This window comes from Streptomyces sp. NPDC048521, assembly GCF_043199855.1.
Taxonomy (GTDB): Bacteria; Actinomycetota; Actinomycetes; order Streptomycetales; family Streptomycetaceae; genus Streptomyces.
This window is the reverse complement of sequence record NZ_JBICWR010000009.1, coordinates 276472-331989: the sequence shown is the minus strand read 5'-3', so window position 1 is coordinate 331989 and position 55518 is coordinate 276472. Positions and strand designations below refer to the sequence as shown.

The 55518-nt window shown below is 71.3% G+C and carries 52 protein-coding genes and 1 pseudogene (1 of these 53 only partly in view); 19 read left to right on the top strand and 34 right to left on the bottom strand.

Annotated features, from left to right (window positions below):
• Positions 1-300 precede the first annotated feature (300 nt).
• Positions 301-705: a hypothetical protein gene (locus ACGFRF_RS22785; protein WP_393742652.1), complete on the top strand. Its 405-nt coding sequence runs from the start codon at positions 301-303 to the stop codon at positions 703-705.
• A gap of 286 nt (positions 706-991) precedes the next feature.
• Here the strand turns inward: ACGFRF_RS22785 and ACGFRF_RS22780 are convergent, their stop codons facing one another.
• The gene (locus tag ACGFRF_RS22780; protein WP_393742650.1) at positions 992-1927 is read right to left on the bottom strand and encodes a LysR family transcriptional regulator; all 936 of its coding nucleotides are present in this window, start codon (positions 1925-1927) and stop codon (positions 992-994) included.
• Between the two features lie 134 nt (positions 1928-2061).
• On the opposite strand from ACGFRF_RS22780, the gene ACGFRF_RS22775 reads away from it, so the two are divergent.
• The 4 genes from ACGFRF_RS22775 to ACGFRF_RS22760 all read left to right on the top strand — a co-directional run bounded on the left by ACGFRF_RS22775 (position 2062) and on the right by ACGFRF_RS22760 (position 7263).
• Positions 2062-3306 (top strand): MFS transporter, encoded by a 1245-nt coding sequence (locus ACGFRF_RS22775; RefSeq protein WP_393742648.1) that lies wholly within the window; start codon positions 2062-2064, stop codon positions 3304-3306.
• A gap of 768 nt (positions 3307-4074) precedes the next feature.
• Positions 4075-4224 (top strand): hypothetical protein, encoded by a 150-nt coding sequence (locus tag ACGFRF_RS22770; RefSeq protein ID WP_393742646.1) that lies wholly within the window; start codon positions 4075-4077, stop codon positions 4222-4224.
• Positions 4221-5678 carry an NAD(P)/FAD-dependent oxidoreductase gene (locus tag ACGFRF_RS22765; RefSeq protein ID WP_393742644.1) on the top strand — a complete coding sequence of 486 codons (1458 nt, stop codon included), beginning with the start codon at positions 4221-4223 and terminating at the stop codon, positions 5676-5678. The genes ACGFRF_RS22770 and ACGFRF_RS22765 overlap by 4 nt, the downstream gene beginning before the upstream one ends.
• Before the next feature lie 178 nt (positions 5679-5856).
• Positions 5857-7263, top strand: coding sequence for an MFS transporter (locus tag ACGFRF_RS22760; RefSeq protein ID WP_393742642.1), 1407 nt, complete (start codon positions 5857-5859; stop codon positions 7261-7263).
• Positions 7264-7389: 126 nt separating this feature from the next.
• Here ACGFRF_RS22760 and ACGFRF_RS22755 read toward each other — a convergent pair whose 3' ends face one another.
• Positions 7390-7998, bottom strand: a complete 609-nt coding sequence (locus ACGFRF_RS22755; RefSeq protein ID WP_393742640.1) for a TetR/AcrR family transcriptional regulator — start codon at positions 7996-7998, stop codon at positions 7390-7392.
• A gap of 184 nt (positions 7999-8182) precedes the next feature.
• On the opposite strand from ACGFRF_RS22755, the gene ACGFRF_RS22750 reads away from it, so the two are divergent.
• Both ACGFRF_RS22750 and ACGFRF_RS22745 read left to right on the top strand, forming a co-directional pair.
• Positions 8183-8887 carry an SDR family oxidoreductase gene (locus ACGFRF_RS22750; RefSeq protein ID WP_393742638.1) on the top strand — a complete coding sequence of 235 codons (705 nt, stop codon included), beginning with the start codon at positions 8183-8185 and terminating at the stop codon, positions 8885-8887.
• Between the two features lie 199 nt (positions 8888-9086).
• Positions 9087-9548 carry an SRPBCC family protein gene (locus ACGFRF_RS22745; protein ID WP_393742636.1) on the top strand — a complete coding sequence of 154 codons (462 nt, stop codon included), beginning with the start codon at positions 9087-9089 and terminating at the stop codon, positions 9546-9548.
• A gap of 120 nt (positions 9549-9668) precedes the next feature.
• Here the strand turns inward: ACGFRF_RS22745 and ACGFRF_RS22740 are convergent, their stop codons facing one another.
• A complete protein-coding gene (locus ACGFRF_RS22740; protein ID WP_393742634.1) occupies positions 9669-10394 on the bottom strand; it encodes an SDR family oxidoreductase in 726 nt (241 codons plus the stop codon).
• A 103-nt stretch (positions 10395-10497) separates the two neighbouring features.
• On the opposite strand from ACGFRF_RS22740, the gene ACGFRF_RS22735 reads away from it, so the two are divergent.
• Positions 10498-11346: a LysR family transcriptional regulator gene (locus tag ACGFRF_RS22735; protein WP_393742632.1), complete on the top strand. Its 849-nt coding sequence runs from the start codon at positions 10498-10500 to the stop codon at positions 11344-11346.
• Between the two features lie 382 nt (positions 11347-11728).
• Here the strand turns inward: ACGFRF_RS22735 and ACGFRF_RS22730 are convergent, their stop codons facing one another.
• A complete protein-coding gene (locus tag ACGFRF_RS22730; protein WP_393742630.1) occupies positions 11729-12712 on the bottom strand; it encodes a phosphotransferase family protein in 984 nt (327 codons plus the stop codon).
• A 122-nt stretch (positions 12713-12834) separates the two neighbouring features.
• A complete protein-coding gene (locus ACGFRF_RS22725; RefSeq protein WP_393742628.1) occupies positions 12835-13533 on the bottom strand; it encodes an SDR family NAD(P)-dependent oxidoreductase in 699 nt (232 codons plus the stop codon).
• Positions 13534-13637: 104 nt separating this feature from the next.
• Here ACGFRF_RS22725 and ACGFRF_RS22720 point away from each other — a divergent pair, with 104 nt between their 5' ends.
• Complete coding sequence (locus tag ACGFRF_RS22720; protein ID WP_393742626.1) at positions 13638-14528, top strand: helix-turn-helix transcriptional regulator; 891 nt, start codon at positions 13638-13640, stop codon at positions 14526-14528.
• Between the two features lie 139 nt (positions 14529-14667).
• On the opposite strand, the gene ACGFRF_RS22715 is transcribed toward ACGFRF_RS22720, so the two are convergent.
• Positions 14668-15306, bottom strand: coding sequence for an HD domain-containing protein (locus ACGFRF_RS22715; protein WP_393742624.1), 639 nt, complete (start codon positions 15304-15306; stop codon positions 14668-14670).
• 111 nt (positions 15307-15417) lie between these two features.
• Positions 15418-16407, bottom strand: coding sequence for a GlxA family transcriptional regulator (locus tag ACGFRF_RS22710; RefSeq protein ID WP_393742622.1), 990 nt, complete (start codon positions 16405-16407; stop codon positions 15418-15420).
• A gap of 295 nt (positions 16408-16702) precedes the next feature.
• Here ACGFRF_RS22710 and ACGFRF_RS22705 point away from each other — a divergent pair, with 295 nt between their 5' ends.
• The 3 genes from ACGFRF_RS22705 (at position 16703) to ACGFRF_RS22695 (ending at position 19072) form a co-directional block, all read left to right on the top strand.
• Positions 16703-17341 (top strand): HD domain-containing protein, encoded by a 639-nt coding sequence (locus ACGFRF_RS22705; RefSeq protein WP_393742620.1) that lies wholly within the window; start codon positions 16703-16705, stop codon positions 17339-17341.
• A gap of 210 nt (positions 17342-17551) precedes the next feature.
• A complete protein-coding gene (locus ACGFRF_RS22700) occupies positions 17552-18472 on the top strand; it encodes an NADP-dependent oxidoreductase (protein ID WP_393742618.1) in 921 nt (306 codons plus the stop codon).
• Positions 18473-18631: 159 nt separating this feature from the next.
• Complete coding sequence (locus tag ACGFRF_RS22695; protein ID WP_393742616.1) at positions 18632-19072, top strand: OsmC family protein; 441 nt, start codon at positions 18632-18634, stop codon at positions 19070-19072.
• Positions 19073-19168: 96 nt separating this feature from the next.
• On the opposite strand, the gene ACGFRF_RS22690 is transcribed toward ACGFRF_RS22695, so the two are convergent.
• The 4 genes and pseudogenes from ACGFRF_RS22690 to ACGFRF_RS22675 all read right to left on the bottom strand — a co-directional run bounded on the left by ACGFRF_RS22690 (position 19169) and on the right by ACGFRF_RS22675 (position 22297).
• Positions 19169-19411: an acyl carrier protein gene (locus tag ACGFRF_RS22690; protein WP_393742614.1), complete on the bottom strand. Its 243-nt coding sequence runs from the start codon at positions 19409-19411 to the stop codon at positions 19169-19171.
• A 196-nt stretch (positions 19412-19607) separates the two neighbouring features.
• A complete protein-coding gene (locus ACGFRF_RS22685; RefSeq protein ID WP_393742612.1) occupies positions 19608-21107 on the bottom strand; it encodes a protein kinase in 1500 nt (499 codons plus the stop codon).
• Between the two features lie 192 nt (positions 21108-21299).
• A pseudogene (locus tag ACGFRF_RS22680) lies at positions 21300-21557 on the bottom strand (glycosyl transferase); the annotation flags it as partial.
• Positions 21558-21691: 134 nt separating this feature from the next.
• Positions 21692-22297 (bottom strand): dihydrofolate reductase family protein, encoded by a 606-nt coding sequence (locus tag ACGFRF_RS22675; RefSeq protein ID WP_393742610.1) that lies wholly within the window; start codon positions 22295-22297, stop codon positions 21692-21694.
• Positions 22298-22580: 283 nt separating this feature from the next.
• Between ACGFRF_RS22675 and ACGFRF_RS22670 the strand changes: the two genes are divergently transcribed.
• Positions 22581-23186: a TetR/AcrR family transcriptional regulator gene (locus ACGFRF_RS22670; RefSeq protein WP_393742608.1), complete on the top strand. Its 606-nt coding sequence runs from the start codon at positions 22581-22583 to the stop codon at positions 23184-23186.
• 140 nt (positions 23187-23326) lie between these two features.
• On the opposite strand, the gene ACGFRF_RS22665 is transcribed toward ACGFRF_RS22670, so the two are convergent.
• Both ACGFRF_RS22665 and ACGFRF_RS22660 read right to left on the bottom strand, forming a co-directional pair.
• Positions 23327-24610 carry a phosphatase PAP2 family protein gene (locus ACGFRF_RS22665; protein WP_393742606.1) on the bottom strand — a complete coding sequence of 428 codons (1284 nt, stop codon included), beginning with the start codon at positions 24608-24610 and terminating at the stop codon, positions 23327-23329.
• Positions 24611-24932: 322 nt separating this feature from the next.
• Positions 24933-25799, bottom strand: coding sequence for an SDR family NAD(P)-dependent oxidoreductase (locus ACGFRF_RS22660; RefSeq protein WP_393742604.1), 867 nt, complete (start codon positions 25797-25799; stop codon positions 24933-24935).
• 56 nt (positions 25800-25855) lie between these two features.
• Here ACGFRF_RS22660 and ACGFRF_RS22655 point away from each other — a divergent pair, with 56 nt between their 5' ends.
• On the top strand, positions 25856-26308 hold the full coding sequence (locus tag ACGFRF_RS22655) for a MarR family winged helix-turn-helix transcriptional regulator (protein WP_393742602.1): 453 nt from the start codon (positions 25856-25858) through the stop codon (positions 26306-26308).
• A gap of 195 nt (positions 26309-26503) precedes the next feature.
• On the opposite strand, the gene ACGFRF_RS22650 is transcribed toward ACGFRF_RS22655, so the two are convergent.
• The 8 genes from ACGFRF_RS22650 to ACGFRF_RS22615 form a co-directional block, all read right to left on the bottom strand.
• Positions 26504-26746 carry a hypothetical protein gene (locus ACGFRF_RS22650; RefSeq protein WP_393742600.1) on the bottom strand — a complete coding sequence of 81 codons (243 nt, stop codon included), beginning with the start codon at positions 26744-26746 and terminating at the stop codon, positions 26504-26506.
• Between the two features lie 149 nt (positions 26747-26895).
• Positions 26896-28041 (bottom strand): RNA polymerase sigma factor, encoded by a 1146-nt coding sequence (locus tag ACGFRF_RS22645; protein WP_393742598.1) that lies wholly within the window; start codon positions 28039-28041, stop codon positions 26896-26898.
• Positions 28038-28457 carry a YciI family protein gene (locus ACGFRF_RS22640; protein ID WP_393742596.1) on the bottom strand — a complete coding sequence of 140 codons (420 nt, stop codon included), beginning with the start codon at positions 28455-28457 and terminating at the stop codon, positions 28038-28040. The genes ACGFRF_RS22645 and ACGFRF_RS22640 overlap by 4 nt, the downstream gene beginning before the upstream one ends.
• A 274-nt stretch (positions 28458-28731) precedes the next feature.
• The gene (locus tag ACGFRF_RS22635; RefSeq protein ID WP_393742706.1) at positions 28732-29910 is read right to left on the bottom strand and encodes a PP2C family protein-serine/threonine phosphatase; all 1179 of its coding nucleotides are present in this window, start codon (positions 29908-29910) and stop codon (positions 28732-28734) included.
• A gap of 305 nt (positions 29911-30215) precedes the next feature.
• Positions 30216-32390 carry a bifunctional serine/threonine-protein kinase/ABC transporter substrate-binding protein gene (locus ACGFRF_RS22630; protein ID WP_393742594.1) on the bottom strand — a complete coding sequence of 725 codons (2175 nt, stop codon included), beginning with the start codon at positions 32388-32390 and terminating at the stop codon, positions 30216-30218.
• Positions 32390-34540, bottom strand: a complete 2151-nt coding sequence (locus ACGFRF_RS22625) for a bifunctional serine/threonine-protein kinase/ABC transporter substrate-binding protein (protein ID WP_393742592.1) — start codon at positions 34538-34540, stop codon at positions 32390-32392. Before ACGFRF_RS22625 ends, ACGFRF_RS22630 begins: the two co-directional genes overlap by 1 nt.
• A complete protein-coding gene (locus ACGFRF_RS22620) occupies positions 34537-35364 on the bottom strand; it encodes a hypothetical protein (protein ID WP_393742590.1) in 828 nt (275 codons plus the stop codon). Before ACGFRF_RS22620 ends, ACGFRF_RS22625 begins: the two co-directional genes overlap by 4 nt.
• A gap of 273 nt (positions 35365-35637) precedes the next feature.
• The gene (locus ACGFRF_RS22615) at positions 35638-36129 is read right to left on the bottom strand and encodes a hypothetical protein (protein WP_393742588.1); all 492 of its coding nucleotides are present in this window, start codon (positions 36127-36129) and stop codon (positions 35638-35640) included.
• Positions 36130-36429: 300 nt separating this feature from the next.
• Here ACGFRF_RS22615 and ACGFRF_RS22610 point away from each other — a divergent pair, with 300 nt between their 5' ends.
• A complete protein-coding gene (locus ACGFRF_RS22610; RefSeq protein ID WP_393742586.1) occupies positions 36430-37659 on the top strand; it encodes a cytochrome P450 in 1230 nt (409 codons plus the stop codon).
• Positions 37660-37671: 12 nt separating this feature from the next.
• Entirely contained in the window at positions 37672-37872 is a 201-nt protein-coding gene (locus ACGFRF_RS22605; RefSeq protein WP_393742584.1) for a ferredoxin, read from the top strand.
• A 279-nt stretch (positions 37873-38151) separates the two neighbouring features.
• Here the strand turns inward: ACGFRF_RS22605 and ACGFRF_RS22600 are convergent, their stop codons facing one another.
• Positions 38152-38859, bottom strand: a complete 708-nt coding sequence (locus tag ACGFRF_RS22600) for a TetR/AcrR family transcriptional regulator (RefSeq protein ID WP_393742582.1) — start codon at positions 38857-38859, stop codon at positions 38152-38154.
• Between the two features lie 137 nt (positions 38860-38996).
• On the opposite strand from ACGFRF_RS22600, the gene ACGFRF_RS22595 reads away from it, so the two are divergent.
• Positions 38997-40220 carry a saccharopine dehydrogenase family protein gene (locus ACGFRF_RS22595; protein WP_393742580.1) on the top strand — a complete coding sequence of 408 codons (1224 nt, stop codon included), beginning with the start codon at positions 38997-38999 and terminating at the stop codon, positions 40218-40220.
• Positions 40221-40321: 101 nt separating this feature from the next.
• Here ACGFRF_RS22595 and ACGFRF_RS22590 read toward each other — a convergent pair whose 3' ends face one another.
• Positions 40322-41782 (bottom strand): multicopper oxidase family protein, encoded by a 1461-nt coding sequence (locus tag ACGFRF_RS22590; RefSeq protein ID WP_393742578.1) that lies wholly within the window; start codon positions 41780-41782, stop codon positions 40322-40324.
• Positions 41783-41988: 206 nt separating this feature from the next.
• On the bottom strand, positions 41989-42477 hold the full coding sequence (locus tag ACGFRF_RS22585; RefSeq protein WP_393742576.1) for a PhzA/PhzB family protein: 489 nt from the start codon (positions 42475-42477) through the stop codon (positions 41989-41991).
• A 326-nt stretch (positions 42478-42803) separates the two neighbouring features.
• Here ACGFRF_RS22585 and ACGFRF_RS22580 point away from each other — a divergent pair, with 326 nt between their 5' ends.
• Positions 42804-43898: a methyltransferase gene (locus ACGFRF_RS22580; protein WP_393742574.1), complete on the top strand. Its 1095-nt coding sequence runs from the start codon at positions 42804-42806 to the stop codon at positions 43896-43898.
• 262 nt (positions 43899-44160) lie between these two features.
• Here the strand turns inward: ACGFRF_RS22580 and phzG are convergent, their stop codons facing one another.
• From phzG to ACGFRF_RS22530, 10 genes are all read right to left on the bottom strand, one after another.
• Positions 44161-44865: a phenazine biosynthesis FMN-dependent oxidase PhzG gene (gene phzG, locus ACGFRF_RS22575; RefSeq protein WP_393742572.1), complete on the bottom strand. Its 705-nt coding sequence runs from the start codon at positions 44863-44865 to the stop codon at positions 44161-44163.
• Positions 44858-45697, bottom strand: a complete 840-nt coding sequence (locus ACGFRF_RS22570; RefSeq protein WP_393742570.1) for a PhzF family phenazine biosynthesis isomerase — start codon at positions 45695-45697, stop codon at positions 44858-44860. The genes phzG and ACGFRF_RS22570 overlap by 8 nt, the downstream gene beginning before the upstream one ends.
• A 266-nt stretch (positions 45698-45963) precedes the next feature.
• Complete coding sequence (locus tag ACGFRF_RS22565; RefSeq protein ID WP_393742568.1) at positions 45964-47895, bottom strand: chorismate-binding protein; 1932 nt, start codon at positions 47893-47895, stop codon at positions 45964-45966.
• Positions 47892-48515, bottom strand: coding sequence for an isochorismatase family protein (locus ACGFRF_RS22560; protein WP_393742566.1), 624 nt, complete (start codon positions 48513-48515; stop codon positions 47892-47894). The genes ACGFRF_RS22565 and ACGFRF_RS22560 overlap by 4 nt, the downstream gene beginning before the upstream one ends.
• Before the next feature lie 69 nt (positions 48516-48584).
• The gene (locus tag ACGFRF_RS22555; RefSeq protein WP_393742564.1) at positions 48585-49760 is read right to left on the bottom strand and encodes a 3-deoxy-7-phosphoheptulonate synthase; all 1176 of its coding nucleotides are present in this window, start codon (positions 49758-49760) and stop codon (positions 48585-48587) included.
• A gap of 194 nt (positions 49761-49954) precedes the next feature.
• On the bottom strand, positions 49955-50512 hold the full coding sequence (locus ACGFRF_RS22550) for a hypothetical protein (protein ID WP_393742563.1): 558 nt from the start codon (positions 50510-50512) through the stop codon (positions 49955-49957).
• Positions 50513-50654: 142 nt separating this feature from the next.
• Entirely contained in the window at positions 50655-51098 is a 444-nt protein-coding gene (locus tag ACGFRF_RS22545; RefSeq protein WP_393742561.1) for an NAD(P)-binding protein, read from the bottom strand.
• Between the two features lie 399 nt (positions 51099-51497).
• Positions 51498-53090: an FAD-dependent oxidoreductase gene (locus ACGFRF_RS22540; protein ID WP_393742559.1), complete on the bottom strand. Its 1593-nt coding sequence runs from the start codon at positions 53088-53090 to the stop codon at positions 51498-51500.
• Positions 53087-53818 (bottom strand): class I SAM-dependent methyltransferase, encoded by a 732-nt coding sequence (locus ACGFRF_RS22535; RefSeq protein ID WP_393742557.1) that lies wholly within the window; start codon positions 53816-53818, stop codon positions 53087-53089. Before ACGFRF_RS22535 ends, ACGFRF_RS22540 begins: the two co-directional genes overlap by 4 nt.
• Before the next feature lie 103 nt (positions 53819-53921).
• Positions 53922-55130 (bottom strand): lycopene cyclase family protein, encoded by a 1209-nt coding sequence (locus tag ACGFRF_RS22530; RefSeq protein ID WP_393742704.1) that lies wholly within the window; start codon positions 55128-55130, stop codon positions 53922-53924.
• A 241-nt stretch (positions 55131-55371) separates the two neighbouring features.
• Between ACGFRF_RS22530 and ACGFRF_RS22525 the strand changes: the two genes are divergently transcribed.
• Positions 55372-55518, top strand: the beginning of a protein-coding gene (locus ACGFRF_RS22525; RefSeq protein WP_393742555.1) for a polyprenyl synthetase family protein. Its footprint extends 1182 nt past the window's final position; only the first 147 of its 1329 coding nucleotides appear in the window; its start codon is at positions 55372-55374; its stop codon lies beyond the right edge, outside the window.

Here is a 55518-nt window from a genome sequence, read left to right as displayed (position 1 = left end):
GGGGCCAGGGACGTTGCTTCCACAGCAGCGGCGCGTCCGGCTGGGCCTACGGCGAATCCGTGATCTGGAACCTCAGCGAGTACGGCGGCAAGCGGTACGTCTACGCGGTACACGCAGACGGTTCATAACGCGTCGCAAGCCACGGCGGCGCGGCGGGCGAGGAGGGAGTTGACGCGGTCGGCGCCAACGGCGTGGAAGCAGGTGGCCCGACGCGGATCAACCGATGCGGCAACCTGCGCCGCCCCGCAGGCGCGTCTGAATCAGGGGCGTCGGTGGATCAGGCCGCGTACCCTCGGCTCCATGCCGCGCCGTTCGAAGAAGCCACGCCGCCTGGTCGCCGAGGGGCGCACCTATCTCTGGACGCTCCGCCACAGCCACCGCGTTGTGGACAACGGCCGGTCCGCCGACTGCCGTGAGACCCTCACGCTGTACCCGCAGCCGGCCGGCACCGGCGGTCCGCTGCGCATCGTCTTCGCCGAGGGTCCGGGCCGGTACGTCCCGGGCGGCGCCCCCATGGGCTCCGGCGACGTGGGGTACATCGGGGGCGGCTCCTTGAACCTGCACGAACCGGGGGCGGTTCGGGCCCTGCTCGACGCGGCGTCGGCCCGCGGGTGGCAGCCGGGGGAACGACGGGCGGTGGAGGTCGACGGCTGGCCCTTGCTGGAGACGGCAGCCGCAGAGCGAGCCGAGCGCATCGGCCCGTGACATCCCCAAGATTCCGGCGCTCGCCGGGGCGGCGGCTACGCGCTTCTCCGGCCGCGTCGTCCCGTGCATGCTTTCGCCGGCACTCGCCTGCCACCTACGGACCATCGCTCGAAACAGCGCCGGATACCCGTTGTGCGGCTCCTTGCTGAGGTAGTGCCTGTCGCCTCCCCACCACATGGCGGGTTCCGGGCGTCTCCGGGGTCCGCCCGCACGAGGCGAGAGACGACCAGTGCTTGGCGACGCCGTAGGTGCCCTTACTCGATCCGGCCACCATGATCGGCGGCGGTCAGCGCGGAATCACCCAGTCCGGCGTCCAGGTTCCGGCGGCGTCGTGGCCGGCCGCCGTGGCGGCGAGGTGGGCACGGAGGATGGCCAGCGCCGGGTGGGGGTTGTCGCGGTGCCAGAGGAGCGAGTGCGGGTAGAGGGGCGTCGGGTCGGTCACCGGGATGCGGCGCAGGCCGTGGTCGGCGGGCCAGACGAGGCGGGTCTGCTCGCCGATGAAGGTGGCCAGGGCCGGGGTGTCGGCGATGGTGTCGAGGAGCGCGTCCGAGCCGAAGTTCGGGCCGGTCGCCTCGATGGTGAGAGCGAACTCGGCGACGAGGTCGTCGTAGTAGGCCGCCCACTCGGTACCGGGGACGATGCCGGGCATCCAGATCCGGTGCCCGGCCAGCTGGGCGACGGTCACCGACCGGGCGCCCGCCAGCGCGTGGGCGGGGCCGGTGAGGAGCTGGAGCGGCTCGTCGAGCACCCGGACGGACTCGATGTCCTCGGGCAGGGGTCGGCCGGGCACGGCGACGGCACGGAAGGACGCGTCGATCGCGCCGGACCGGATGGCGGCGACGGCCGCTTCGACGTCGAACAGCATCACCACGTCGAGGTCGATCTCGGGATGCGCACGGTGGAAGCCGCGCATCAGGCCCGACGGCGCGACGCGCGAGGCGATCACGTCGACGCGCAGCGGACGGCGGCCGGTGCGCACGGACGCGACCGCGCGCTCGGCGACGCGCAGCAGCTCGCGCGCGTGGGGCAGGAACGCCTGCCCGTCGATGGTGAGCGCGGCGCCACGCGCGGTGCGGGTGAACAGCCGCACGCCGAGGCTGCGCTCCAGGGCCGCGACGCGCTTGGAGACAGCCTGCTGCGTGATCGCCAGCTCGGCGGCGGCCTCCTGGAACTGCCCCGCGTCGGCGGCGGCGACGAAGGTCCGGACGGTGTCGAGGTCCATGCCGACACCCTAAGCACACAACCGCTGGTTGTGGCTGCCGGCCCTGCGGTTGTTTGATCGCTGGTGATGGTGGTCGCTTTGATGCTTCCGATCGCGGATCGGTTGTGCGGAGCGAGTAGGGAGGGGCGTCGAGCATGAGGAGCGGACATCGGCTGGGGCGGCCGTTCGGATGGCTCTGGGGAGCGTACGGGACCAGCGCGCTCGGCACATGGCTCGCCTTCGGCGCGTTCCCGCTGATCGCCATCAAGGTGCTGCACTCCGGACCGGCCGAGGTCGCCGCGCTCGCCTCCGTGGGGGCTGCGGTGGGCGCGGCCGTGGCGGTGCCGCTCGGCCCGTGGGTGGAGTTCCGCCGCAAGCGGCCCGTACTGATCGCGATGGACCTGGTGCGGTTCGCGGCGCTGCTGACGATCCCCACCGCGTTCGCGCTCGGCGCGCTCACCTTCCTTCAGCTCCTGCTGGTCTCGGTCGTCGTCGCGGCGGCCGACATCACCTTCCGCGCCGCCTCCGGTGCCTATCTGAAGACGCTGCTGCCGGCCGAGGACCTGCTCGTCGCCAACGCCCGGTTCGAGTCGACGGCCTGGACGACCACGATCATCGGACCGCCGTTGGGCGGCGCGGCGATCGGGCTCCTCGGTCCGGTGGCGACGGTGGTGGCCGACGCGCTCAGCTACCTGCTCTCGGCCCTGGGCATCCGGGCGATGGGCGGGCACGAGCCGCGACCCGAGCGCCGTGAGGCCGCGCGCATGCGGCCCAGGGACCTGCTCCACGGCTGGCGGTACATCCTCGCCGACCCGACGCTGCGTCCGCTGTTCTTCAACACCGCCCTGTTCAACGGCCTGGTGATGGCCGCCCAGCCGCTGCTGGCCGTCCTCATGCTCGGCCGGCTCGGATTCGCACCCTGGCAGTACGGTCTCGCCTTCGCCGCGCCCTCGATCGGCGGGCTGCTCGGTTCACGGCTGGCCCGACCGCTCGTCACCCGGTTCGGTCAGCACCAGGTCCTGGTCGTGGTCGGGTCGCTGCGCGCGCTCTGGCCTATCGGCCTGGCCTTCCTGGGTCCGGGTTCCGGAGGGCTGCTGCTGGTGATGGGTGTCGAACTCGGGCTCATCTTCTGCTGCGGCATCTTCAACCCCGTCTACGCCACCTACCGCCTCGAGCGCACCGCGCCGGACCGGGTCACCCGCACGCTGTCCGCCTGGGCGGTGACGACCAAGGCGTCGACCGCACTGCTGACGGCCGTCTGGGGCGTGCTGGGCGGCCTGCTCGGCCCGCGTACGGCCATCGGCCTGGCCGGCGTGCTCCTGCTCACGACCCCGCTGCTGCTCCCCCGCCGCGCGGCGGCGCGTCTCTCCCAGCCGGAGCCGACACCGAGTGGCACCTGACCGCCGCCGCGTCCGTCACCGCGGCCGGGCTGCGCCGCCCCGACGGCTGACACTCCTCGGAGGTACCTCGCATGAAGTGGCTGAAGCGGCGTCAGTCCTCGGCGTCCGGTGCGTCAACGGCTGCCAATGTCAGGACAGGGCGAACGTTGCCAGATGCGGCACTGGCGATACAGACGTAGTCCGTCCGAATGGCCAACGGACCGATGGTGACACCCTCCCGTCCTTCGATCGGCCGGATGCTGACCGGTAGGCCGGCGCACCATCGAGGCAACCCGTTGAGGCCGAGGTGGGCTGTCCGGAGGGGAGGATCATGTGCCGGGACAGGGATGGCCGGTCCGTCGGTAAACGATCGTTGCCGCGGAAGTCGGGCGTCGGTAGGGTGCCATGCGCACGCCAACGCGATCCGTTGCGCACCCTGGGAGTCCCCTGGTGGATGAGGTCCCGCCTCTGCCGGTGACGCTTGAGCGTCTTGAGGGGCTCGGCGGTTGGGCATCTCCGGCCTCTGGGCGCGGAAGGTCTGTTCCGGTGAAAGGGTTCCCAGTTGACAGCCCGGATGCCGCAGTGAACCCGCCGGCGGGAGCGTTGTCGGGGCGCGACGACGTCCGCGGCATGGCTCTGCGGCAGGCGCGCGAGACGTGCGGGGCCGGCCGGTCCGGCTGCGGGCGACGGCGTTCCCCCCGGGGACAGCCACCAGGTTATGGCTCGACCGTACCGGCCACGGCCTGATCGCCTACGAGGAGAACACCGATCCCGCGCATCAACCCGGCAGTGACCGACACCGACCTGTCCGCTGACTTGCGCATGGACGTCGCGCTCCACGCCGCCGCCCGCATTCCTCTGTCCCTGGCACTCACATCGCCCGTGATGCCGGATGTCCTGAATCACGTTGGTGCCCTTGAAGAAAGCAGATCGTCATGAGTGAAGCCTCACGCCGCCGCCCCCACCGTGCAGTCGTCGTCGGTGGCAGCATCGCCGGCCTGCTCGCTGCGGCTGCCGTCAAGGACCAGGTTGATTCTGTCGACATCATCGAGGCCCACCAACTGCCCGACGGACCCGAGCCACGCACCGGTGTGCCCCAAGCCGCCCACATCCACCTCCTGCAGACCGGTGGTGCCGAGGCCATCGAGGCTCTCCTGCCCGGCACCGTCGACCAGCTCCTGGCCGCAGGCGCCCACCGCATACCTGTGACCAGGAACATGGTCATCTACTCTCCGGAAGGTTGGTACCGCCGCTGGGAGCGCGCCACCCACTACCTGATCACCGCAAGCCGCGACCTGATCGACTTCGTGGTCCGGGAACACGTCCTCAAGGACCCTCGTGTCGGCGTGCGCACGCACACCAGGGCCGTCGAGTTGCTCGGCGACCGCGACACCGTCAAGGGGGTCCGGGTCCGCACCACCGACGGTGTCGAAGCCGAGCTGCACGCGGAGCTCGTCATCGACGCCTCCGGCCGGGCCTCCCGCACTCCCCGGTGGCTCGCCCAGCTGGGCATCAGCGACCTGGGGCAGGACCACATCGACTCCGGCCTGGTCTACGCCAGCCGCATGTACCGCGCACCCGTTCCCACCCGCGACTGGCCCGTGGTCAGCATCCAGGCCGACCCGCGTCTGCCCCAGCCCGGAAAATCAGGCGCCATCCTGCCGATCGAGGGCGACCGCTGGCACGTCAGCCTGATGGGCACCCCCGGTGGACATCCCACCCGTGACTCGGACACCTTCGAACCCTTCGCCCGCACCCTGCGTCATCCACTCCTCGCCGACCTCCTGGCACACGCCGAACCGCTCACCGACGTCACCCTCACCCACAGCACCATCAACCGGCGCCACTCCTACGAACGCCTCCCCCACTGGCCGGAGGGCCTCGTGGTGCTCGGGGACTCGGCCGCGACCTTCAACCCCGTGTACGGGCAAGGCATCTCGGTGGCGGCGCAGGGCGCACGCGCCCTGCGCGACCTGACCGCCAACGGCCTCGCCCCGGGTCTCGCCCGTCGCGCCCAGCGCGCCATCGCCCGCCCCGTCGGCAGCGCGTGGGCCCTCGCCACCGGGCAGGACATCCACTACTCCACCACCCGGGGCAAGAACCCCAACCTCGCCGACCGGCTCCTGAACCGCTACGTCAGCCGCCTGTCCCGTACCGCGACGGGCTCCTTCCACGCCGCCACATCCCTGACCGACGTACTCGCCCTCCAAGCCCCACCCACCACACTTGTCCACCCGAGCGTGCTGCTGACGGCCCTCCTCGGCCCCCTCCGCCCACCACTCGACCGCCCCCCGTTCACGCCGGCCGAACGAGCTCTCCTCAAGGACTTGGAAGAGTCCTCGGGCGGAGGGCAACGCTCATCGAGTGCTGACCGGCTCCCACGCGAGCACTGAGGCATCCCACGGACACTCGCCAACGGGCCATGCGGCTCAGCCTCTTCGCGACCATGCTCACCGAGCGCCAGGGGAAACGCCTGCGGCAGCTTGCCCCATCCGAATCCCCACGACACGGGACGATTTTCCCTATTGTGGCTTTTGGTGTCCGTGTTGTGGGCGAGATGGAGTTGACGCCGTGGCGTTCGCGGAATCGGGCGAAGGCGGTCAGTGTGTGCCCTCCCCCGGCTCGGCCCCGGAAGGGAAGGCACGGTCCTGGGCGCCGCTGCTGGCGGTGTGCACCGGGTACTTCATGGTGATCCTGGACGTGACCGTCATCAATGTCGCTGTACCGGTGATCGGCCGGGAACTGTCGGCCTCGCTCACAGGCGTCCAGTGGGTCACCGACGGGTACACCCTGGCACTCGCGGGATTCCTGCTGACCGGCGGCGCGCTGGGCGACCGGCTCGGCAACCGTCGGGTCTTCTGCTCGGGCGTGGCGGTGTTCACCGTGTCCTCTGCCGGATGTGCGCTCGCGCCGAACGCCGACCTCCTGGTCGCGGCCCGGCTGATGGAGGGGCTCGGCGCGGCGCTGATCGTGCCCGGATCCCTGTCCCTGCTCCAGCAGGCCTACCCGGCGCCGGCCGCGCGCTCGCGGGCCTTCGGGCTGTGGGGTTCGATGGCGGGCGTGGCGGCGTCCGCCGGGCCGCTGCTGGGCGGGTTGCTCGTCTCCACGGTGGGCTGGCGCTGGGTGTTCCTCATCAATCTCCCTGTCGGTGTGCTCTGCCTGGTGCTGACGCTGCGGCATGTGGCACGCTCGCCCCGGCGCACCGCCCGGGCCCTGGACTGGCCGGCGCAGTGCGCGGTCGTGGCGGCGGTGGCGCTGCTGACCGCGGCGCTCAACGAGGCCGGACGGCGGGGCTGGTCCGATCCGGCTGTGCTGGCCGGGCTGGGCCTGGCCGTGGCGGCCGCCGCGGCGTTCGCGGTGCGCGAGCGACTGGCCCGGTCCCCCGTTCTCCCGCCCCGACTGCTGCGCTCTCGTGCGATGACCGGTGGAGCCGTCATCGGCCTGCTCTTCAACTTCGGCTTCTACGGCATGGTGTTCACCGCCAGCCTGGAATTCCAGCACCAGCGCGACTTCAGCGCCCTCAGAACGGGGCTGGCGCTGTTCCCGGCGGTGGTGATGACCATGTTCGCCTCCGTCCTGTCCGGGCGACTGGCCCGCCGCACCGGCGATCGTCCGCTGGTGGTCTCCGGAATGCTGCTGGCTGCGCTGGGCCTGGCCGGCTGGACCGCGGCGGGACCCGACCCCGCCTACCCGCTGCTGGTGGCCCCGATGATGGCGGCGGGATTCGGTACCTCCTTCGCTCTCACCGGCACAACCGCCACCGTGATGGGTGCCGCGCCCCCCGCGTACTCAGGGGCCGCCTCCGCCCTGTTCAACACCACCCGCCAGATCGGCAGTGCCACCGGCGTGGCGCTGGGCGGCAGCCTGCTCGCCACGGCGACCGACTACACCTCCGGGTTGCGCACCAGCATGGTGGTCGGCGCCCTCGCCTACCTGATCGCGGCAGGCCTCGCCTGGCGGTGCGTGCCGGCGAAGTAGGAGGGATACGGGGAGTCTTGAGGCCGTCGTACGGGCCGGGGCAGTCTTCCCCTCCGCCGGGTCCATCCTGGCCGCATGCTGTGGCCGTCGACCAGCGGCGGGGCGTCGGGGAGGACTCGGCACGCGCTACTTTCGCACGCCGGCCGCCTCCATGAGCGCGCTCGCGGTGTTGAACGCGAGCCCGTCAAGGTGGTCGACCCCCGCACCGGCGCGGGCGGCGGCACCGTCGTAGACGAGGGCGAGTTGACGGGCGAGGAAGGCGGGGTCGGCGGCGCCGCCCCGTTCCGCTTCCGCCTGGAAGAACGCCGTCATCTCGTTCTTCTGGCGCAGCGCGACCACGTTCGCCGGGTGCTCCGGGTCCTTCAGCTCGACCAGGGTCGACAGGTAGGGGCAGCCGCGGTAGCCGGGGTCGTGTGCCGCCTCCTCCAGCCGCCGGAAGACGTACAGCATGCGCTCGCGCGGCGTGACGGGGTCACCGGGCGGCGGGATCAGCAGTGCCGTGAGCTGGGGTGCCCGGCGCTCCAGTGAGGCGGCGATGATCTCGCCCTTGCTTTGGAACAGCTGGTACATCGACCGCTTCGAGACGCCGGCCGCCCGGCAGAGCGCGTCGGTGCTGACTCCGACGCCCTCTTGCTCCAAGAGCTCGGCCGCCGCGTCGAGCAGCCGCTCACGCAGCGGCGCCCGGGCGGGCGATGCCTCGGAGGCGGTGTCGCGCGCAGCCTTCGCTGTTGTCATGCGCTCGAGCCTACCGCGCCGACTGGACAGGGGAAACCGATCGGTTTACGGTCGGGGGGCAGCGAGGAAACCGATCGGTTTCCTCTCGGTGTCCCGGCCCGGCCTCCCGTTGCCGTGCCCGGCCCGCCGTACGGCCCTCGTGCGGCGTCTCCACTTCTCCACCTCACGGAAGAAGGCCCATCCCATGACCGTCAACGGCTCCGTCGCCCTCGTCACCGGCGGCAACCGAGGCCTCGGCGACCGCTTCGTCCGCGCCCTGCTGGAGGCCGGCGCGAGCAAGGTCTACGCAGCGGCCCGCGACCCCCGCAAGGTCACCGTCGAGGGAGCGATCCCGATCGCGCTGGACATCACCGACCCCGCCGCCGTGCGGGCCGCGGCCGAGCAGGCCCCCGACGTCACCCTCCTGATCAACAACGCCGGCACCTCCCTCGGCAGCCCGGTGCTCAAGGGCGACCCCGACACCTTCCGCAAGGAATTCGACACCCATGTGTTCGGCACCCTGGATGTCACGCGCGCCTTCGCGCCCGTACTCGCCCGCAACGGTGGCGGCGCGATCCTCAACGTGCTGTCGGTGCTGTCTTGGCTGTCCGTGCCGGACATTGCCGCCTACTGCGCGGCCAAGTCCGCCGCGTGGTCCATCACCAATGCGCTGCGCCTGGAACTGGCCGGCCAGGGCACGCAGGTGAGCGCCCTGCACGTCGGCTACATGGACACCGACATGGCCGCGGCGGTCGACGCGCCGAAGACGGACCCCGCCGAGGTCGCCCGGCTCGCCCTGGAGGGCATCGACAAGGGCCTCTACGAGATCATCGCCGACGATGTCAGCCGCCAGGTGAAGGGCGGCCTGTCCGCCGGCGTCGAGGTGCTGTACCCGCAGCTCGCGCACTGACGGCTGCTCCCCTCGGCGACCCGGCGCCCGAGACGCCGCAGAACGGCGCGGCCCGGCGCCCCCAGGTCCGCGCCTTTCGCCGAATGGCTTGTTCGCAGACGGTGACCGGATTACCGCCGGCACCAAGCCATTGGTGCCGGCCACGGCTCCCCGGGTACTCGGCTCCCGAGCAGTCGAACGACGCAACGGAGGCGCACGGATGAGCACGGTCAAGGAAACGGTGGAAGTCGACGTGCCGGTCCACACCGCCTACAACCAGTGGACCCAGTTCGAGACGTTCCCGGACTTCATGGAAGGCGTCGAGGAGGTCAGGCAGCTGGACGATCGTCACAACCACTGGACCACCAGCATCGGTGGCGTACGGCGGGAGTTCGACACCGAGATCGTCGACCAGCTTCCGGACGAGCGCATCACCTGGCGCAGCACCACAGGTGACACGGCCCAGAAGGGCATGGTCCGCTTCCAGCGCGTGGACGACATGCACACCAAAGTGGAGCTCGTCATGGACATCGAGCCCAGCGGGCCCGTGGAGAAGGCCGCGGACATGCTCGGGACGATCGACCGGCGCGTGAAGGGCGACATGAAGCGCTTCAAGCAGTACATCGAGCAGCGCGGGGACGAGTCCGGAGCGTGGCGCGGACGCATCAGGCCGGGTGGATAGCTGGATCTCCCCGGGACCTCGGCCCGCCCGCCGACGTGGACTCCGAGCAACGGGCGGGCCGAGGTCGTCCATGACGCGGGCCGAGGTCGTCGATGACGCGATGCAGTCACCGGCATCGGGTCACCACGGCACCTCCCCTGCGTCGTCGAAGAAGCTGCCGGTCGGGCCGTCGTCGGGCAGGGTCGCGAGTCGGATCGCGATCGCCGCGCCCTGTTCCGGGGTGCGGACGCCGCGGAAACCGTTGAGGTCGGTCGCGCAGTAGCCGGGGCAGGCGGCGTTGATCAGGATGTTCGTGTCGCGCAGTTCCTTGGCGTACTGGACGGTGACGGCGTTCAGGAACGTCTTCGACGGCGCATAGGCGACGGCTATCGGGCCCGTTTCGGCGCCGGGGGTGGTCTGCAGGGTCAGTGAGCCGACGCTGCTGGACATGTTCACGATCCGTGGGGACGCCGAGCGGCGCAGCAACGGCAGCATCGCGTTGGTGACGCGGATGACGCCGATCACGTTGGTCTCCACGGCAGCCCGCACCGTCGCCGGGTCGACCGTGGTCGGCATCTGCGGCACGCTGCCGGTGACCCCGGCGTTGTTCACAAGGACGTCGAGGCGTCCGGCGAGGTCCTCGATCAGCCCGGTGGCGTCGGTCACGCTCGCGTCATCGGTCACGTCGAGCGGTACGCCGAACGCGTCGACTCCTGCCGCCTGCAGCTGCGCCACTGCGGCCTCGCGGCGCTTCTCGTTCCGGGCGCCGATCCCGACCCTCCAGCCGAGTCCGCCCAACCCGGCCGCGATCTCGTACCCGATGCCCTTGTTCGCGCCGGTCACCAGCGCGATTGTCTGTTCGCTCATGCGCACCATCCTTTTGGAGCCCCGGCGGAGCGTCCAACACCGATCGGGTGGGCGGCGATACCGCACGGGTATCGATTCCGGTCGCAGCAGGTAGCATTGCGGCGTGGAGACGCGTGAGCTGCGGTACTTCGTCGCCGTCGCCGAGGAACTGCACTTCGGGAGGGCCGCGCAGCGGCTCGGGATCGCGCAGCCCCCGCTGTCGCGGGCGATCCGCCTGCTCGAACGGCGCCTCGGGGCGGTGTTGCTGGAACGCACCAGCCGCACGGTCGCTCTGACCGATGCCGGGGTGGTGCTTCTGAGGGAGGCCCGGGCGGCGCTGGACGCGGTCGAGGCCGCCGAGCGTCGTACCCGCCGCGCGGCCCTCGCCGCGACGGGTCACGCCGGCGTGGTCCTCGCCGCGAAGGCCGGCGCGTCCGGCGAACTGCTGGCGAAACTGCTCGACGCCTACGCCGCCGAACCCGATGCGGTCACCGTCGACCTGCTCCTGTGCGGGCCCGCTGAGCAGGAACGACTGCTGCGCGACGGCCGGGCCGACGTGGCTTTGCTGCACCGGCCGTTCGACTCGACGGCCGGGTTCGACACCGAGGAGCTCCGCACGGAGGAACAGGTCGTGATACTGCCGGCCGGGCATCCTCTCACCGCCCGGACCCACGTGCGGTTGGCCGAAGTCACCGAGCTGCCCGGCCTGCCGATGCCGCGCTGGCCCAGCCGGGACGGCACATATCCGGACGGCCCCGGTCCGCAGGTTCGGGACCATGCGCAGTTGCTCCAGATGGTCGCGCTCAGCCGCGCTTGCTGGATCGCGCCGGAGTCGTGCCGGGCCCAACTGCGCGACGACGTCGCCGCCGTGCCGGTCCTGGACGCGCCGACGGTCACGACGGTGATCGCCTGGCCGCCCCACAGCCGGTCCCGAGCCGTCGCCGGGCTCGTCCGGGCCGCGACACGGCTCTGAAAGCCAAGCCAGGGGGCAGGCCAGGCGTGCGTTCCCTCGGCATGCCACCGCCGGCCGGCCCGCATCGGTGCCGCCCTTGTGTGGACGGTGAGTTCGGTGCTGGTGGTGTCCGAGTCCTGGCCGGACCGGGATCTCGGGTGCCGGAGGGACGGCCGGTGACGCCGGTGGCACACATCGCGTCCGGTTCGACTACCAGCTCGGCTGAACTGCGGGTCTTGTCGGCTTCGGTTGCCCTCGCGCCCATGCACTGCAACGCGGGCGGCCCGCCGTTTCACCTGCGCCGGTACCCGACCGACATGACCGGTGGCGAGTGGGACAGCGTCATGTTGCCGCACACCTCATCGAGGGCAGCAACCTCGGCGGCAATTGGGCCAGGGTCGGTTCAGGCATAGCGGCCGAAGAGGGATTCGATGTATCCCTCCAGCCTTTGCGTCAGGACACTGGCTGTCAGATCGACGCGGCCCAGTTCACGCCAGGGCCCAGCGACCTTCTCCGCGTCCGGAGCGAAACCCAACGCGTCCAGCAGCCGCCAGTACAGATGGGCGGTGCCGTCTTCGGCCAAGGTTCCTCCCGCGGCGACGTAACGATCGGCGAAGCGCATGCCTGCGGGAATCCCGTGCAACAGGGCGAGGGCCGTCGAGCAATGCGCCACGTCCAGGTCGGCCGGCCCCCAGGAGGTCTCCACCCAGTCGACGACACCACTGATCTGAAGGTCGTCGCCGGTGCCTGTGAACAGGACGTTGCCGGGATGGAAGTCCCGGTGCAGGAAGCAACCCTGATAGGCGGGGGGCTCCCGGCGGATGACGTCGACAGCCCGCTGCCACAGTTCCGGCCGCTCGGTGACTGCGGGCAGAGTCACTCGATCGGGAGAGGCCCAGGCCTGGTAGGTGCGAGGCCGTTGCCGCGCGGTCACCGGCAGCCGATGGATACGCACCAGATGCCGCGCCAGCAGTTCAGCGCGGTCATCGGCACCCTGATCGCCCAGGCGTACGGTCCCCGGCAGCAGCGACATCAGCAAGGAGGGGTGATCGCAGTACTGCGCCGTCGCATCCACCGCCGCCAGCGTGGCCGCGGGCACGTCCGTGTCACCGAGCAGGCGCAGGACAGTCGCCTCACGGGTCAACAAGCCCTCCGCGTGCCGGACGAAGAAGGGCTTGACGAAGGACCGCAGGACGAGTGAGCGCCGGCCACCCGGACCGCAGACGTCCAGGCGGCGCATCTCCGAGGTCCAGCCGCCGCGCAGCCGAACGACTTTTTCGATGCGCTCCGCCTCGGACAGCCCCTTTTCCACCCAGGCCCGCGTGGCACCCCAGCCCTGACTGTCACGATCTGCGCGGAGGTCCCCGGTCCCCTCACCCGATCCCATGGAGGCAGACTAGCCGTCTTCTCCCACCGTCCCATCCGCAACCCGGTAAACGTCGCCACCCACACCGGCTCAGCCCGTAACACCCCATCCACACAGGCACATGAGCAACGCGTCTCGCGGGATCATGACCAGGCGATCTCACCGGTTCGGTCGACGAAGCGTCCGGAGCCGGCGCCGGGCTTCTCGGTCGCCAGGCCGACGATCGCGTCCGTCCCTTCGGTCACGGTCTGGGGTCCGCTGTGGCCGTTGAGGTCGGTCGCCGTGTAGCCGGGATCGGCGGCATTGATGCGGATGTCCGTCAGCGCTTTGGCATATTGGGTGGTCAGCATCGTGAGTGCCGCCTTCGAGGCGGAGTAGAGCGGCGCGATGGCGGCAGACTCGACCCGCGACGGGTCGTGGGTGAAGGCCAGCGAGCCCATTCCGCTGCTGACGTTGACGATGACCGGGTCTGGTGATCGGCGTAGCAGCGGCAGGAACGCGGTGGTCGTCCGGACCACACCGGCGAGGTTGACGTCGAAGACACCAAGGGCGTCGGCACCGGTCAGGGTGCCGGGATCACCGGCGGGACCGTGGATGCCGGCGTTGTTGATCAGAACGTCGATCGAGCCCTCGTGCTCGGCGACATCCGCGGCCGCGGCGGTGACGGACGCGTCGTCGGTCACGTCGATGGGGACGAACCGCGCGCCGAGCACGGCGGCGGCCTCCGCGCCCTGTTCGGGGTTGCGGGCTCCGACAAGCACGGTGTGACCGAGTGCGATGAGGCGGCGGGCGGTCTCGCGTCCGAGCCCCTTGTTCGCTCCTGTGATGAAGGTGATCGTCATGCGTTCATTGTTGGCCCACCCCCGACACCCGGCCAGGGACGCCTCGACCGTAGGAGCGGCAGTACCACCTTCGACACCCCCGTCGACGACCGAGGCGCAGGAAGATGGGCATCATGACGACGACACCCGAGGCCGGGCTGGGCGCGATGATCCGTACATGGCGGAATCGGCTGCCCCCGTCGGCCGCGGCACTGCCCGTGGGCCCGGCGCGCCGTGCGGTCGGGCTGCGCCGCGAGGAACTCGCCGAACTCGCCGGGGTGTCGGTCGACTATGTCGTGCGCCTGGAGCAGGGGCGGGCCACGACACCGTCTGCGCAGGTGGTGGCGTCTTTGGCCCGCGCCCTGCAACTGTCCACCGCCGAGCGTGATCATCTCTACCGGCTGGCCCACCTGGTCCCGCCGACGGACGGCGTGATCTCCGACCACATCCCACCGGGCGTCCACCGTGTGCTCACCCGGCTCGGGGACGTCGCGGTCGCCGTGTTCGCGGCGGACTGGCACCTGATCTGGTGGAACCGCGGTTGGGCGGCGCTGCTGGGCGATCCCTCGTCGGTGCCACCGCACCTGCGCAATTTCGCCCGGGAGAGGTTCCCGGTAGGCGCACGTCGTGTTCGTCTCGGGCTGTGGCCCGTGATCGAACGGGACAGGGACGCCACCGACGCCGCCATCGTGTCCGACCTGCGCCGCGCCACCGGCCGCTTCCCGCACGACACGCGCCTGGCAGCGCTGGTCCGCGAACTGAGAGCGGGCAACCAACGGTTCGCCGACCTGTGGGCGAACGGGACGGTGGCCGCTCACCGCGAGGACCACAAAACGATCGACCACCCCTCGGTGGGGCCGGTCACCGTGGATTGCGATGTGCTGACCGACGGCGACTGCGATCTCAAGATGGTGGTCATGACCGCCGTGCCCGGCAGCGCGGACGAGACAAAGATGCAGCTCGCCGTGATCGCCGGTCAGCCGCACACCACGGACGGCTCGCACCCGCGCCGCTAGGTACGACCGCGACGGGCACGGCTCCCGCCGTGGCGCTGTGCGGCGCTGGTGCGGCCTGTCGCGCTCGCGCGTATGCACGCCGACGGCCCCGGGCCGGCAGGGGCGCCTGCCCGGCGGCTGTCGACCACTGTCGGGCCTGCTATTCGGGCCAGGCGGAGTTCTGGATGACGTCGACGAAGTCGATACGCCGGAAGCCCGGGACGAAGTGCTCCAGCACGTCCGCGTTGACCGTGCCGAAGGTGCTGTTCGGGCGGTGTTTGAACCCGTCGGTGAACGCCTGGAGGATCTGTCGCTTGAAGTCCGGGCGCGGATGGGCGGCGGTGACCTCTTCGATCTGGGCCTGGGTGACCCTGCTCAGGTGCAGGCCGAGCACATCGGTCTCCACGCCTGCTGTGGTGGCGGCGATCTCGGGTGCCATCTTGTAAGGCACCTCCGGGGTGGTGTGCAGGGCGATGGCCGTCCACACCTTGTCCGCGTCGCCCTCGGAGCAGCCATGGCTCAGCAGGAACGCGCGGGCCTGGTCGGCACCGTCCATCTCGAAGCGCTGGTCGTCGCTGCGGTAGGGGGAGACCAGACCGGTGTCGTGGAACAGTGCCGCCACATAGAGCAGTTCGGGGTCGGGCCTCAGTCCCAGCGCCTCGGCCTGCAGGGTGCCGAACAGATAGACCCGGCGGGAGTGATGGAAGATCAAGGGAGGAGTCGTGTCGCGGATCAGTTCGGTCGCGGCCTGGGCCAGTGTGCTGTCCGGAATCGCGACACCGGCGATCTTTTCACTCATGGCGGTCTCCTTGGACGGTGCTGAGGTGGTCTCCTCACCATCCACGCGCGGGGGAGCTCGGCGCCGCTGTCCGATGGACAACAAGCCCTCGAAAACGGTCAAGCGTGACTGTCATGGTGTGGAGGTCGGCGTGCGGGAGCCGGAGCCGGTGCTCGCGAACCGGTGCTGGTAGGCGGTCGGTGAGACTCCCAGGTGACGTGCGAAGGCGCGACGCAGGCTCTCGTAGCTGGGGAAACCCGACATGGCGGCGGCCTCGGTGGCGTTGTGGCCGGAGTCCAGCAGGGCCTTTGCCCTGTCGAAGCGGATCAGTTCCACGTACTTCATCGGCGTGGTGTCCAGCTCGCTCCGGAACATGCGGGACAGGTGCCGGGGGCTGACCCGGGCCCGCGCGGCGAGTGCCTCCAGGCTGTGATCCGCTGTCGGATCCGCCTGGACGGCGTCCTGCACCAAGCGCAGCACCGGCGTCCGCGGGGCCGGACCCTGCAGTGAGGCGGAGAACTGCGACTGCCCACCGGAACGCTGCATGTACACCACCAGTGACCGTGCGACGCGGCGGGCCAGGTCCGGTCCGTGATCGCCCTCCAGCAAGGCGAGCGCGAGATCGATTCCCGCGGTCACACCGGCTGAGGTGTAGGTGGTGCTGTCCTTGACGAAGAGCGCGTCGGGTTCCACCCGCGCCTTCGGATGGCGCCGGGCCAGCGCGGCCGTGTGCTGCCAGTGCGTCGTTGCCCTCTTGCCGTCAAGCAGACCTGCCGCACCCAGGAGGAAAGCCCCGGTACAGACGGAGGCGACACGGCCGGCCTTGAACGCCAGCGCGCCCGTGGCGGCGCTCAGGTCAGGTTCGATCGGCGCCTCGGGCAGCCGGTCGCCGCCCACTACGAGGAGGGTGTCGAAGGCGGGCGCGTCGGCCACCTCGGCGTCCACCGGTACGAGCATGCCGATCGAGGTGGACACCGCCTTCCCGCTGGGCGAGACGACGGTCAGACGGTAGTGCGCGCCGTAGCGATTGGCTTCGCTGAAGACTTCCGCGGGCCCGGTGAGGTCCAGCATTTTCATGCCGTCGAATACCAGTACGCCGACAGTGTGTGCCTTCGCTGCCATCTGCTCTCACCCCGATGTGGTCCGGCCCGCGCGGGAGTCTTCCCTCACATCGTCCCCCAGGTCGACCCTGGCCACGGCCGCGCCTCGATCAGTGGCGTGACGGGAGCTCTTGGAAGACGTCGTCGCCCGGCACAGCCGGCACAGAGTCGATGCGCTCGCCCTGCTGTCTGCGGATGTCTGGATTCGAGTGGTTCACGTCCGGGCCGAGGCGGCGCCGAAGGCCACGAGGTGGGCATCGTGGAGGACGGACGCAGTGTCCGCTCATCGCACATCGCATCGGAAAGACGCGAACATCATGACCGGCATCATCGCAGGCGTGGAAATCCCCGAGGGAACAGCAGTTTCGGAGGCCACCAGTTTTCTTCGGGAAACGACCAACCCGCTTCTCTTCCATCACTCCCGGCGTGTTTTCCTCTTCGGTTCCCTGCACGCGCGCAGGCTCGGCCTCCTGCCCGATCCGGAGCTGCTCTACATTTCCGCCATGTTCCACGACACGGGCCTTCTGACCCCGTTCTCCGACAAGGAGCAGCGCTTCGAGCTCGACGGCGCCGACCATGCGCGCAAGTTCCTGCTCGACCGCGGGTTCCCGAAGAGCGCCGCCGAGGTGGTCTGGATGGCGATCGCGCTGCACACGACGCCGGGGATTCCCGGCCGCATGGGCCCGGAGACGGCTGCCACCAACTACGGCGTTCTGACCGACGCCGTCGGATGGGGCCTGGACGGGCTGGACGGTGGCCAGGTGGACGAGATCGTCGCCGCCCATCCGCGCGGAGAATTCAAGAAGGAGTTTCTGCAGGCATTCGTCGACGGCCTCGAGAATCGGCCGGACACCACATACGGGACCGTCAACGCGGACGTGCTGGAACACTTCGTACCAGGTTTCCGACGCCAGAGCATGGTCGAGCGCGTCACTGACGCACCCTGGCCGAGTTGATCCGGGTTGACCCGAACAGACCGGCGGTGACGGTTCGTCCGCGTGCTGTCATCCGTGCGGTCCAGTCCCCCGCCGGCGGACCCACCGGCCGTGTCGGCCAGGTGGGGGCGGTTGTCGCCCTTCGGACGTCGGTCGGAGCGGACGAACCGGGCAAAGATCCGCTGACGTGATCGACACGCACGCTTTCGGAGATCCAGAGAGGGGAACCGTATGCAAGCCATCACCGCCCGGGACCGCGACGCCGGCGTCAGCGGGCTGACCCTGACGGACCTGCCCTATCCCCACGCCGCCGAGAACGATGTGATTGTGCGGGTGCACGCCGCGGGGTTCACCCGCGGGGAGCTCGACTGGCCCGCAACGTGGTCCGACCGGGCCGGCCGTGACCGCACGCCCAGCGTGCCCGGCCATGAGGTTTCGGGCGTCGTGGCGGAACTCGGTTATGGAACCACCGGACTCACCGTCGGCCAGCGCGTCTTCGGACTGACCGACTGGGCTCGCGACGGCTCGCTGGCCGAGTACGTCGCCGTGGAGGCCCGTAACCTTGCCGCCCTCCCCGCGGATGTCGACCACACGGTGGCGGCCGCGCTGCCGGTCTCAGGGCTGACCGCCTGGCAGGGTCTCTTCGATCACGCGCGGATCACGACCGGCCAGAGCATCCTCATCCACGGCGCCGCGGGGAGCGTCGGTTCGATCGCGGTGCAGCTCGCGCTGGAGGCGGGAGCCCACGTGATCGGCACCGGCCGGGCGGCCGACCGGGACACCGTCCTGGCTCTGGGCGCGCATGCGTTCCTGGACCTCGAGACCGACCGACTTCAGGACGCGGGCGAGGTCGACGTGGTGTTCGACGTGATCGGCGGTGACATCCTCGACCGCTCGGCCGGGCTCGTACGCGCCGGCGGCACGCTTGTCACGATCGCCCAGCCGCCCACCGTCCGGCCGAAGGAGGGGCGAGCGCTCTTCTTCGTCGTCGAGCCCGACCGCGTGCGCCTCGCGGACCTGGCGCAGCGGCTCAGGGACGGACGGCTCGACGTGCGGGTCGGTGCGGTGCGGCCGCTGGCCGAGGCAGTCGCCGCGTTCTCCCCTGAGCGGCGCATCGCCGGCAGGACGATCATCCGGGTCGTCGGGGACTGAGGTGACGCCGGACTCCTCGATGCCCAGGCCACTCTCCTTCCGGCCGCCACACCGTGGTCGGAAGGCCCGTGGGCGGCAGGCCCGTGGGCGGAAAGGAGGCCCGTGTCGGCCCGTGCCGACGGAGGCCGGGGCGGGCCCGTACGGAGTTACTGTCTCCGCATGACCGACGAATCCTTGCGCTCCGTCACGGTGGAGCGCACCAGCACCGGCCACTTCGTCGCGACGAACGCGCGCGGCGGCACGATCACCTTCGGCAGTTCCTCGGATCCCGACGCAGACACCGAGTTCACTCCGGTCGAGTTGCTGCTCGCCGCGATCGGAGGCTGCACGGCGGTGGACGTGGACATCGCCACCAGCCGCCACGCCGAACCGGACGGGTTCAGCGTCGCGGTGACCGGCCACAAGATCAACGATGATCTCGGCAACCGGCTCACCGATCTCCAGGTCACCTTCCGCGTGTCCTTCCCGGACGGCGAGGGGGCCGATCGCGCTCGGGCGATCCTGCCGAGAGCGGTGAAGACCTCACACGACCGGCTCTGCACGGTCAGCAGGACGGTGGAGATCGGTACGCCCGTCACCGCCACGGTCGAGGAGAGCTGAGGACGTTCCCGTCCGCCGGGTCCGGCGGGTCGCCGTGGGGCCAGGAACCGTCACGGGCCTGGCCCCGAGCGGTGCTGCCGCTGGACTCGGTCTCAGTCACCCCACAGCCGGACCTGCCTCCTCCGTGCCGGACAGTTGTGCCAGGAATTGGTGGCAACGGGCTGCCCGCTCGGAGTCCTGTTCCATGACCGATCGGAAGAAGTCAGCGATCTCCTTCTTGTTCGCGTTCTCGGCGTCGCGCACGTACTGGCCGTAGTCGTGCCCGGCCTTCAGCGAGTGGTACTGGACGGAAATGAGGTCGTACACGACATCGCTGAAGCCGGTCTCGCCTGTCGCCATGGTTTCTCCCACGGTGTGCGGATACTAGGGCAGGCGCCGAGTATCACTTCCTCGTCAGTCCAAACTCGGGGACCACCGCGCTGCGGCGCAGGAGCCGGCGCACAACGGGAGAGGGCGCCGCAGGGCAGTAGGGCCACTGTCGGCTCCGAACGGTAACGCAGCGTTTGCGCTCCGCCCCTTTGCCGTGGCTGCACGCCTACTTCTCGGACTTCTCCTTCGCCTCGTTCCGGGCTTTTTCGGCCTTCTTCGGTCTGGCGTGCTGCTCTTTCGGTGCCGCCGGCTTCGTCTCGGCCTGCGCTTGTCCATCGGACGTGCCGTGGTGAGGGCTGCCGGTCGGGTCGGCCGATTGCCGACCCGGGCCGTCGGAAACGGAAGCGTCAGCGGTAGCGGTAGCGGTAGCGGTACGGACGCTCCGCCCGGGGGCAGCAGCATGAAGCAACCCGGCGGAGACGTCGTGGGTGGAGGACGGCGGCGCCACGGGTGTTGCGGAGGTGTCGTTCCTTCCTGCGGAGGTGCCTGCGGGGGTGCGGGCAGCCGCCCCGTCCCCGCCGCGCGCGCGGCCTTGGGACGTGCCTGCGGGGTTGCCTTGGGGACCGCTCTTCTCGGCAGCGCCGCTGACAGCCCGGGTCGCCTTCCCGTCGCTTCCTTGGTGGCCGTCGCTGACGGCGAGAGTGGCAGCCATGACAGCGGCCAGCGCTACGGTTCCGCCGGCCACCAGAACACGGTTACGTGCGGGCGCGGTCTTCGCAGCGGCTCGCTCTGGGGCGGGCAGCGGGTTCTTGTGCGTGGGGTCGCTGTCCTGCACAGGCTCCCGACTCCCCACGAAGCCCGTGGCGTTGACGGCGGGCGCGGTGGGCACGGAGGGGGTTGTGCCCGCCAGGGCGGCCAGTGTCCGGGCGCAGTCGAGTGCCGACGGGCGGGTGTGCTGGTCCAGGGCGGTCATGTTCCGTAGCAGGAGGGCAAGTTCTTGCGGCAGGGAGCCGGGCAGTACGGGTTGGCGGTGGAGCCGCGCTATCGCTGCTTCGAGGGGGGCGCCGTCGTATTCGAGCCTGCCCGTGAGGCATTCGAGGAGCACGAGACCGAGGGCGTAGATGTCGGCGGGCCGACCGACGGATTGGCCGAGCACCTGCTCGGGGGCCAGGTATGCGGCGGTGCCGACGAGCGTGCCGGTGGCGGTGCGGGTGGTGGCGTCGACCCGCCGGGAGATACCGAAATCGGTCAAGTAGGGGCGGCCCGAGGCGTCGAGGAGGATGTTGGACGGCTTCACGTCACGGTGAACGATCCCCGACTCGTGCGCGTGGGCCAGTGCCTGGGCGAGGGCGGCGCCGAGTGCGGCGGTGTCTTCCGGGAGCAGCGGACCTTCGGCGATACGGGCTTTCAGCGTGGGGCCTTCGACCAGTTGCATGACCAGATAGGCGCGGCCGTCGTGGCACCCGGCGTCGTAGGCGGTGACCAGCCCGGGATGCTGCAGCCGCGCCAGGATCACCGCCTCGCTCCCGAAGCCGTCCTCTGTTGCGACGTCGACGCCGGGCCGGAAGACCTTCACCGCCACCGCTCGCCTCAATCGCAGGTCGTAGCCACGGTGGACATCTGCCGCACCGCCCGAACCGACAAGAGCGTCCAGGCGGTAGCGGCCCGCCAGTATCTCGGCGGAACACCGGGAGGCCAGCGCCAAAGCCGACTCGCGGAGCCTCATTCCATCTCCCCATGCTTCGAAGGACGATTCCTGCGGGCGCCCGTTGCGGAAAGGCCGTGCCGCACGCAAGTACCCGCGAGACGCCGGACTACCCCCGGACCAGCCCTGGCTGGGAGATCTGCGCCGGGCGGGGCGGATGAGCTGCGAGTGCCGCCGCCCCGCCGCACCGCGCCTGGCTGCGACGGGTACGGCTCAGGCCAGCATGTTCTCGATGAGATCGGCGGCGCGCGGGGTGCCGCCCTCGGCGCGTGCGTCGGCGCGCAGCCGTGCCGAGCGACGGGCGCTCTCCTCGTCGTTGACCAGGTCGTACAGGGCCGCCCGTAGGGTTTCGGCGGTGGCGTCCGGGGTGTCGATACGGCGGGCCACGCCCAGTTCCACCAGCCGGTCCGCGTTCATGAACTCGCGCCTGCAACTCCTCTGGAGAAGCTCCGCCACCCCAGCCTCCAGGCCGGGGCTACGGCTGGACTGCCTTCGACGCGACCTGGGCCGGGCGTCCTGACGTTGGCCGTTCGCCCTCTGCTCGGTCTTGCTCCGCGCCCGCCGGCGCCGGCCTGGTGCCGTCCGGACCGGCGGACGGGGCGACGTCACGCAGGGACGGCGAGCGGCGGGTGCTCGAGCACGCGGGGCTTGTACTCGACCAGCTGGATGCGGCCGTCGAAGGTGCGGTGCTCGATCATCTCGAGGGCAACGTCCGGATAGCCGTCGTAGATGCGTTCTTCGCCCGTGGCCCCGGTGATCACCGGGAACATCACGACCCGGAAGCGGTCGACGAGTCCGGCTCGTAGCAGGGACCGGCACAGGCTGAGGCTGCCGATCGTGCTGAGGAGCCCCGAGCCACTCGACTTCATCGCGCGGACCGCCTCGACGGCGTCGTCGCGGACGAGCGTTGAGTTGGCCCACGTCAGTGGCTCCTCGAGTGAGGCGGAGAACACCACCTTGGACGCTTGCGTGAGCTCGTCGACGGACGCCTCTTCTTCGGGCCTGAACTCGTCTTGCCCGTTCGGGACCTCGCCTGCGGCGAAGCTCGACATCAGGCGGTAGGTGTTCGCTCCCATCAGGTAGGTGACCTCGGGCTGCTCGCCGAGCCATGCGAGGTACTCCGGGCCCTCGAGGCCCCAGAACCCGGGCCATCCCTCTCCCGATGCGTGGCCGTCGAGGGAGGTGATGAAGTCGACGAGAAGCTCCGACATGGCGGTGTCCTTTCCTGGTGTCACGAGCTTGGACCGGCCGGGAGCCACAAACTCATCGGCCGCGCTGTGGAGTAACGAGACCGAGGATCAGGCGCAGTACAGGGACGAGGACGAGGACGGTGAAGACGACGAAGGCGGTGCAGACGGCGAAGACGTCGGGGCAGGCAGGCACTATGGTGACGACGGCGCCGACCGGACAGCTGCCCGCCGGACCGTTGGACCCAACGGGCCGCCGTCCGCTCAGCAAGGCCGGGTTCGGGTCACGAATCCGTGTGGAGGTCCAGTGCAACCGAAGAAGGACGCGCCCGGCGCGCCCCGCCGCTCCGACGCGCAGCGCAACCGCGAGCGCATCCTGGAGGTGGCACTGGCCGAACTCACCCGGGACGCCGACGCCCCGCTGAGCCGGATCGCCAAGAAGGCGGGCGTCGGGCAGGGCACGTTCTACCGCAACTTTCCCAGCCGGGAGGCGCTCGTCCTGGAGGTCTACCGGCACGAGATGCAGCAGGTCGCCGACAGCGCGGACGAGTTGCTGCGCGGCCACGCCCCGGAGCAGGCGCTGCGCGCGTGGATGGACCATCTGGCCCGGTTCGCGATGACGAAGGCGGGCCTGGCCGACGCGCTCCGTCAGGCCACCAGCGCACCGGGCGGCCCGGCGAAACCGTCGCCCGTCCCGGTGGCCCAGGCGGCGGACCGTCTGCTGCGCGCCAACGAGAAGGCGGGCACGATCCGCCCCGGCGTGCAGGCGGAGGACTTCCTGCTCGCCATCGCCGGCCTGTGGCAGATCGGCGCACAGGAGAACGCGTACGCCCGCGCCACCCGCCTGCTGGACCTCGTCATGGACGGCCTGCGCGCCGGGGCGCCCGCCAGCCGCGGGAACGCCGGCGGATGACCGTTGCGCACAAGAGCCGCTGAGAGCGCGGGCGCGTGGTACTGGTCGATGTGCCCCGCAAGTCAGCGGGTGCGTCGGATGGTTCGGGGCATGGAGGTAGCCCCGAGCACCATCACGCACGTCTCGTCGTGGAAGCTGACTCAAACGGGTTCGGGTTGCGGTTCCGGTTGTCGCATCGGTACGGCCTTCGGTTCCCACAGTCTGGTCGTCCGTACATAGCCGTGGATCACCGAAGCCATGGCCAGAACGAGAAGTGGCCCGAACACTTCCGGGTGTTCGGCCATCTGCGTCGGGAGATAGCGATACGACACCAACAGCGCAGCGAAGACCGTTGCGCCGTAGGCGACCAGCTGGATTCCTGACCGGTCCCAGCCACGTGCGAGCGAGCGCAGCGCTGCCTCGATCGTGACCGTGAACACCACGCCGGCGACGAGATCCGCGCCGTAGTGGTAGCCGAATCCGAGCGTTGCGGCGAGCGTGGCAATCAGCCAGAACGTCCCCGCGTATCGCAGAATGCGCGGGCCCTTGCGGGAGTGAATGAAGATCGCGGTGGCCCACGCCGTGTGCAGGCTGGGCATGCAGTTGCGCGGGGTGATCTCGTCGTACGGCATCTGGTGCGGGGTACTGATCGGCGGCGGCGTGTTCGGCCACAGGTTGGCCACCGCCCAGTGCACGCCGCCGGTGCCGGAGGCGCCCGGGCCGTAGGCGAAGACCGGTCCGACCACCGGGAAGAGCATGTAGATGCCCGGCCCGAGAAGACCGATCACCAAGAAGGTGCGCACCAGATGATGGCGGGGGAAGCGGCGTTGTACCGCCACGTTGCGCAGCTGGTACAGCGCGACGACGACCGCGGCCACCGCGAGCTGAATGTAGACGTAGTCGAGAACATGGGACCCGATCGGGCCGGTTGCCTTGACGATCCGGCCTACCACCCAGGACGGGTTGCCCAGCGCGTGATCGGCGGTTGCCACGTACTGGTCGAGCACCGTCGGGCGGGTCTTCGAGGTGATGAGCAGCCAGGTGTCGCCCGTCTTGCGGCCGGCCACCAGCAGCAGACCCAGCCCGACGCCCTTCAGCAGCAGGACACGTTCCCGGCCGGTGCGGCGCGTGACCGCGATAACCGCATAGCCCAGAATCACCCACAATGCGCCGTTCCCGAAGGGGTGGCCCTGGCCGCTGGCCACCTTGGCGTCGACCGCCCACCGCACCAGCACGAAGACGACGTCGATACCGATCGCGACACCAGCCGCGATGAACCGTTGCCGCCAGGGGAGCACCACCATCATCAGCGCCATACCGGCGTACAGCAGGGGCCCCGATTTGGGGGCGAATACAACCTCTTTCGCCTGGTTGGTGATCGGCCCGGGCATGCCGTAGTGACGCGCGGCGATCTCCAGCGCGATGAGGAACCCGAGGGCCACCACGCCCGCCGTGGCCCACAGTATCGCCCGCGGTTGACGCCACCCGGCGAGCGTAAATCTGCAGTTTATTCGCGAAAACACCCGCGATGCTATAGGTATCAATTGTTTGGCCGATTTGTTAGATGTTTGTCAAATAGGTACTCTTCGCGCCGGATTGCAAGGTTTTCCGGTGAATGACGGGCGATGTAGGCGCTCGTCGTGAGTCCGATCATGCTATCGGAGCGGTGCCGGTCGTTTTGGCGGTTTGGCTGGTCACGGGCGATACGCGAAGGTCAGTCGATCTGGGCCAACTCCTCGCCGGCCACCGACCTTCCTGCCGCTGTTCTCAGCCGGTCAGGTGGCCGGCGAGGAGTGACACCGTCGCATCCCACAGTTCCTGCTGCACCCGGGCGTCCCGGCCGGGCTCGGGGCACTCCAGCGGTCGGGCGTCGCGCACGGAGAAGTAGCCTCCGCTGGTGCGGGCGAGCGCCGGGTCGGTGGCGAGCCGCACGATGATGTCGGCGCCCTTGCGGGGGTCGCCGATCCCGAGGGTGTGCAGCAGACGCTGCAGGACTGCGGAGCCGGGCAGGTCCCGGCCGAGGCCGGTGGCGTTGAAACCGGGGTCGCAGCAGTTGACGGTGACCTTCCCGGCGTCCAGGCGGCGGGCCAGCTCCTGCGTCCACATGATGGTCATCAGCTTCGTCCGCCCGTACAGGGCCATCGACTCCCGGCGGCTGTAGGGATCGGTGCGGCGCAGGTCCTCTGCCGGTGCGATCGCCCCGGCCCGCCGGGACGCTTCGGAGGCGACGTTGACGATCCGCGCCGGCACAGAACCGGTGAGCCTTGGTCTCAGCGCCTCGGTCAGAACGAACGGGCCCAGGTAGTTGACGGCGGTCATCTCCGCGAAGCCCTCAGCGGTGATGCGCTGCGAGAAGGCGTGCAGACCGGCGTTGTTGACCAGCACGTCCACCCGAGGGTAGTGCGCGGCGATCTCCTCTCCCACGCGGCGCGCATCGGAGATCAGCCCCAGGTCGGCATGGAAGACGTCGACGGGACCGTCGGTCACCGTCCTGAGGTCGTCGACGAGGGCCTCGGCTTTGCTGCGGGAGCGGGCTACGGCGCCGATGCGGTAGCCCTGGCGGGCCAGGTGGAGGGCGGCGATGCGGCCCAGTCCGGAGGTGGCTCCGGTGATCACGGCAAGGGGACGGTCCATCAGGCCTTCCATTCATGAGGTACCTCACGAGTATGTTGTGGGAGGATACCCGAATCATGAGCGAGCGCGAAGCGATGACCCTCGAGGCTGACCCGGAGCAGGTGGGACTGTCCTTCCTCACACTCGCCTACAGCGTGCGTGAGCAGGTCGACCAGCACATGGTGTCGAGTGCCGGCCTGTCCTTGTCCCGCACCAAGGTCCTTCAGGTGCTGGCCGGCCGTGGGGCCCTGCACCAGGCCGAGCTCGCCGACGCCCTCGGGCAGGCGCCGCGCTCCGTCACCCAGATCGTGGAAGGTCTGGAACGCATGGGCCTGATCGCCCGGACCGGCGACCCCCAGGACCGCCGTCGCAAGACTGTTTCCCTTACGGACAGGGGCCGGACAACGCTGGCGGCGGCCGAGCAGGCGGGAACGCACGTCCTGCGCCGGCTCTTCGGCTCCCTCGATCCGCAGCAGCGCGAGAGCCTGGGGGCACTGCTCGCCCACCTCGACACCGTCCTCGCGCGCTGACGAGGTCCGCCTCACCTACCCATGCCCTGCGGAAGCCGTGCGCCGTCCGTCTTCGGCCACTGCTCTGCAGCATCCCGCGCTTCGGTAGCGGGGCCCGGCGTGTACGAGTCGCCCTCCCGGGCTCGCAGGTCCGCCGGCCTCCCCCGCACGGCCGGGCTCTGCGGGTCGCCCGTCGACGCACTGACGGGCCTGCGGCTACTCGACCGCAGGATCCTCCTGGGTGTGGTGCAGGGCCTGCCTCACCGCCTGCTCCACATCGTGCCGACTGCTTCCGGTCGCCTCGGCGTGCGCGGTGATCGCCGCCTGCACAGCCTCCGACGCGGCGCGCCAGCGGCGCGCCTGCTCCTCGTACTCATCGCCGGTGAGGCCCGCCAGCTTGGCACGCTCGACTTCGGCGGATCGTTCGAGCCTGACCAATTCATCGGGAATGTCTGCCACGTTCACGGATCCTAAGCGGCAGATCAGGCCCGCCGACCCTCTCACTTGCCGCCCGAACGGGTAGAGCCGTCACTGCACGCCGGGGCTGGGTCGCCGTCCCGGGCCGCTGCTCCCAGGCCGCTACGAAGAGGACGTCGGAGCCGGACCAGTCAGTGACGCAGGCGGGCGTTGAGCCGGGCGGCCTGGCGCGTCAGGTGGTCGCGTTCGGCGAGGTTGGGTGCCTTCCGGGCCGCATCGGCGTACAGCCGTGCCGCTGTGGTCAGGTCTCCGTCGCGCTCGTGGAGGTACGCCGCCACCGCGGCGTGGCGGGGCACTGAGTCGTCCAGGGCCGCGAGCGCGGCCAGGCCGGCGCGCGGTCCGTCGGCCTCGCCGACGGCCACCGCGCGGTTGAGGCGGACGACCGGGCTGTCGGTCAGGCGCGCGAGTTCGTCGTACCACTCGACGATCTGCACCCAGTCGGTCTCCTCGGCGGTGGGCGCGTCGGCGTGGAGGGCCGCGATGGCGGCCTGGGCCTGGAACTCGCCCAGACGGTCGCGGGCGAGGGCCGCCTGCAGGATCTCGACGCCCTCGGCGATCACTTTCGTGTCCCACCGGCCGCGGTCCTGCTCGGCGAGCGGTACCAGGCTGCCGTCGGGCGCGGTCCGGGCGGCACGGCGGGCGTGGTGGAGCAGCATGAGGGCGAGCAGCCCCGCCACCTCGGGGTGGTCGATCGCGGACGCGAGCTGCCGGGTGAGCCGGATGGCCTCGGCGGCGAGGTCGACGTCACCGGAGTAGCCCTCGTTGAAGACCAGGTACAGGACGCGCAGCACGGTGGCGACGTCGCCGGGCTGGTCGAACCGCACGCCGGAGACGGTGCGCTTGGCCCGGCTGATGCGCTGCGCCATGGTCGCCTCGGGCACCAGGTAGGCCTGGGCGATCTGGCGGGTGGTCAGCCCGCCGACGGCGCGCAGCGTGAGCGCGACCGCCGACGACGGTGTCAGCGACGGGTGGGCGCACAGGAAGTAGAGCTGGAGCGTGTCGTCGGCCCCGGGGGTGGGCCCGGGCGCCGGCTCCTCGTCGACGAGGTCCTCACGCCTGCGGCGGGCGGCGTCCGCGCGGGTCGCGTCGAGGAACCGGCGCCAGGCCACCGTGACCAGCCAGCCCTTCGGGTCCCGCGGAGGGTCGGACGGCCAGACGCGGACCGCCTCGACCAGCGCGTCCTGTACGGCGTCCTCGGCCGCCGCGAAGTCGGCTCCGCGGCGGACGAGGATCCCGAGCACGCTCGGTGTGAGGCTCCGGAGCAGTGCCTCGTTCATCGATGCGGGCACTCCGTGATGGTGGGGGGTGCGGCCAGGAACGGGCGCAGCTCGAGCCACTCGTGGATCGGTTCCCCGCCCTTACCGGGGGCGGCCGACAGTTCCCCGGCCAGCTCGAGGGCGCGTTCGTAGCTGTCGACGTCGATCACCATCCAGCCGGCGATGAGATCCTTGGTCTCGGCGAACGGGCCGTCGGTGACCGGCGGGCGCCCCTCACCGTCGTACCGGACGAACGTCCCCTCGGGGGCGAGCGCCTGACCGTCGATGAACTCGCCGGTCTTCTCGAGCCGGGCCGCGAAGTCCTGCATGTACTGCACGTGGGCCGAGATCTCCTCCGGCGTCCACTGGTCCATGGGCACGTCGTTGACCGCAGCCGGGGCGCCGCGGTAGTGCTTGAGCAGCAAGTACTTGGCCATCGGGTTTCTCCTCGATCCTGGTGCGGCCCATTGTGGTCGCGTTCACTGCGGGGACGGAGCCAGTCACGAGTTCTCGACATCGCCGCACGAAATTTTTTTGGCGCGCGTGGATGAGCCCGGGCGAGCCGTCACGCGGTGCCGGTGCTGCCTCGGACTCCGCGGCGCACGGGTGCACGCCGACGGCGGGCGTGGCGGCGCGAGCGGGGTGGGCACAGCGGATTCCGGGACGAGGTGAGGCGCCGGTCGCCTGACACCGTGCAGGACGGTGCCCTGGTCACGGCTGCTGACGCGGGCGACCGGCCGAGGCCTGCCGGGTGTCCGCGCCGGAGCTGACGTGCCGCTTGGTCTGCTGGGGGCCGTGCCAGTCCAGGCACATCGCGGTGGCATCGTCCTCCAGCCGGCCGTCGGCGGCGTCCCGTACCGCAGACGTCAGTGTCAGCGCGGCCTCCCGCGGGTGCAGGTCCCGGGTGCGCTCCAGCAGGGCGGGCAGGTCGACCTTCTCCCCATGACGTTCGAGCATGCCGTCGGTGAACATGAGCAGACGGTCACCGGGGCGCAGCTCGAGGTCCTGCAGGCGGTAGGCGTGGGGCGCGAACCCGGACAGCCCGAAGGGGTGGTCCACCTCGCAGATGATCGTCTCCACGATCCCCTCGCGCATGCGCAGTGGCCAGGGGTGACCGGCGTTGACGAGCTGGGCCCGCCCGGTGTGGAGATCGATGCGCACCAGTTGCCCGGTGGCGTGACCGTGGCCGTGGTCGGCCAGGGCCTGGTCGGCCCGGTGTGCCTGCTCGGCCAGGTCGGCTCCTGCGCGGCGGGCGCCGCGCAGGGCGCCCACCAGGACCGTGGCGGCCAGGGCGGCGCGGATGTCGTGGCCCATGGGGTCGGTCACCGACAGGTGCAGGGTGTCGCGGTCCAGGGTGTAGTCGAAGGTGTCGCCGCTGAGGTCTTCGGAGGGCTCCAGGTTCCCGCACAGGGTGAACTGTGCGGCCTCGCACGACAGTGACGGGGGCAGCAGCTGGTACTGGATCTCTGCTGCCAGGGTGGGAGGCCTGGAGCGTTTGCCCCAGGTGTAGAGGTCGGTGAAACGCCCGTTGGCGATCACGACGTAGGCCAGGATGTGCGCGGCTTCCCCGACCGCTTCCAGGACGTCCTCGCCGGGGTCGGCCGGCAGGTGCAGTTCCAGCAGACCGATGGCATCCCCCCGGTTGGTGACCGGCACGATCACCCGCTGTCCCCGACCGGTCGCCTCCTGGTACAGCCGCTGGGTGCGGATCACCTCCTCGTAGACGCTGCCGAACATGGGGATCCGCTCCGCCTCCCGTCCCCCCGCCGCGGTGTCGGCGGTGGACAATCGCGCCACCGCCTTCCCCGTCAGGTCCACGATGAGGAAAGAGACATCCGTGGCCTCGAAACGCCGCCGCAGGTCATCCGCGACCACGTCGACAGCCTCCACCGGCGCCGCCTTCTCCGCTGCCGTCAGCAGCCAGGGAAGTCCACTCCGCCCACCACTCACCACCACGGCCCCTTCCAGCAGCCCCACTACCAGCTTGAGAACAGTCACGGTGAGCGTCAATCCGCGAACGTCACGGCAAGTGAAGAAGGTCACGTTGTGCGTGCACGGACATGGGTACGGCGCGGCGTCCGCCCGCGGGCGCGGTCGTCACCGCTGCCTTGGTCTCGATGCCGGGCAGGGGTTGCGCCATACAGTTCGATGGCATGGCGGCGGCGCCCCGATGTCCTGGTCCGACGCCTTGGGGCTCAGGTGACCTGGTCGTGGCGTCCCAGGAAGCGGAAGGTGCCGCCCTTCGCCTGGAACAGGAAGTACGACGCGTTCGGCTCCAGGGTGTGGGGGCCGTCGGTGGTGAAGCGGAGGGTTTTGGCGAGTCCCCGGTAGGTGAGGGCGGACAGGCACTGGGCGACGGCCCCCGGTTCGATGCCGGCCGTCGCGCCCAGTGCCTCCAGGGTGCGCGCGAGCAGTCCCACGGCGTCGTACGCCTCCGGGGACCAGCGCCCGGGTGCTGTGCCGTACCTCGCGCGGTAGGCGGCCGTGAAGGTGCGGGACACGCTGCCGGGATCGGTGAAGGGGGTGGCGAACAGCCAGTCCCGGGCCGCGGTTCCTGCCTGCTGGAGGAAGGCCGGGCGCATGATGTGCCAGGTGCCCAGGCGCGGTCCGGTGAAGCCCGCGTCGGCGAGTGCGCGGGCGCAGCGTGCGGCGCGTTCGGGCGAGGTGCCGCTGAAGACGACGGCCTGCGCCCCGGCGGCGAGGGCGGCGCGGACCGCGGGAGCGAAGTCGTCGCTGTCGGCCGCCACGCGGTGGACGCTGGTCGTGCCCTGATGGGGCGGCGTCCGGGAGAGCTGGTTGGTGAGGCTCGGTCCGGTCCGGTCCGCCGCCCGATCGTCGATGACGGCGGTGCGGTCGACCGGTCGTACGGAGGTCAGGTACGAGGTCAGCGGCAACGCCAGCAGGGAGTCGGGCGCCCGAGTGACGCACAGGGTGCGCAGATTCGACCGGGTGAGGCTGTCGTCGTCGACCGAGATCAGCACCATGGCCGTGCGGGCGTCCTGGTAGAGCGGGCCGGCGGCGAGCGCCGCGGTGGCCGTGCCGGGGCCGAGGACCGCGCTCACCTCGGCCTCGGTGAAGCGCCGGGCCGCCCGCTGGGCGCGGGCCGCCTCGCCCCGGTCGTCGACGGTGTCGAGGGCGAGGCGGAAGGTGATGCCCGCGCGCGCGTTGTGCCGCTCCACGGCGAGCCGCGCCCCGCGCTCCTGCGCCACGCCGTCCGCCTTGTTCTCGCCGCTGAGGTCGGCCTGGAAGCCGAGGGTGTGCACGGGAAGGGCGCCGCCTGAGGCTCCGGCGCCTCCTCGCCCGGCCGCCAGGTAGGCGGTGGCCCCGCCGCCGACGACGACGGAGGCCGCCGCGCTCCCGATCAGGAGCATGCGCCGTCGGGTCGGCGAGCGGGCGTCCTGCGGATGCGGCGGCGCCGGGACGACGGCCGTCGGTTGTGGTGCGGGGCGCCTGGGGGTGGGTATGTCCAGCGCTCGTGCGGAGCGTTCGGCGACCTCGCGGAGGACCGCGGGGGGCAGCCAGTCCTGCTCCGGGTCCTCGGTGATTCCCCGCGCGAGTGAGACCCGCGGGTCACGGAGCGCGGCCGCGACCTCCCTGGCCGTCGGCCGCTCGGTCGGGTCCTTGGCCAGGCAGGCCCCGACCAACGCCCGTAGCTCGCCGGGGACGCCCGCCAGGTCCGGCTCGTGGTGCACCGTACGGAACAGGACGCCCGCGGCGTATCCGGAGCCGAACGGGCGCAGGCCCGAGGCCGCGTACGCCAGCACGCAGCCCAGGGCGAAGACGTCGCTCGCCGGGCCGACCTGCCCGGCGCGGGCCTGTGCCTGCTCCGGTGCGAGGAAGCCGGGCGTCCCCACGACGGCGTCGGGTGCGGTGAGCGCGGTGGCGCCCGCGGCGTGGGCGATGCCGAAGTCGATGAGCCGGGGGCCGTCGAGGGCGAGCAGGACGTTGCCCGGTTTCACATCGCGGTGCACGAGTCCCGCGTCGTGCACGGCGGCCAGTGCGTCGGCCAGCCGGGAACCGAGGGTGCGTACGGTGGCGGTGGGCAGCGCGCCGAAGCCGTCGACAGCCTCGACCAGCGACGGTCCGGGAACGAACTGGGTGGCCAGCCAGGGCTCCCGGGCCTCCGTGTCGGCGGCCACGACCGGTACCAGCCAGCGCCCGGTCAGGCCACGGACCGCCGTCACCTCGCGCCGGAATCGGGTACGGAAGGCCGGGTCCGCCGCGTGCTCGGCACGGATCGTCTTGAGGGCTACGAGCGCTCCGCCCGCCGTACGGGCCAGGTAGACGACGCCCATGCCGCCCGCGCCGAGCCGGGCCAGCAGCCGGTGCCCGCCGATGTCCTCGGGGTCGCCGGCGGTCAGGGGCCGCATCAGAAGTCGACCTTGCCCGCGTACGAGTACCGGCCGCCCTTCACCTCGTAGCGGAAGACCTCGTACCCCTTGAGCCAGCGGGACTCCTGGTCGAACGCGTACGTCCGGACCAGTCCCTTGTACGTGCGCCTCGCCAGCAGGTCGTACAGCCTCTTCCGGGAGGGGCGGCCGCCGGCCTCGGTGAGGCGGGTGATGACCATGCGGGCCACGTCGTACGCCTCGGCCGCCCAGTACGGGGGTGCGGAGCCGTAGCGCTTTCGGTACGCGGCGGCGAAGGCGTGGACGGGGGCGGCCGACGGGTCGATGTACGGGGCGAAGACCTGCCATCCGTCGGCGGCGGCGCCCGCGGCGGTCAGGAACTCCGGTTCGGCGGCCGGGTAGCCGAGGACCCGCAGGCCGTTGAAGTCCGTCCGCGCGAGGGAGCGTGCGACGGCCGCGGCACGGAGGGGGGTGCCCGTGTAGACGAAGCCGTCCGGCCGGTGCGCGACCATCTCGGCGACCACCGGTGTGAGGTCCTCGGCCAGCCGCGGTGCGACGCGCGGCTCGCCGGCGATCTTCAAGACGCCGAGGTTCTGGAACATGGTGTGGCCGAGCTGCCAGGCGGGGACGCCGCCGTCGCGGTCGATCAGGACCCCCACCCGCTGGGCGCCCTGGGTCCGCAGGGAGTACGCGGCCGTGGCGGGCAGGCTCGTGTAACCGGGGACGGCCTGCAGGAAGTGGCGGGGCGCCGCGACGCCGTACACGGACTGCGCGGAGGACGCCGTGAGCTGGGGGACGAGCTGCTCGTCGTAGCTGTCGAGGCTCGCCCCGGTTGTCTCGTCGCCGGTCGAGCCGATGACGGCGAGCAGGTCGCGGTCGGCGGCGAGGGTGCGGGCCACCTTGGCGGCGCGGGTCGCGTCGCCCTGGTCGTCGACTGTCTTGAGGGTGAGGGTGAAGGGTTTGTCCTCGCGGGCGTTGAACTGCTCGACGGCCAGCCGTACCCCGCGTTCCTGGGCCTGTCCGACGGTTCTCCGCGGGCCGGACAGGTCGGCCTGGACACCGAGGAGCCGGCGGCGCGCACGGGTCGAGGCGGCGGGCGCGCTGCCGTCGTCGCGTCGGGCGGCCCAGAGGGCGGCACCGCCACCGGCCGCGAGCAGGGCCGCGCCGCCCAGCAGCAGGACGCGGCGGCGGCTGGAGGGACGTGGCGGTGCGGGTGCGTCCGCGGGAACTCCCGTCGATTGCCCGTCCGTTGCCGCGTCGAGGGCCGTCGCCTCGATGTCCGGGAGGGCGAGCATCGCGGCGGAGCGGTCCGCGATGAGTCGTACGACGGCGTCGGGCAGCCAGTCGACGGTGTCGTGGGGCGTGTCCTCGACCAGCGTCTCGTCCACCTCGCGGGCGGTGGGCCGGGCAGCCGGGTCCTTGGCGAGGCAGCATTCCAGGAGCGCGCGCGTGTCGTCGGGGACACCGTCGAGGTCGGGCTCGTCGTGCACGGTGCGGTAGAGGAGGGCGTCCACCGCTCCGGTGCCGAAGGGCGGGCGCCCGGTGGCGGCGTAGGCGAGGAGGCAGCCGAGGGCGAAGACGTCGCCGGCGGGCGAGGCGGGCTGTGCCTGGGCCTGGGCCTGTTCCGGTGCGAGGAAGCCGGGGGTGCCGATGACCATGTCGGCCGAGGTGAGCGCCGTCTCCTCGGGGGCACGGGCGATGCCGAAGTCGATGAGGCGAGGGCCGTCGACGGCGAGCAGTACATTGCCGGGCTTGACGTCGCGGTGGACAAGTCCCGCGTCGTGCACGGCGGTCAAGGCGCGGGCCAGCATCCGACCGAGGACGCGCACACCGCGCGACGGCAGCGGGCCGCAGGTGGCGACGGCCTCGGCGAGCGAGGGGCCGGGCACGAACGTGGTGGCGAGCCAGGGCGCGGCCGCGTCCGGGTCGGCGCCGGTGACCGGCACGGCCCAGGGGCTGTCCACGCGCCGGGCGGCTAAGACCTCACGGCGGAAGCGCGCGCGGAACTCGGGCTGGTCGGCGTACTCGGGCAGGATCACCTTGACGGCGGCCAGCTCCCCCGATGCGGCACGCCCGAGATAGACGACGCCCATGCCGCCGGCGCCGAGTCGGCCGAGCAGACGGTGACCACCGATGCGGACCGGGTCGGAGGGGGTGAGCTTCTCGATCATCGCCGGGACCCCTTCGTGCCGGTGGGCCGGGAGGAGGAGGGCGCGGCCGTGGTCGGAGCGTCCCGTTCGATCGCGGCTCTGAGGCGGGCGCGCATGCCCACGTGCGGATCCCGCAGCCGGTCGAACAGGTCTGCCCGGGACCAGCCCTTGGCTCCCTTGGCGCAGACGGCGAGGGTGAACTGGCCGATGCGGGTCTGCTCCCAGAGGTACGGGTGGGGGCCGCCGACTTCGGCACTCGTGTAGGTGCCGAGTTCGTTGAGAACGTCGTCGGCGTACTCGTTCCCGGAGTCGCCGAAGGAGGCCGGTACGTCGTTCAGGGACGTGATCACCTCGTCGGAGCGCAGCTGCTGCGAGGGGCAGCGCAGCATCTCCTCCAGGACCTCGGCGTTCTCCCAGTCGGCCTGCTCGGCAGTGCGGTGCACCGTGACGACGGCGCTGAGCCGGAGCGGGCCCTTGGCGCCGCTCGCCGGTATCTCGTAGGACCGGGTCGAGGTGGCGAGCACGTTCTCCGGGAGCGCCTGCTGGTGCCAGACGCAGTCGTCGCCGAGGACCGGCCAGCGTCGCGGGTCGCTCTCGTACGGGGTCCGGCGGACCGCGCCGGGGTCGAAGGCCGAGGGGTCCGGGAGGACGGCACGGATCAGAGCGGCGGCTTGCGTCCTCGTACCCGGGAGTCTGGCGGGGTCGATGTCGACGACCTCGGTCGGCGACGGGCCGGCAGTCGTGGCACCTGCCTTTGTGGCGGGCGTCGAGCCGGACGGTTCCCCTCCGCCGGAGGTGCAGCCGAGTGTCAAGCCGCACGCCGCGACGGCGCAGCTGAGGCGCACCGCTCCTCTGATCAGGACCACCAGTCCCCCCGCAATCACCAGTCCACCACGCGTCCGCCGTGATGCTATGCGGTAACCGGCCTCACGTCCCGGCCAGTTGACGGTCACGTGGCACAGCCGTACCCCGACTGTCACACGCCCGGAACAGCCCCGTCCCCTGCCGAAGACGCCTCCGGCGGCCTGCGCCCCGGCCGGGGCCGGGTGCCGGGGCTCCTCATCATCCACGCCCCGGAACCCGCGTCCCCTTCAGCGGAAGCTGTGGGATCAGTGACGTCAAGCCGTGCGCTTGTGCATCACGTCGAGGTAGTGACGGTCTCGGTGAGGCACATGATTGTCCCGGCCGGGGAGGCTGAAGACCGCGCAGACGTCAGCGGGCCGGGTGAGGATGCTGGACTGCTCGCCGAAGGTGAGGGTGTCGTTGACGTGGTGCTCACAGCCTGCGGTGTCGAGGGCCGTGACCAGTTCCTCGCGGGCCACTGTGGCCTCGAACGACTCTGATTCCGCCAGGACGAGAGAGGGGAGCTTCGCGGTCGAGCCGGGCCAGAGGCTGATCCAGATGCCGCTGACCGCCCGCTGGGTGACGACCAGCTCGAGTCCGCCCCAGGAGTAGGGGTAGCCGTCGATGTCGGGCCCCTTCAACCGGATGGCGGGGTGCGGACGCCCCGGACCGAGGAGATCCTCGGCCTCGGTCAGGGGCATTCCGCAGTGAAGAGGCCCGATCCGGCCGGTACGGGCGAAGTCGACGAGGACGTCCATCAAGGTCACGGCAGTGACTGTGACATGCCTCCGGGGGCGTTCGCATTCCGATATCAGCTCGGACTCCGCCTCTCCTGGGCTGGACGCGCTGATCGTTGCAGGCGGTCGGCAGCACAGAGGGGGGACTGACCATGGCCGACGGCACCACCCGGCTCCACCTCGACCGCACGCCGGAGTCGGTCCCATCCCTTCTGCTTCGGCCAGATCACTCGAATCACTGAAGTGGCCGAACTTGACATCGACCCATAGGTGCCCAGGGCATCTAATGAAGATCGGCACGACGCACTTCTTCGTCTGCGAGGTCTTTCCATGACGGATCTGACGGACACCTCCGGCCCGCTGAGCCCGGCCGGCCCCGTCGCCTTCCCCCAGGACCGCACCTGCCCCTACCACCCGCCCACCGGATACGGCCCGCTGCGCGACGGACGAGCCCTGTCCCGCGTCACCCTGTACGACGGCCGCGAGGTCTGGCTGGTCACCGCGCACGCCACGGCTCGCGCCCTGCTCGCCGACCCCCGCCTGTCCACCGACCGCAACCGTCCCGACTTCCCCGTCCCCACGGAGCGCTTCGCGGGGGTCCGCGCCCGCCGGGTGGCCCTGCTCGGGGTGGACGACCCCGAGCACCGCCGGCAGCGGAAAATGGTGATCCCGTCGTTCACCCTCAAGCGCGCGGCCGAACTGCGGCCCCTGATCCAGCGGACCGTGGACGGGCGGCTGGACGCGATGATCGCGCAGGGGCCGCCCGCCGAGCTGGTCTCCGCCTTCGCGCTGCCCGTGCCGTCTATCGTGATCTGCGGTCTGCTCGGAGTGCCGTACGCCGACCACGAGTTCTTCGAGGAACAGTCCCGCAGGCTGCTGCGCGGTCCCACGGCCGCGGACACCCAGGACGCCCGCGCACGGCTGGAGGACTACCTCGGCGCACTGATCGACGACAAGGCGAAGGAGCCGGGGCCCGGCGCCGGCGTCCTCGACGACCTCGTCCACCACGAGCTGCGTGACGGCGCCCTCGACCGCGACGGACTCGTGGCGCTCGCCGTCATCCTGCTGATCGCGGGCCACGAGACGACCGCCAACATGATCTCCCTCGGCACCTTCACGCTGCTCCGGCACCCCGACCGGCTGGCCGAACTGCGCGCCGATCCCGCGCTGCTGCCCGGCGCCGTCGAGGAACTGCTGCGCATGCTGTCCATCGCGGAAGGGCTCCAGCGGGTGGCGTTGGAGGACATCGAGATCGCCGGCACCACGATCCGGGCCGGCCAGGGCGTGCTCTTCGCGACCTCGGTGATCAACCGCGACCCGGCCCAGTACGAGGACCCCGACACCCTGGACCTCCACCGCTCCGGCCGCCACCACCTGGCGTTCGGGTTCGGCATCCACCAGTGCCTGGGCCAGAACCTGACCCGCGCGGAGCTGGAGATCGCCCTCGGGAGCCTGCTGACCCGGCTGCCCGGACTGCGGCTGGCCGCCCCCGCCGAGGAGATCCCGTTCAAACCCGGCGACACGATCCAGGGGATGCTGGAACTCCCCGTGACCTGGTAAGAGGCTCTGCTCATGCACATCGACATCAACAAGGACGTCTGTATCGGCGCCGGCCAGTGCGCGCTGGCCGCCCCACGCGTCTTCACCCAGGACGACGACGGCTACAGCACCCTGCTCCCGGGCCGTGAGGACGGCGCGGACGACCCCATGGTGCGGGAAGCGGCCCGCGCCTGCCCGGTCAGCGCGATCACGGTGTCGGAGACGGCCGGCTGATCCGGTCCCGGCCGGCGGCCGCCACCAGCACCCGCGCCGCCTCGCGGGCCTCGGCCGCCGGTCGTGCACTCCCGAACCCGTGCCCCGTGGCGTGTGGGGCTGTTCGGCACGCTCTGCGAGGCGAGGCCCATGGGCGCGGTGGGCGGCTCGGGGCGTATCGCCGCCAGATGTGCTGCGCAGTCGGTGGAAGCTACCGTCCCCGCCCTGGACGCCTCGTGGGACTCGCACGCCTCAGCGGTTCCTCGGTCAACGCCACGAACACGGTGGTCGGACCGAGGCTCACACACCCGTCCGGGCCAGTCGCGCCGCGGTGTGCTCCAGCAGCATCTCCAGAACGGCCGGATAGGCGCTGTGGGGCATGCGCCGGGCGAGCAGGCGGGCCGTGGCGGCGATGTTCGGATGCGACTCGGCCGGCAGCCGTGCGTAGGTGGACTCCCACATCTCCTCGTCCGCCGTACGGGCCTCGTCCGTCAGTGCGAGCGAGCCCGCGTCCAGCGCGGCGAAGGCGAGGCTCTGGTCGATGAAGGCGTGGTAGGCGTGGACCGCCGCCGCATCGGGAAGGCCGGCGCCGCGCAGGATGCCGAGGATCGTCTCGTCCACCGCGATCTCCCGGGGCCGGCCGGTGACCCGGCTGGCGGTGAGCACGGCCGCCTGGGGGTGGGCCAGGTAGGAGGCGTGGATGGCCAGCCCCAGGGCGCGCAGATCGGCACGCCAGTCCCCGGTGGGCTCCCAGCTGTCGAGCGCCCGCCCCATCAGCTCGTCCCCGATTGCGCGGGTCAGATCGTCCATCCCGGAGAAGTACCGGTAGAGCGTGCTCGGATCGGCGCCCAGCGCCGTACCCAGACGGCGGGCCGTCAGCCCGGTGCTGCCGTGCTCGCGCAGCACGCGCAGGGCGGTCCGCACGATGATCTGTTCGGACAGCACGGTGCCGGTGCGTGTGGGCCGCCGCCGACGGCGCGCCGACTCCGGCACCACTTCCTTCGCCATGTCCGCCGCCTCCTCGTACTCCGGTCCCCGACCCGCACGGCCGACCCTTATGCCAACGCTGTTGACCTTACCTGGCTCCATCCCGTTGCATCGGTCCCGTCCGGAGGCGTCCGCCTCCGGGAAGAAAGGTGTGCGACATGCGAGTACTTCTCGTGGGCGCGGGCGGCGTCGGAACCGCCGTCACCCGGATCACGGCCCGCAGGGACTTCCTCACCCACATGGTGGTCGCCGACTACGACCTCGCCCGGGCCGAGGCCGCTGTCGCGGCGCTGGGAAAGGAGGGCGGCCGGTTCAGCGCGCTGCGGCTGGACGCCTCGGACCAGGACGCGGTGCGCCGGGCTCTCACGGAACAGCGCTGTGACGTGCTGCTCAACGCCACCGACCCCCGGTTCGTGATGCCCCTGTTCCAGGCGGCCCTGGAGGCCGGTACGCACTACCTGGACATGGCGATGTCCCTGTCGGCGCCGCACGCGTCCCGCCCGTACGAGGAATGCGGCGTGAAACTCGGCGACGATCAGTTCGCGCTGGCTGGGCGCTGGGCACAGGCCGGCAGACTGGCCCTGGTCGGCATGGGCGTCGAGCCTGGTCTGTCCGACGTCTTCGCGCGCTACGCGGCCGACGAACTCTTCGACGAGATCGAGGAGATCGGCATCCGCGACGGCGCCGACCTGACCGTCGAGGGCTACGACTTCGCCCCCTCCTTCAGCATCTGGACGACCATCGAGGAATGCCTCAACCCTCCCGTGGTCTACGAGAAGGACCGCGGCTGGTTCACCACCGCTCCGTTCAGCGAACCCGAGGTCTTCGACTTCCCCGAGGGCATCGGCCCGGTGGAGTGCGTCAACGTCGAACACGAAGAGGTGCTGCTGATCCCCCGCTGGGTGGACGTGCGCCGCGTCACCTTCAAGTACGGTCTCGGCGACGACTTCATCGCCAAGCTGAAGACCCTCCACGAGCTGGGCCTGGACTCGACCGCCGAGGTCACGGTGCCCGGCGAGGAGGGGCCGGTGCGGGTGTCCCCGCGTGACGTCGTCGCGGCCTGCCTGCCCGATCCGGGCACTCTCGGCGACAGAATGACCGGCAAGACGTGCGCGGGCACCTGGGTCAAGGGCACGAAGGACGGCGCGCCGCGCGAGGTGTACCTCTACCACGTGGTCGACAACCAGTGGTCGATGCGCGAGTACGGCTCCCAGGCCGTCGTCTGGCAGACGGCCGTCAACCCGGTCGTCGCCCTGGAACTGCTGGCCACCGGCGCCTGGACGGGCAACGGCGTCCTCGGACCGGAGGCCCTCCCGCCCCGCCCCTTCCTCGGCCTGCTCACCGAGTACGGGTCTCCGTGGGGACTGCGCGAGCAGGGATGAGTTCCGCGCCCTGGGGCCGGTGCAAGGGCCGATCGCCACAGCGGCTCAGGGACCGGCCCGGTGGTGCGGGCCGGCCCCTGCCGGTGTGCCGTCTTGGGGGGTCAGCGGATCCTCATGGTCGCCATCATGCCCATCGCCGAGTGGTCGAGCATGTGGCAGTGGTACACGTAATCCCCCGTGTAGGTGTCGAACGTCGCCTGGAGCTTGACCGTCTCACCGGGCTGGAGCACCACCGTGTCCTTCAGGCCCGACTCGGCGGGCCCCGGGGCGTTGCCGTTGCGTTCGATCACCCGGAACTGCACCAGGTGCATGTGGAAGTTGTGCGGGGCCTTGACGTTGGCGTTGGTGACCGTCCAGATCTCGCTGGCGCCGTAGCGGACGCCGGCGTCGATCCGCTCGGGGTCGTACAGCTTCTCGTCCATGTACGCCGCAGGGTTGAGGCGGCCGTCCTCGTCCATGCGCATCACGACGGTGCGGTTGGCCGTGGGGGTGGGCAGCGGCGGCAGGGTGCGCAGCACGGAGGGGACGGAGCTGGGGTCTTCGGCGGTGTGTGTCACGTCGAAGCGCATGACCTGTCCGACCTGCTCGAGGGGGCCGCGGCCCCCGGTGTTCTGCAGCACCACCTGGGTGCCGACCGGGTAGCGCGAGAAGTCGATGACGACGTCGGCGCGTTCACCGGAGGACAGGTAGACGGACTTGGTGGTGTTCGGGCTGGGGAGCAGTCCGCCGTCGGAACCGATCTGGACCATGTCGCTGCCGTCGGCGAGGCGCAGCTCGTAGAAGCGCATGTTGGAGGTGTTGGCGAAGCGCAGCCGGTACTTGCGGGCGGCGACCTCGAAGTACGGGTAGGGGGCGCCGTTCACCAGGAGGGTGTTGCGGTTGCGGTCGCTCATGGCGTACACCAGCTGGCCCGTGGCGTCGAAGTCCGCGTCGCGCAGCTGGATCAGCACGTCGTACCGGCCCTTGGGCAGGGGCAGGGCCGCCTCGGTGTCGTCGCAGATCAGATAGCTGCCCTGCAGACCACGGTAGACGTTCTCCGACTCCACGTGGTGGGCGTGGTCGTGGTACCAGAGCGAGGCGTGCGGCTGCTTGTTGGGGTAGGTGTACACCCGCTTGCCGCCCGGCTCGATGGTCTCCATCGGGCCGCCGTCGCTGTCCCGCGGGACCGAGGCGCCGTGCAGATGGCGTGAGATGGGGACGTCCAGCCCGTTGCGCTGGACGATGACGACGGGGCGGTTCTTGCGTGCCTTGATGGTCGCGCCGGGGAACTGGCCGTCGTAGGTGAGTACGTCGGTCTGGATGCCGGGCAGGATCTCCTTGGTGACCTTGCGCGTGGTGCTCTCGTAGATGTCCACGCCGCCGGCGGTGGAGACGGGCTTCGCCACCGGGATGAGGGGCATGGGCACCTTGAACAGCTCGATCGCCAGGGGTGTGGTCCCGGTCGCCGGTGCGTCTGCGGCTTCGGCGGCGCGGGCGGAGAGCAGGGGTACCAGCGAGGCCCCGGTGAGTCCCGCGGATCCGGCCGCGATTCCCGTGGCAAGCACACGGCGTCTGGTGACCATGATGTGTCGTCCTCCTTGGGTGGTGCCTGGTCGAACCGGTGGATCTGCAAGGAGCCGGTCAGCCGGGACGGGTGCCTTGCCGGTGTGCGGTGCGGTGCGAGACGTGCCGGGGCATCCGGGCCGGCTCGAAGGGCCCGGATGCCGCTGTATGCGTGTGGGCCGGCTGCCGGTTCGCGGCGTCGTCGGCCGCGCCGTGCCGGGCCTGTTCAGGTGGGAATGCCCTCGCGCTTGATCGTGGGGACGGCGATGCCGAGCGCGCGCAGCTGCTCGAAGGGATTCATGAACTCGCGGTTCCGCACGATCTTTCCGTCGTCGAGCTGGAAGGAGTGCAGGAAGTGGTTCTCGTAGTAGCCCTCGGGGTAGCCCCGGAAGCGGATCTTTCCGTGGCCGTCGCACTCGACCCAGAAGAAGTTCGGGTCCTGCGTCTCGAAGACCTGGATGTTGTACCACTCCCAGTCCGGGAAGCATTCCAGCGACCAGACTCCGTGCTCGGCCAGGCGGTCGCGCCCCTCGATGACGATGGGCTCCCCGGTGTCGTTGGTCCACAGGCCGCCGCTGCCGTGCTCGACGAACAGCTCGTGCCGCTTCAGACGGGCCGGCCCCTTGGTGTCCGCCAGGTACTTCTCGACGGTGGCGCGGTTCTTGCGCCGCAGTTCGACGGCGTCGGTGAAGCCGTGCGGTGCGTCGTCAGCCATGGTCTCCCCCAGCGGTGTGTCAACGGGCCGAAGCAGGCATGAGTGTCGTTGCCGCGGCTTGGGACCGGGTCGAGAAGTGTTCGAGGACCTGCGGCGATGGTGTGCCGGAGCACATACCCCGGCGGCGGGCGCGGGCCGCGCAGAGGGGGCCGGGGGCTGTGGGGCGGTGTGTCGGTCGTGGTCCGCGACGGGCCGGGGCGTGACTCCCGTCGGTCTCGAGCGGAACGCGATGTGCCACGTGCAGGCTGGGACACGCATGCCCAGTCCGCGTGCACGACCATCGCGTCCCTGGACTTCGCAGGGCACGAGAAAGGGGACCTGATCCGATGGCAGGCGCTCGCCCCGAGGCCGCAGCGGTTTCCAAGACGACCCCCACCCCGCACGGCGCGGGCGGGCGGCCACCCGGTCCGGCCGCCGCCGAGCAGGCGGTGACGGGCGAACTGCTCGAGCTGGCCCTGGGATACGTGTACTCGGCGGCTCTGCACACCGCCGCGCGGTTCGCCATCGCCGACCACCTCGCGGACGGCCCCCGCACGGCCGACGAACTCGCCGAGGCGGCGCAGGTCGACGGCCCTTACCTGTACCGGCTGTTGCGGTTCCTGGCCACGAAGGGTGTCTTCCGCGAGGACGAGGAGGGCCGCTTCCACCTCACCCCGCTCGCCGAGCCGTTGCGCACCCACGCGGAGCGGTCGCTGCGGGACTACATCATGGTCCGTGGCGAGGCGGTCTTCTGGGAGTCGGCGGGCCACCTCCACGAGGCGGTGCGCACCGGAACGACCGCCTTCGAGCACCTGTACGGCGTCCCCTTCTACGACCATGTCGCGGCCGACGCGGACTTGGGCAAGGCCTTCAACTCCAGCATGGCGGCGTTCTCCGAGACATTGAGCAACGACGTCGCCGAGGCCTTCGACTTCTCCGACGCCAAGAGCGTGGTCGATGTGGGTGGCGGGCGCGGCGGTCTGCTGCGCGCGGTCCTGCGGCGCAACGCGCACATGACGGGCACCCTGTTCGACCTCCCCTCCGTGGTGGCCGGGCATGTCCTGGACCTCCCGGAGCTGGTGGGACGCTGGAGCGCTCAGGGCGGGGACTTCTTCACCTCCGTGCCGGCCGGCGCCGACGTCTATCTCCTCAAGCACGTGCTGGCCAGCTGGCCGGACGAGGAGTGCGTACGCATCCTGCGGACCTGTCGGCGCGCCATGCCCGCGCACGGACGGCTGCTGGCCGTCAACGCCATGATCCCGGCGGGCAACGAGCCGCACCCGGGCAAGACCATCGACATGCTGATGATGACGGTCCTGAACGGAAAGGGCCGCACCCGTGCGGAGTACGAAGCGCTGCTCACGGCGGGCGGCTTCACCGTCGTGCGCGTACTGGAGCCCTCGCCGCACGCGTCGGTGATGGAGGCGGTCCCGGCCGACTGAGCGCACCCGGCCGGCGTGACATGAAGGCGGTGGCTCTCGTGCCCCATCGGCGTGCGCGCCCACACCGCGGTGGTGACCTGAAGACGCCGGTCGTTTCGGATCGGGCAGGGCCCTCGCACGCGAGTACAGCTCCTGTTCGGTCCGTGGGACGGACGGACGTGCGATGCCGTAGCGCGGTGGTGCCGGGGTGTCTTCCGGACCGATCCGCCGGGCGGCGTACGCGGTCGCGGGGTGAGTGCCGCGGCCGCGTACGGCGGGGTTGCTAGGGCTGGAGGCGGGTGATCCGCCAGCCGTGGCCGGTGCGGTCGTAGCGCAGCCGTTCGTGCAGCCGGTCGGTGCCGTTGGCCCAGAACTCCACGGCGGCGGGAGCGAGGCGGTAGGCCGCGTACGTCGCGGGGCGTGGCAGCGGCCGCTGCGGCTCGCCCAGCTCGCGGGCCCGCACGCGCAGTTCGGCGAGGTGGTCGAGGTCCTCGACCGGCCGGCTCTGCCGGGAGACGGTGGTCATGGCGTGGGTGAAGACGGGCCGCGCGCACCACAGGGCCTCCGCCTCGGCGTCGGACAGCCGCTGCACGGGGCCCGCCACGGTGATCTGCTGGCTGGTCTCCCTCCAGTACAGGACGCCGGACGCCCAGGGGTTGTCGGCCAGTTCGCGGCCCTTTCGGCTGTCGGCGTGGGTGGTGAAGACCAGGCCGTCATCGGTGGCGGAGGTGACCACCACGATGCGGGAGGAGGTGCGGCCGCGGGTGTCGGCGGTGGCCAGAGCCAGCGCGCGGGGCTCACGCACCCCGTGCACGGTGGCCGTCTCCAGCCACGATGTCAGCAGGCGCATCGGCTCGGCGGGCGGTGCGAGAAACTCGGGGAACTCCACCGTGACGGTGCCGGTGAGCGATTCGGAGCGGGTGGAACCCACGCGGGCCTCGTCCGGCGTGGTGCCGGGGGCCTGGTGCGCGGGGGACAGGTCAGACATGGAGCACCCCTTCGATCGTGACGACGCCGTGGCCGGAGACCTCGACGGAGTCGACCCGGTCTCCCTCCCCGTGCACGAGCGCACCCATGGGAGAGGGACGGCCGATCTCGACGCCCTGCGTGATCTCGATGCGCTGCCCGTAGGCGGCGAGACCGTGCCGGGCGAGATGGATGGCGATGGGACCGGCCGCGGAGCCGGTGGCGGCGTCCTCCACCACTCCGTAGGCGGGCGAGAACATGCGGTTGCGCCAGGAGAGGCCGGATCCCGCGTAGCAGTTGGCGGCCATGTCGGGGAACCGGGCCAGGGCGCGGTGGTCGGGGTCCACCTTCGACAGGGCCTCGATGCTGTCGAAGCCGACCAGGACGTGCCGCGGGCCGTTGCGGTAGATCTCCACCGGGAGCGTGGAGTCGCCGACGCCGAGGGCCTCGAGGAGTTCGGCCGTACGGTCGAAGGGCTCCCACACGGGCACCGGCTGGCGCATGCTCGCCGCGACGACCGTACCGCCCGCGCGCCGGAGTTCGAAGGGGATCACGCCCATGGCGGTCTCGATCCGCAGCCGGTCGGCGTCGGTGCGTCGGCCCAGGGCGATGGCGGTACCGAGCAACGGGTGTCCTGCGAACGGGAGTTCGTTGACCGGGGTGAAGATCCGCACGTGGGCGTCGGTGCCGTCCTGCCGGGGTGTGAGCACGAACGTCGTCTCCGAGAGGTTCATCTCCCGTGCGATGCGCTGCATCCGGTCGGCGGTCAGGTCGTCGCTGCCGAAGAACACCGCCACCGGGTTGCCGGTGAGGGGCGTTCGCGCGAACGCGTCGACCACGACATAGGTGTGCATGGGTTCTCCCACTCGTGGTACGGGTGCGGGCCTCGCCGGGAATCCTTGCGGCGGCGGGGCGGGGCGGGGGGGGGGGGGGGGGGGGGGGGGGGGGGGCCGGGCCCCCCCCCGGGGGGGGGGGGGGGGGGGGGGGGGGGGGGGGGGGGGGGGGGGGGGGGGGGGGGGGGGGGGCGTGGGGGGGGGGGGGGGGGGGGGGGGGGGGGGGGGGGGGGGCGCGGGGCGGCCCCCGGCCGGGCGCATCGGGGGTGGATCGGATCGGCTGGGGGTCAGGCCGGGTCGGCGGTACGGGCCGGTGCGAGCAGGCCGGACAGGAGCGTGCCGACGATGCGGGGCCCTTCCCGGGTGAGCACGGACTCGGGGTGGAACTGCAGGGAGGCGAAGTGGGGTCCGCGCAGCGCATGGACCTCCCCGGTGGCCGCGTCCCGGCTGGCCCGGACGGGACCCACCCCGTCCACGGTGACCGTGTCCTCCTCGCTGACCAGGGCGAAGGTGTTGTAGAAGCCGACCTGTTCCCGGTTCCCGAACAGGTCGATCTCCTTCTGCACCCCCTGGTTGGGCACCGTCCTGCGGCGCAGCGGCAGTCCGAGCCTGAGTCCGAGGATCTGGTGGCTGAGGCACACGGCGAAGAACGGCCGGCCCGTGCGCAGCAGTGTCTCGACGGTGGTGTGCAGGTGCCGCATCCTCGGGTGCGCCCTCTCCTGCGGATCGCCCGGCCCGGGCCCCATCACGACCAGGTCGTGGCCCGTCAGGGCGTACTCCTCGTCGTAGCGGCGGACCGTCACATGCAGTCCCAGGGAACGCAGTTGCTGGTCGATCATGGCGGTGAAGGTGTCCTCGGCGTCCACGACGAGGACGCTGCGGCCGGCCAGCCCGGGCAGCGCGGAGACACGCTCGGCGGTGTCGGACAGCCAGAAGGCGGCGAGGGAGTCGTTGCGTCGCTCCAGTGCCCGGCGCACGCTGGGGTGGTCGGCGAAGCGCTGCGCATGGCCGCCGTCGAGGGCGGCGACGAGTCCGGCCGCCTTGGCGCGGGTCTCGGCGGCCTCGGAGGCGGGGTCGGAGTGCCGCACGATGGTGGCGCCCACGGCGATGTCGATGCGTCCCTCGCGGTTGATGTCGGCGGTGCGGATGAGGATCGCGGAGTCCATGACCCGCCCGCCGGCGGCGTCGCGTCCGATGAGCGCGGCGACGCCGCTGTAGTAGCCGCGGCCCCCCGGTTCGTACTGGTGGATGATGCGGCAGGCGCTCTCGAGCGGGCTGCCGGTGACGGTGGGGGCGAACATGGTCTCGCGCAGGATGTCGCGCACGTCGCGGCCGGTGCGCCCTTCGATGAAGTACTCGGTGTGCGCGACCCGGCCCATCTCCTTCAGGTAGGGGCCCACGACACGGCCGCCCGCCGGGCAGATCCGGGCCATCATCTTCAGTTCCTCGTCGACGACCATGTACAGCTCGTCGGTCTCCTTGCGGTCGGCGAGGAAGTCCAGCACGCCCGGCAGCGTGGGCCCGGAGGGCGGGTAGCGGTAGGTGCCGCTGATGGGGTTCATGACGGCCGTGCCGCCCTCGAGGCTGACGTGCCGCTCGGGCGAGGCGCCGACCAGGATCCGGGTGCCGGTGTCGATCAGGAACGTCCAGTGGGCACCGGACTCGCGTTCCAGGAGCCGGCGGAAGAGGGCGGGGGCGCTGTGCGTGCCGTAGTCGGTGATGTCGGCGACGAAGGTGCGCTTGATGACGAAGTTCGCGCCCTCCCCCGTGCCGATCATCTCCTTGACGATGCGGCGCACCGTTTCCTCGTAGGCGGCGTCGTCGACGTCGAAGTCCGCGCCCGCCAGCGGGGTCGGCACATCGGGGATCCGGGCCAGCGCCTGGGCGAGCGGCAGCCGCTGCTGGCCGGTGACCGTCATGGCCACCAGGGGCGTGGCGTCGTCGGCGCAGGCGAAGCCGCGCTCGCTGAGCTGCCGGTAGGGAACGACGACGAGGACCTCGTGGTGCGCACCGGTGTCCGTGTCCGGGGTCGGGGGCAGCGGGATGTCGGCGAGCGTGGCCGGCCAGGACACCGAGCCGGCCAGCACCTCCACGATGCCGGGTCCCGTCGTGGCGGGCCGGTGCAGCAGGGCGTAGGGCTGCGGCCGGTCGTTCAGCACCTGCTGGAGCAGGTCGCCGGCGCTGTCGTGGCCGGGTGTCCGCGGCGGACGGCGCGTCATGTGAACAGCCCCTTGGCGGTGGTGACCTTGGCGCAGCACTCGGCGGCGTAGGTGAGTGCCGAGCGGTGGTGGCGGGGGGTGAAGTCCGCCGTGGCGTCCGCGACGAGGAACGGCTGGATGTCGTGGGTGAAGGCGTCGACGGCGGTGGCCAGCACGCCGACGTGGGCGTAGACGCCGCACAGGATGAGCTGGTCACGGCCCTCCGCGCGCATCCGCTCCAGCAGGTCGGTGCGGAAGAACGCGCTGTAGCGCCACTTGGTGAACAGCCAGTCGTCCGCGGCCGGCGCGAGGGCGTCGACCACCTGGCGGTCCGCGGGTTCGGGTCGCATGCCCGGGCCCCAGAAGTCCTTGAGCAGACCGCGTTGTCCGTCATCCATGCCGCCGGGCTGGGCGGTGTAGGCGACCGGGATGCCCAGGGCCGCGCAGCGGTCGCGCAACCGCGCCGCGCCGCGCACGAGTTCCTGGCGCATGGAGTCGGGGAAGGGGGCGAGGAAGTAGCGCTGCATGTCGTGGACCAGAAGGACCGACCGGTCGGGATCGGCGTTCCAGTGCACGACGGGGGTGGGCAGGTCGCCCTCGGCGGGCAGCGGGTACGGGTCGATGGGGGGTATGCCGGTCATGGCTCCAGTTCCTGGCTTGCCGGGTCGGTGAGGGGATGCGCGGCGCGACCTCGTGCGCACGGGCCGCCTTCAGGCGGCCCAGGACGAGACCACGGCGACGGCCTGCCACGGGTTGAGGCGGGGGTCGCAGTGCGAGGTGTAGCGCTCGCCCACGGAGTCGAGGCCAGCCTCGGTGGCGGCGCATTCGGTGACGTCGTCCGGCGTGGTCTCCAGGTGCAGTCCACCGGCGACGCCGCCCGCGCCGCGCACGGCCTCGACGAAGCGGGACACTTCGAGCGAGACGGTCGGTACGAGCCGTGTCTTGCGGCCGCCGGGTGCCGTCACGGTGTTGCCGTGCATGGGGTCGGTGAGCCAGACCACGGGGTGGCCGGCGTCGCGTACGGCCTCGACGAGGCGGGGCAGCCGGTCGCTGACGCGGTCGGCTCCCATCCGTGCGATGAGGGTGAGCCGGCCGGGGTCGCGCCAGGGGTCGAGCCGCTCACACAGGGCGAGCAGTTCACCCGGTTCCATGGCCGGTCCGACCTTGCACGCCACCGGGTTGCTCACCTGGGCGAGCAGGGCGACGTGGGCGCCCTCGACCTGGCGGGTGCGTTCGCCGATCCACGGCCAGTGCGTCGAGCCGAGGAAGAGCCGTCCCGCCTCGTCGGTGCGGAGCATGGGCATCTCGTAGTCGAGGAGGAGCGCCTCGTGGCTGGTCCACACCACCGGCTCGACGGTGTCGCGTCGGGCGGCGCGGTCCCGCCAGCCCAGGTGCTCGACGATGTCGCAGGCGGCCATGTAGCTGGTGAGGATCCGCAAGGGGTCGGGGCGGCGGCTGTCGTGGTCAGGCTCCGGGCCGTTCACCATGTGGCCGCGGAAGACGGGGAGTTCGATGCCGTCGACGGCTTCGGTGGGCTGGGAGCGGGGCTTGGCGAACTGGCCCGCGATCCGTCCCGCGCGCAGGACGGGCTTGCAGGTGATCAGGCCGAGCGTCCCGGCGAGCAGGTCGAGCAGTGCGGCCTTGCGGGCGACGTGGTCGCGGGTGCACTCCCCCGGGTCCTCGGCGCAGTCACCACTCTGCAGCACCATGGCCTCGCCGAGCGCCACCTTGCCCAGCAGGGTCCGCAGCGTGGCCACGTCGTCGGCCCGCACGAGGGTGGGGCGTTGGGCGAGTGCCTCGGTCACCCGGCTCACCTGCCGCAGGTCGCTCCATTCGGGCTGCTGTAATGCCCCGCGGATACGAATCTCCCGTATGACGTCTTCCATGAAGATCTCCGATACCGAGCGCCCGCACCGCTGGAAGGGGTTCATGAGCTCGCGGTTCTGCTGGGTCGTCCCATTTATTTCGAGCAACTCAATGGACAGGAAAAATGATTCCGACAGGTTGCTCTCGGCACACATGATCCCGTCAGCGATCCTGCACCAGGAGACAAGTGTCCGCAATGAAGATCCACGAATGGTCAATTAGCACTCGAGGCGCATTCGATCGGGACACCATCGGTGTATACGAATATCGGTGACCGGTTTTCAGGAATGCAGTGGATAATCCGCCGGGAATTATGCGCTCGGTCAGTTGGCGGGCATCCCGGCCAGGACGAGGGCGTGCGCGCGGCCGGCCGCAGGCCGTTGTGGGGCCGGGCCGGTGGGCCGCGATGGATGCGACGCGGATGACCCGTCGTCCGATCACCTGCGTCACCGACGACGAGGTACTGGTCGGGCCAGCGGCGCAGCTTTTGGTAGTGGCGCCAGCGGTTCTCGCCGTGGGTGCAGCCGTAGACCGGGCCGAGCGGCGTGGCGGCCTGGATGAGCTCGCGCAGGAGCGGGTGGCGCAGGTTGCCCGCGGCGCGCAGCAGCCCTGCGTGGTCGGTGGGCGCCGGCTCGCCGTCAGCGGTGCAGAGCGTCACCGACCAGCGGCCGCCTTCCACGGGGTTGAGCATGCCCTGACACGGATGGCCGGGCGAAGCCATGAGCAACAGGCTTTTCCAGTCGGCGACATGGCCGATGGGCGGCGCGAACACGGCGGAGGCGTAGGCGGTCCGGGCGGCGACGACCGATTCCCCGGGGGGTTCGTAGCCGAGTTCGGCCAGCCATCGGGGGCGTGCCGGTCGCGGCGGCGCACCCATACGCCGGTGACCGTGTCGTTGCGGCCGGGCTGCAGGCTCACGACCTCGTGCTCGTACAGGAAGCCCACCGTGGGGTCGGCGCGCAGCCGGTCGCGTACCACCCCCCGTCGATGAGGTCGCAGCCGGCGCTCAGCATCGACAGGCCCGAGTCGAACCGAGGCAGCCAGCCCCCGGGGCCGAGGAGCAGCGTGTCCTCGGGCATGCGGACGCGGACCGCTCCGGCGCGGGAGAGGTCGTCACCGATGCCGGGGAACAGCTGCTCAAGGCCCTGCTGGGCGGCGGTCATGAGGCTGTGCGTGTGCCGTGCGTGGGGTACGCCTCGGCGCCTGCCGGAGCCGGACGGCTGCCGGTCGCGTTCGATGACGGTGACCCGGTCCATGAAGTTGGCCAGAGCCCGGGCCGCGGTCAGCCCGGCCAGGCTCGAGCCGATCACCACGGCATGGCCGTGGCCGGCGCCGGCAACACGTGCGTCCAGTTTCAACTCGGCCGCCTTCCCCTGTGCGTGACAGTTGCATCATGCGGCGCGCGGCCGTCGTCAGGACAGGGTGTGCCCGGCGGGTGCCCGCGGGCGGGGGCGCGGCGACGGCGGCGTCCGGGGCCGTGCGTACCCGGCGGTGTTCAGCACCGATGTGCCGGGTGGCGGGGCTCACGGCGGCACGGTCAGGGGCGGGTGCGCACGGCCCGCGCGGGGTGCCGGGCGGCAGTGACCTCTCAAGCGATGCTCGAGAGGGGCGCGATGAGAGCTTTGGCGGGCGTCGAGGGGACGGGACCGGTGCGACCGGACCAGCACCATTCGGACGGTCTGGGCGGGCCGGACGCAGCGCGGCCGGGCGTGCGCTGTCCTTGTTCCGCGGCCCCGGCGCGGCACGCAGTGCGTTCTTCAGCCGCCTCCCCACCGGGCAAGCGCACGCAGCAGCGCGCCGCGTCCCTGGTTCGGCACCGTCCACAGTGTCTGCCCGCGCACCCCCCAACGCTCCAGCAGCGCGTTCGCGGCGAGGAATCCGCTCGTCGCAGCGCGCTCCATCAGCGCCACCGGCAGGTCCGTGCGCACCAGGTCGCCGGCCAGGACGAGACCGGGTTCGGGCGTACGCACGGTCGGCCGGTCGCGATAACCGCCCACGGGGAACGACGGGCAGTCCTGACGCCATTCGTGGCGCGCGTCGACGACGGTGGCCCGCCGCGTCTCCGGGTACACACGGTGCAACTCCTCGGTCAGGCGCTTCTGCTCGACGTCGCGTGAGGCGTCCGGCCGTACCGCGTAGGCGTGCAGTTCCACGACGGATCCGCCGGTGCGCGCCGCCCAGCGAGCCGCCTCGTCCTCCCAGCGTTCCAGCACGCTGATGTTGTCGAGGCCGCCGTAACCGCTCGTGCCCAGGAACCCGGGTCGGCCGGGGTCCACGGGCCGATCCAGCCACAGGCGGGTCACCAGGAAGGGCGGTGCGGTGCGCAGCCTCTGGATCCGCTCGCGCCACGGCGCGTCGCCCAGTTGGCCGGAGCGGCCGACGAGGGACCGCAGCCCGGCAGCGTCCAGGGCGAGCACGACCGTGTCATGACGCCGTTGCGCGCCGCCCGCGGTGAGCACGTAGGCGCCGTCCGGTGTACGCGCGATGTGCTCGACGGCCGTCGCTGTCCGTACGTCGCCACCGTGGCGCCGTACATAGTCGGCGAGCGGATCCCACAGAGCGGCCGGGAAGGGCGCTCGGGGCACGTCGAACAGCAGGCCCTCGGCGGAGCCGAGGAAGTAGATGTGGAACATCAGCACCATCTCCGCGGCCGACAGCTCCCGTGGGTCGGTGAAGAAGCTGCGGGAGAAGACCTCGAACGCCAGGTGGCGGGCCTTTTCCGGGAACCGCACGGCTTCGAGGAAGTCGTGGGCACTGGTGCCGTCGAGGCGCTCGTACACCTCGGGGACGCGTACGTCGAGCAGCGGGAGGGCAGCGAGGGGACGCAGCGCGCGCAGGTCCCGCAGGCCGAAGGACGGGCTGAGCGCCGCGAAACCGAGGGCGCTCCACGGCGGGGTGCGCGGGACGTGGCGGAAGCTGTCCCGCAGGCCGCTGCTGTGCCGCAACGGGTAGTCCGGCAGGGCGGTCAGGCGTTGCAGCCGGGGATCGGTACGGCGCAGCAGGCCCCGCAGGTTGTAGTACTGGCGGAAGAAGGCGTGGAAGCCGCGGCTCATGGTCACGGTGGAACCGTCCGCCAGGTCGACCGGCCATCCGCCGGCGCGGCCGCCGAGGTACGCCTCCCGCTCGTACAGCGTCACGCCCACTCCGCGTTCGGCCAGTGCCGTGGCGGCGGCCAGTCCGGCGATCCCGCCGCCGACGACGGCGGTCGTGGGGCGGGGGCCGTCGATGCGTGGACTTCCCGGGCGGGGTGGCAGGAGACGGGCCTGACGGTCCCGACCGCGACGGGCGCCGCCGGATGCGTAGGCACCGTCGGGTCGGGGAGCGCCGTCGGATCGGTGGGCGCCGGTCATCGCCCGGTCTCCGTGGCGGCATCGGCGCGGCAGGCGACGAAGGTGTGCGCGATGCCCGTCTGCCAGCCCGGCAGCGGAAGTGCTCTCACCTGGTGCAGTCCCGCGGCGCGGATCCGTTCGGCGAACCGTTCCGCGGTGTCGAACTCGACGACACTGCGCCACAGGTGGCGGTAGAGCCCGCCGTCCCCGAGGACGGTGGCGACGGGCTGGACGATGCCACGGCACACCAGCGTCCACACCGCGCGATCCGTGCGGCGGCCGCTGAGGGTGTACTCGTGCACTCCGAGTCGTCCCCCCGGTGCCAGCAGCGTGCGTACCCGACCGAGCACGGCGTCGGGATCGGACAGGTTGCGGAAGAGGTAGGCGGCGAACACCGCGTCGAAGGGGCCCGTCACCCCGGCCTGCGGCAGACCCTCCGCCGGGGCGTGCACGAAGGTCACACCGGCCGACCACGGCTTGGCCGTGGCTCGTTCCAGCATGCCGGCGGAGGCGTCCACGGCCGTGATGTCCGCGCCCGGCAGCACGGAACGCAGCGCGGCGGTCGAAGCGCCGGTGCCGCAGCCCAGGTCCAGCACGCGCAGCCCTTCTTGGAAGCCGGGCAGACCGAGGCGGCGTACCGAGCGGCGCAGGTGCGCGTGGTAGCCGGGGTTGGCGGCCACCAGCGTGTCGTAACTGCGGGCGGCGTGATCGAACGCGGCGGCGAGGTCCTCGTCGCGCAGCAGGTCCATGCGGTCTCCAGGTGCGGCAGCGGTGGTCGGTTCGGCGGACAACGGCACTGGGGTCGAGGGGTACGGCTCAGCAAGCAACGGGACATGCTCGGAGGGCAACGGCTCAGCGGGGAACGGGGCAGGGGAGGTCGCAGGGGCGGCGGGGCAGGCCGGGCAGCTCCAGCGCCGAACGGAGCATGGGGCCGATCGGTGTGTGCAAGCCGATGGAGAGATCCTCCAGCAGGCCGGTGCGCCCGTCGAGGAAGCGCAGGACCCGATTCATGGGCAGGCGCTCGAACATCCCTGAGAAGAGTGCCGGGCCGTCGACCCGGCCGCTGGCCAGGGCCCGCAGCAGTACGGCGTCCATGGCCCGGGAGCGGGCCGAGTGGGCCGGTGGCGGCATGGGGCGGTCGCCTCGGCGCAGGGCGGCGGCGACGGCCCGCGTCTGGCGCTGAAGTCCGGCGAAGGTGTATCCGGTCGACGGGCGGGTGGCGCCGCCGGCGGCTCCGATGCGGAAGACGGACTGCCCGACCTGTCTGGCCATCGGGCCGTCCGTCATCGGGATGACCCCGGTCTCGGTCGCGATCACCTCGCTGTCGCCGAGCCGCAGGACGTCCTCGACGTAGTGCCGCACGGCCGACTCGTATCCGTTCGCCGTCAGGAGGCGAGGGGAGAACTCCGTGTACTCCACCAGGGCCTCGTGGCGGCCGGTGGGCAGCACGTAGCCGAACGACAGGCCGTCGCCGGGCTGCGGGGTGCGGAAGTCCATCAGCTCGGCGGTTGCGGGGTCGAAGACGGGCCGGGCCGTGCGGACGAACCAGCCGTGGAAGTGCTGCAACAGGGTGGTACGGGCCGCCGGGAGACTGCCCAGCGGGCGGGAGTCGAGCACCCAGCGGGCCTGCAGGAGACGCGACCGGCCGTCGGCTGTCCGCAGGACGAGCCGGGCTCCCCCGGTGATGTCCTCGACCGTCTCGACGCTCGCCTCCAGGCGCCGCACGTTCGGGCTGCGCGCCAGCTCCCGTGCGACGAGGTCCTCGAAGTCGTCGGACCGGATCATCTTGTAGCGCAGGGGCGCGATGTCCCCGGTGACCGGGGCACCCGTCGGCGGACGCACGCGCAGGACCCGCCAGCTCGCGGTGACGGCGGCTTCGAAACGGCTCCGGCCGCTCTCCCAGAAGCACCATGTCCGGCTCGGCGGCCGCAGCGGTCCGGGCGGAGCGTCCACGAGGACCACCGATGGCGTACGGCTGCCGGGCAGTTCCCCCGACAGCCGGTGGGCCAGGGACAGTCCGGCCGCTCCCGCGCCGACGACCGCCACCTCCGTCTCCTGCACGACGGCTGCCTCCTTCCCGCGCCTTGCGTTGCGCACGTGGCCGGTGTTCCCGCCCGTGTGCCCGATCGGATGCAGGTCACTCGAATGCGACAGGCGGCTCTCGCCGGGAGCGACGAGCGTGGAAGGCATGTCCCGCACCGTGCGTCCGCGAGCTTCGGGTCCGTTGCCGCATCCGCGCGCGGCTCCCGGAGCGAAGGTCTGGTCAGCGGAGCGACATGCGAGCACGAGGAGAGGAACCGCGATGCGCCCCACCCAGGCGACGGATGATCACGCGGCCGGCCCGCCGGCCGCTACCCGACCGGTCGCCCTGCCGCATTCACCTGTTCGGGTGCGCCCGGACGGCCCTGGCACCGGGACGGCCGCCGACCAGGTGGCGGCGGGCCAGGCC

What these genes read in the sequence shown, in the direction of transcription:
- ACGFRF_RS22755 (WP_393742640.1), bottom strand. Translation starts at nt 7,998, where the DNA reads ATGACAACAGCGAAGGCTGCGCGCGACACCGCCTCCGAGGCATCGCCC.
- ACGFRF_RS22740 (WP_393742634.1), bottom strand. Translation starts at nt 10,394, where the DNA reads ATGAGCGAACAGACAATCGCGCTGGTGACCGGCGCGAACAAGGGCATC.
- ACGFRF_RS22590 (WP_393742578.1), bottom strand. Translation starts at nt 41,782, where the DNA reads ATGGTCACCAGACGCCGTGTGCTTGCCACGGGAATCGCGGCCGGATCC.
- ACGFRF_RS22710 (WP_393742622.1), bottom strand. Translation starts at nt 16,407, where the DNA reads ATGGCAGCGAAGGCACACACTGTCGGCGTACTGGTATTCGACGGCATG.
- ACGFRF_RS22705 (WP_393742620.1), top strand. Translation starts at nt 16,703, where the DNA reads ATGACCGGCATCATCGCAGGCGTGGAAATCCCCGAGGGAACAGCAGTT.
- ACGFRF_RS22645 (WP_393742598.1), bottom strand. Translation starts at nt 28,041, where the DNA reads ATGAACGAGGCACTGCTCCGGAGCCTCACACCGAGCGTGCTCGGGATC.
- ACGFRF_RS22720 (WP_393742626.1), top strand. Translation starts at nt 13,638, where the DNA reads ATGGGCATCATGACGACGACACCCGAGGCCGGGCTGGGCGCGATGATC.
- ACGFRF_RS22730 (WP_393742630.1), bottom strand. Translation starts at nt 12,712, where the DNA reads ATGGGATCGGGTGAGGGGACCGGGGACCTCCGCGCAGATCGTGACAGT.
- ACGFRF_RS22640 (WP_393742596.1), bottom strand. Translation starts at nt 28,457, where the DNA reads ATGGCCAAGTACTTGCTGCTCAAGCACTACCGCGGCGCCCCGGCTGCG.
- ACGFRF_RS22690 (WP_393742614.1), bottom strand. Translation starts at nt 19,411, where the DNA reads ATGGCGACAGGCGAGACCGGCTTCAGCGATGTCGTGTACGACCTCATT.
- ACGFRF_RS22540 (WP_393742559.1), bottom strand. Translation starts at nt 53,090, where the DNA reads ATGACCGGCGCCCACCGATCCGACGGCGCTCCCCGACCCGACGGTGCC.
- ACGFRF_RS22655 (WP_393742602.1), top strand. Translation starts at nt 25,856, where the DNA reads ATGAGCGAGCGCGAAGCGATGACCCTCGAGGCTGACCCGGAGCAGGTG.
- ACGFRF_RS22780 (WP_393742650.1), bottom strand. Translation starts at nt 1,927, where the DNA reads ATGGACCTCGACACCGTCCGGACCTTCGTCGCCGCCGCCGACGCGGGG.
- ACGFRF_RS22585 (WP_393742576.1), bottom strand. Translation starts at nt 42,477, where the DNA reads ATGGCTGACGACGCACCGCACGGCTTCACCGACGCCGTCGAACTGCGG.
- ACGFRF_RS22745 (WP_393742636.1), top strand. Translation starts at nt 9,087, where the DNA reads ATGAGCACGGTCAAGGAAACGGTGGAAGTCGACGTGCCGGTCCACACC.
- ACGFRF_RS22715 (WP_393742624.1), bottom strand. Translation starts at nt 15,306, where the DNA reads ATGAGTGAAAAGATCGCCGGTGTCGCGATTCCGGACAGCACACTGGCC.
- ACGFRF_RS22725 (WP_393742628.1), bottom strand. Translation starts at nt 13,533, where the DNA reads ATGACGATCACCTTCATCACAGGAGCGAACAAGGGGCTCGGACGCGAG.
- ACGFRF_RS22685 (WP_393742612.1), bottom strand. Translation starts at nt 21,107, where the DNA reads ATGAGGCTCCGCGAGTCGGCTTTGGCGCTGGCCTCCCGGTGTTCCGCC.
- ACGFRF_RS22600 (WP_393742582.1), bottom strand. Translation starts at nt 38,859, where the DNA reads ATGGCGAAGGAAGTGGTGCCGGAGTCGGCGCGCCGTCGGCGGCGGCCC.
- ACGFRF_RS22580 (WP_393742574.1), top strand. Translation starts at nt 42,804, where the DNA reads ATGGCAGGCGCTCGCCCCGAGGCCGCAGCGGTTTCCAAGACGACCCCC.
- ACGFRF_RS22625 (WP_393742592.1), bottom strand. Translation starts at nt 34,540, where the DNA reads ATGATCGAGAAGCTCACCCCCTCCGACCCGGTCCGCATCGGTGGTCAC.
- ACGFRF_RS22630 (WP_393742594.1), bottom strand. Translation starts at nt 32,390, where the DNA reads ATGCGGCCCCTGACCGCCGGCGACCCCGAGGACATCGGCGGGCACCGG.
- ACGFRF_RS22765 (WP_393742644.1), top strand. Translation starts at nt 4,221, where the DNA reads ATGAGTGAAGCCTCACGCCGCCGCCCCCACCGTGCAGTCGTCGTCGGT.
- ACGFRF_RS22675 (WP_393742610.1), bottom strand. Translation starts at nt 22,297, where the DNA reads ATGTCGGAGCTTCTCGTCGACTTCATCACCTCCCTCGACGGCCACGCA.
- ACGFRF_RS22775 (WP_393742648.1), top strand. Translation starts at nt 2,062, where the DNA reads ATGAGGAGCGGACATCGGCTGGGGCGGCCGTTCGGATGGCTCTGGGGA.
- ACGFRF_RS22595 (WP_393742580.1), top strand. Translation starts at nt 38,997, where the DNA reads ATGCGAGTACTTCTCGTGGGCGCGGGCGGCGTCGGAACCGCCGTCACC.
- ACGFRF_RS22700 (WP_393742618.1), top strand. Translation starts at nt 17,552, where the DNA reads ATGCAAGCCATCACCGCCCGGGACCGCGACGCCGGCGTCAGCGGGCTG.
- ACGFRF_RS22560 (WP_393742566.1), bottom strand. Translation starts at nt 48,515, where the DNA reads ATGACCGGCATACCCCCCATCGACCCGTACCCGCTGCCCGCCGAGGGC.
- ACGFRF_RS22610 (WP_393742586.1), top strand. Translation starts at nt 36,430, where the DNA reads ATGACGGATCTGACGGACACCTCCGGCCCGCTGAGCCCGGCCGGCCCC.
- ACGFRF_RS22660 (WP_393742604.1), bottom strand. Translation starts at nt 25,799, where the DNA reads ATGGACCGTCCCCTTGCCGTGATCACCGGAGCCACCTCCGGACTGGGC.
- ACGFRF_RS22605 (WP_393742584.1), top strand. Translation starts at nt 37,672, where the DNA reads ATGCACATCGACATCAACAAGGACGTCTGTATCGGCGCCGGCCAGTGC.
- ACGFRF_RS22570 (WP_393742570.1), bottom strand. Translation starts at nt 45,697, where the DNA reads ATGCACACCTATGTCGTGGTCGACGCGTTCGCGCGAACGCCCCTCACC.
- phzG (WP_393742572.1), bottom strand. Translation starts at nt 44,865, where the DNA reads ATGTCTGACCTGTCCCCCGCGCACCAGGCCCCCGGCACCACGCCGGAC.
- ACGFRF_RS22565 (WP_393742568.1), bottom strand. Translation starts at nt 47,895, where the DNA reads ATGACGCGCCGTCCGCCGCGGACACCCGGCCACGACAGCGCCGGCGAC.
- ACGFRF_RS22695 (WP_393742616.1), top strand. Translation starts at nt 18,632, where the DNA reads ATGACCGACGAATCCTTGCGCTCCGTCACGGTGGAGCGCACCAGCACC.
- ACGFRF_RS22535 (WP_393742557.1), bottom strand. Translation starts at nt 53,818, where the DNA reads ATGGACCTGCTGCGCGACGAGGACCTCGCCGCCGCGTTCGATCACGCC.
- ACGFRF_RS22750 (WP_393742638.1), top strand. Translation starts at nt 8,183, where the DNA reads ATGACCGTCAACGGCTCCGTCGCCCTCGTCACCGGCGGCAACCGAGGC.
- ACGFRF_RS22785 (WP_393742652.1), top strand. Translation starts at nt 301, where the DNA reads ATGCCGCGCCGTTCGAAGAAGCCACGCCGCCTGGTCGCCGAGGGGCGC.
- ACGFRF_RS22555 (WP_393742564.1), bottom strand. Translation starts at nt 49,760, where the DNA reads ATGGAAGACGTCATACGGGAGATTCGTATCCGCGGGGCATTACAGCAG.